Below are 57,671 nucleotides of genomic sequence, written 5' to 3' on the forward strand. Positions count from 1 at the left end.
GCCATCAATTGCAGCGACCTGCCAGTGGCCGCGGTGGATATTCCTTCAGGCCTGTGTGCCGATACCGGGCGCATCCTTGGCTGCGCTGTGTGTGCCGACCTGACGGTGACTTTCATTGGCCTGAAGCTGGGGCTGTTCACCGGCGATGCGGCGGATCAAGTAGGAACGTTGGTATTCAACGACCTGCAGGCGGAGCCGCAGCTGCTGGCGCGGGCGCCTGTCAGCGCTCGTCGCCTGGGTACTGGCAATCTGCCTCGACTGGCACCCAGGGCGCCGGCGTCACATAAAGGTAAATTTGGCCATGTGTTGCTTATCGGCGGTGATCGGGGCTTCGGCGGCGCTATTCTCCTGAGTGCGCAAAGCGCCCTGCGCAGTGGTGCGGGCATGGTCTCCGTGGCGACTCGTAGCGAACACGTGCCCGCCGCTTTAGCCAGAATGCCAGAAGCCATGGTGCTGGGGACTTCCTCCGCGAACCAGCTGATGGGGTTACTGGAAAAGGTCTCGGTGCTGGTCGTCGGCCCAGGCTTGGGTCGCGACGCCTGGGGACGCAGCCTGTTGTCGGCCGCTGCCAACGCACCGCTGCCGCAAGTCTGGGACGCCGATGCACTGAACCTGCTGTCCGAGGGGCACGTCAGCTTGCCCAAAGGCTGCATCATTACCCCGCACCCGGGGGAGGCCGCGCGCTTGCTGGGCATGTCGACGGCCGAGGTCCAGGCGGACCGCCCGGCTGCAGCCCGCGCGTTGAGCAAAAAATATACAGCTGTCGTCGTTCTCAAAGGCGCCGGCAGCTTGATCGCCAGCCCGGATGGGCGTCTGGCGCTGTGTCATCAAGGCCATCCGGCGATGGCTACCGCCGGCTTGGGCGATGTACTCGCAGGATTGGTCGGTGCGTTGCTGGCCCAGGGCATGGACGCGTACGACGCGGCCTGCCTGGGGGTATGGCTGCATGCCAATGCCGGCGCGCAAGAAGGAAAATCGGGCCGTGGGCTGGCGGCCAGTGATCTGATCCCGGCCATTCGTCAGTTGTTAGAGGAGCAAGCACCGTGTCTGAAGTAAACCTGTACCTGGCTGATGAAGAAGCGATGAGCGCATTTGGCGAGCGCATTGCACGAACCACTGGCGGGCATGGTCTGATTTTTCTCGAGGGCGATCTGGGGGCAGGCAAGACCACCTTGTCACGGGGAATCATTCGGGGGCTGGGGCATGTCGGCGCGGTAAAAAGTCCGACCTTCACTTTGGTGGAGCCTTACGAGATCGGCGAGGTCCGGGCTTTCCATTTCGACCTCTACAGGCTGGTCGATCCGGAAGAGCTGGAGTACCTGGGGATACGGGATTATTTCGAAGATGACGCGTTGTGTCTTATTGAATGGCCCGAAAAGGGTGCAGGCTTTTTGCCAAAGCCCGACCTGACCATTACCATTAGCCCGCAACACAGCGGCCGTTCGCTGAAAATTTTGTCCCAAGGCTCGCGTGGCGAGTCCTGGTGTGCCGCTTTGGCATTGGAATTCAATTAAATGATGGGGTCAGGTATGCGCTTTCGCGCGATGGTAGCTGCCGTAGGATTGTTGCTTTTGGCGGTAACCGTCAACGCTGTGGCCGAATCGAAGGTCAACAGCGTTCGCTTGTGGCGAGCGCCGGACAACACCCGGCTGGTGTTCGACCTGTCTGGGCCAGTGCAACACAGTGTCTTCACGTTGACAGCGCCGGATCGACTGGTCATTGACATCAATGGCGCGTCCCTTGGCGCACCATTGAGTGTCAATTCGGCGAATACGCCGATCACCGCCATGCGCTCTGCCCAGCGTACGCCGACCGACCTGCGCGTGGTCATCGACCTGAAGAAAGCCGTGACTCCCAAGAGCTTTACCCTGGCGCCGAACGCCCAGTACGGCAATCGCCTGGTGGTCGACCTGTTCGACGACGCTGCCGATGCCGCGCCTATTCCCGCGCCGACCAACGTCGCCAAGGTGGCGCCGGTGCCGGTCACGCCAATCGATCCGCCGGTCAAGTTGCCGCCAGCCCCGGCTGGCAAGCGGGAAATCATCGTGGTCATCGATGCCGGGCACGGTGGCGAAGACCCTGGCGCCTCGGGCTCCCGTGGCCAACGTGAAAAAGACGTGGTACTGGCCATTGCCCGGGAGCTGCAGCGTCAGGTCAATGGCATGAAAGGCTTCCGCGCCGAACTGACCCGCACCGGCGACTACTTCATCCCGCTGCGCGGCCGAACCGAAATTGCCCGCAAGAAAGGCGCCGACCTGTTCGTCTCGATCCATGCCGACGCGGCCCCATCGGCGGCGGCATTCGGCGCTTCGGTGTTTGCCCTGTCTGATCGCGGTGCCACTTCGGAGACAGCCCGTTGGCTGGCTGATAGCGAAAACCGTTCCGACCTGATCGGGGGCGCTGGCAATGTCAGCCTCGATGACAAGGACCGCATGCTCGCTGGCGTACTGCTCGACCTGTCGATGACCGCCTCCCTGACCTCCAGCCTGAACGTCGGCCAGAAGGTCCTGAGCAACATCGGTCGCGTCACTCCGCTGCACAAACAACGAGTGGAGCAGGCCGGGTTCATGGTGCTCAAGTCCCCGGATATCCCGTCGATCCTGGTGGAAACCGGGTTTATCTCCAATGCCAACGAAGCGTCGAAACTCGCCGCGGCGAGTCACCAGCAGGCGCTGGCCCGCTCCATCAGCAGCGGCGTACGCCAATTCTTCCAGCAGAACCCGCCGCCAGGCACCTACATCGCCTGGTTGCGTGATTCCGGTGGGATCGCCCAGGGGCCGCGTGATCACCGGGTCAACCCTGGGGAGACGCTGGCGATGATTGCCGTGCGCTACCAGGTGTCCCCGGCCACCTTGCGCAGCGCGAACAACCTGAAAAGTGACGACCTCAAGGCCGGGCAACACCTGACCATTCCTGGCACCGAACTGGCGGCCAAGGAATGAGCGCAGTTGTCGGCAACGATGCTCGTATCGAGCTGCTCAGCCCGCGCCTGGCGAACCAGATTGCTGCCGGCGAGGTGGTCGAGCGCCCGGCTTCGGTGATCAAGGAGTTGCTGGAGAACAGCCTCGACTCCGGCGCCAGGCGCATTGACGTCGATGTCGAGCTGGGCGGCATCAAATTGCTGCGAGTGCGTGACGATGGCCGTGGAATCTCGGCGGATGACCTGCCGCTGGCCCTGGCCCGCCACGCCACCAGCAAGATCCGTAACCTGGAAGACCTCGAACAGGTCATGAGCCTTGGTTTTCGTGGCGAGGCATTGGCGTCGATCAGTTCCGTGGCGCGCCTGACCCTGACCTCGCGCACCCGCGACGCCGATCAGGCCTGGCAGGTCGAGACCGAAGGCCGGGACATGGCGCCCCGCGTGCAGCCAGCTGCTCACCCGGTGGGCACCTCGGTGGAAGTTCGCGACCTGTTTTTCAATACGCCGGCGCGCCGCAAGTTTCTCAAGACCGAAAAAACCGAATTCGATCACCTGCAGGAAGTGATCAAGCGTCTGGCGCTGGCCCGCTTCGACGTGGCATTCCACCTGCGCCACAACGGCAAGACTATCCTCAGCCTGCATGAGGCGCACGATGATGCGGCCCGCGCCCGGCGCGTGGCGGCAATCTGTGGTGCGGGTTTCCTCGAGCAGGCCCTGCCGATCGAAATCGAGCGCAACGGCTTGCATCTGTGGGGTTGGGTGGGTTTGCCGACTTTCAACCGCAGCCAGGCCGACCTGCAGTATTTCTTCGTGAACGGCCGTGCGGTGCGCGACAAGCTGGTGGCTCACGCCGTGCGCCAGGCTTATCGCGACGTACTGTTCAATGGCCGGCACCCGACCTTCGTGCTGTTCTTCGAGGTCGATCCGGCAGGCGTTGACGTCAACGTGCACCCGACCAAACACGAAGTGCGCTTTCGCGATGGGCGCATGGTTCACGATTTTCTTTATGGCACGCTGCACCGCGCCCTGGGCGATGTGCGTCCGGACGATCATCTGGCAGCGCCTGTCGCCACGGCGATCGTGCGCCCCACCGGCATCGATGCCGGCGAGTTCGGCCCGCAGGGTGAAATGCGCCTGGCGGCCAACGCGCTGCTGGAGCAACCCCAGGCCCAGCCGACGTTCAACACGCCGGCGGGTTCGGGCGCGGGTGCCGGCTACCAGTATCAATACTCGCCACGGCCACAGTCCACAGTGCCGGCAGCTGAAGCGCAGGCGGCCTACCGTGAGTTCTTTGCCCCGCTGCCCGAAGCCAACGCAGCCGCGCTGCCGGCCGGACAAGAGGACATTCCGCCGCTGGGTTACGCCCTGGCGCAGCTCAAGGGCATCTACATCCTCTCGGAAAACGCCCAGGGGCTGGTGCTGGTCGATATGCACGCCGCCCACGAGCGGATCATGTACGAGCGCCTCAAAATTGCCATGGCCAGCGAAGGCTTGAGTGGCCAGCCGCTGTTGGTGCCAGAGTCCCTGGCGGTCAGCCAGCGCGAAGCCGATTGCGCCGAGGAACACCAGGCCTGGTTCCAGCGCCTGGGGTTTGAGTTGCAGCGCCTGGGCCCGGAAACACTGGCCATCCGGCAGATACCGGCACTGCTCAAGCAGGCCGAGGCCAATCGTCTGGTCGGTGACGTGTTGGCGGACCTGATGGAATACGGCACCAGTGACCGCATCCAGGCACATTTGAATGAATTGCTCGGCACCATGGCCTGCCATGGCGCCATCCGCGCCAACCGGCGCCTGGCATTGCCGGAAATGAACGGTCTGCTGCGTGACATGGAAAACACCGAGCGCAGCGGCCAATGCAACCATGGCCGACCGACCTGGACCCAACTGGGCCTGGACGATCTGGACAAACTGTTCTTGCGCGGTCGCTGATGAGCCAGTTTCCTCCTGCGATTTTCCTCATGGGGCCGACCGCCGCCGGCAAGACCGACCTGGCCATCGAACTTAGCAAGGTCCTGCCGTGCGAGCTGATCAGCGTTGATTCGGCGCTGGTCTACCGCGGCATGGATATCGGCACTGCAAAGCCTTCCAGGGAACTGCTGGCCGAATACCCGCACCGCCTGATCGATATTCTTGATCCGGCGCAGAGCTATTCAGCCGCCGATTTCCGCCGTGACGCGCTGGAGGCTATGGCCGAGATCACCGCCCGCGGCAAAATACCGCTGCTGGTGGGCGGTACAATGCTCTATTACAAGGCTTTGGTGGAAGGCCTGGCAGACATGCCAGCGGCCGACGCCGAGGTTCGCGCACAGATCGAGGAAGAGGCTGCGCGCCTGGGTTGGCAAGCCCTGCACGACCAGTTGGCGGCCATCGACCCGGAATCTGCGGCGCGTATTCATCCGAACGATCCCCAGCGCCTTAGTCGAGCCTTGGAAGTTTACCGGGTGAGCGGTCAGAGCATGACTGCGCTACGCTTGCAACAATCTGCGCAAAGTACTGAAGCAGCCGCTTCGGGGCGGCAACAATTGCCCTATACTGTCGCGAACTTGGCCATTGCTCCGGCGAATCGCCAAGTACTGCATGAGCGAATTAAACAAAGATTCACATTAATGTTGGAACAGGGATTCATTGACGAGGTCGTAGCCCTGCGTAAACGAAGTGACCTGCATGCCGGGTTGCCCTCTATACGTGCAGTAGGCTACCGACAAGTCTGGGACTACCTGGATGGCAAGCTGACGCAAGCCGAGATGCAGGAGCGTGGAATTATTGCCACGCGCCAGTTGGCAAAGCGTCAGTTCACCTGGCTGCGCAGTTGGGCTGACTTACATTGGTTGGACAGCCTGGATTGCGACAATCTGCCGCGCGCCTTGAAATACCTGGGGACCATCTCCATATTGAGCTGAGTCCTTGCAATTGCCGTCTATCCTTGGGGGTGTGACGGCCACAAGCCATCTGTTTACCTATTTTTTATTTTGAATCCTTAAAGGAGTGCGGCACATGTCAAAAGGGCATTCGCTACAAGACCCTTACCTGAATACTTTACGTAAAGAGAAAGTTGGGGTTTCCATCTACCTGGTCAACGGGATCAAACTGCAAGGCACGATCGAGTCTTTCGACCAGTTCGTTATCCTGCTGAAGAACACCGTGAGCCAGATGGTTTACAAACACGCTATCTCGACAGTGGTGCCGGTTCGTCCAATTCGTCTGCCTAGCGCAACCGAATCCGAAGCGGGTGACGCTGAGCCAGGTAACGCCTGATAGGAGTCTCCTTTGTTCTTTGAGCGCCACGGTGGTGGTGAGCGAGTGATCCTCGTTCACTTGGATGGACAGGACCCTGAGGCGCGCGAAGATCCGCAGGAGTTTCAGGAGTTGGCTAATTCGGCCGGCGCCGAGACCGTTGCGTTTTTTAACGTGCCGCGTCATCGGCCAACCGCCAAATTCCTGATCGGCAGTGGCAAGGTCGAGGAACTGCGCGACCTGGTCCATGCCGAGAAGGCAGATCTGGTGATCTTCAATCACATCCTCACGCCGAGTCAGGAACGTAACCTCGAACGGGTTTTCGAGTGTCGCGTGATTGACCGCACCGGTCTGATTCTCGATATTTTCGCCCAGCGCGCCCGTACCCATGAAGGCAAGCTCCAGGTAGAACTGGCCCAGCTTGACCACATGAGCACCCGCCTGGTACGTGGCTGGACTCACCTTGAACGTCAAGGTGGCGGTATCGGCATGCGTGGCCCGGGTGAAACCCAACTGGAAACCGACCGCCGCCTGTTGCGGGTTCGCCTGCGTCAGATCAAGGGCCGGTTGGCAAAAGTGCGCAGCCAGCGCGAACAGTCGCGACGTGGCCGTACGCGCGCGGATATCCCTACCGTGTCTCTGGTGGGGTATACCAACGCCGGCAAGTCCACGCTCTTCAACAACGTGACGAAATCCGATGTGTATGCGGCTGACCAGCTGTTTGCCACCCTGGACCCGACCTTGCGCCGTCTGGAACTGGACGACCTGGGGCCGATCGTGCTGGCCGACACCGTGGGTTTCATTCGCCACTTGCCACACAAGCTGGTCGAGGCATTTCGGTCTACCCTCGAAGAGTCGAGCAACTCCGATCTGCTGTTGCACGTGATCGATGCGGCCGAGCCGGATCGCATGTTGCAGATCGAACAGGTGATGGTGGTGCTGGGCGAGATTGGTGCCCAGGACTTGCCGATCCTCGAGGTCTATAACAAACTCGATTTGCTTGAAGGCGTCGAGCCACAAATCCAGCGCGACGAAAACGGCAAGCCTCTAAGGGTCTGGTTGTCGGCGCGTGATGGCAGTGGCCTGGAGTTGCTGGAGCAAGCCATTGCCGAGTTGCTGGGCAGTGAGCTGTTTGTGGGTACCTTGCGCTTGCCGCAACGATTCGCTCGACTGCGTGCGCAGTTTTTCGACCTCGGTGCGGTGCAGAAAGAAGAATACGACGAAGAAGGGGTCAGCTTGCTGGCCGTTCGATTGCCGCGCTCGGAGCTCAATCGGCTGGTCAGCCGTGAAGGCGTTGTGCCGACAGAGTTCATCGAGCAACACACTTTGCAATAAAAGCCTGAGAAAGCGGTTGTGCCGCAGTCGCAGGCATTCTGTAGCATTGGTCGGCGCGCCGTGGGTGCGTCTTTGCTTTATCAGATGGAGAGCGCTATGGCTTGGAATGAGCCGGGTGGCAACTCGAATAATCAGGATCCTTGGGGTGGCAAGCGCCGCAATAACGGCGACCGCAAGGGACCACCGGATCTCGACGAGGCCTTCCGAAAGCTGCAGGAAAGCCTGAACGGGTTGTTCGGTGGTGGTAAGAAACGTGGTGATGACGGCGGCGGTTCGGGCAAAAGTGGCGGCTTCGGCGGCATACTTGGCGTCGTCCTCGTCGTGCTGGCGGCTGTGTGGCTGTACAGCGCGGTCTATGTCGTCGACGAGCAGGAGCAAGCCGTGGTGCTGCGCTTCGGCAAGTACTACGAAACGGTTGGCCCGGGCTTGAACATCTACTTCCCGCCAATCGATCGCAAGTACCTGGAAAACGTCACTCGTGAGCGTGCCTACACCAAACAGGGTCAAATGCTGACTGAAGACGAGAACATCGTCGAAGTGCCGCTGACCGTGCAGTACAAGATCAGCAACCTGCAGGACTTCGTGCTGAGCGTCGATCAGCCGGAAATCAGCCTGCAGCACGCGACTGAAAGCGCCTTGCGCCATGTGGTGGGTTCCACCGCCATGGACCAGGTACTGACCGAAGGTCGTGAGTTGATGGCCAGCGAAATCAAGGAGCGCCTGCAACGTTTCATGGATACCTATCGCACCGGTATTACCGTTACCCAGGTCAACGTACAGAGCGCAGCGGCACCGCGTGAAGTGCAGGAAGCCTTCGATGACGTGATCCGTGCCCGTGAAGACGAGCAGCGTTCGCGCAACCAGGCTGAAACCTATGCCAACGGCGTCGTGCCGGAAGCCCGTGGTCAGGCCCAGCGCATCCTTGAAGATGCCAACGGCTACCGTGACGAAACCGTCTCGCGCGCCAAGGGTGAGGCAGATCGCTTCACCAAACTGGTCAGCGAGTATCGCAAGGCACCTGAAGTTACCCGCGAGCGTCTGTATCTGGACACCATGCAGGAAGTCTTCAGCAATACCAGCAAGGTTCTCGTGACCGGTAACAAGAACGGCCAGAGCAATCTGCTGTACTTGCCGCTGGACAAGATGATTGACAGTGGTCGCAGCACCAGCGCTCCGGTGACGGGCGCAGCAGCCACCAGCAATGAAGCGAATGCGCGTGCAGCAGCTGATCTGCAGCAACAGCAGGCACGTACCAGGGAGAGTCGCTGATGAGCAATAAATCGCTGATCGCCCTTATTGTCGTGGTCGTCGTGGCGATCGCTGCCTGGAACTGCTTCTACATCGTGGCTCAGACCGAGCGTGCGGTGTTGCTGCAGTTCGGTCGCGTGGTCCAGGCTGACGTTCAGCCGGGCCTGCATGTGAAAGTGCCTTACGTTAACCAGGTGCGCAAATTCGACGCACGCCTGATGACGCTGGATGCACCGACACAACGTTTCCTGACGCTGGAAAAGAAAGCCGTCATGGTCGATGCCTACGCCAAGTGGCGCGTGAAAGATGCCGAGCGCTTCTACACCGCAACCTCCGGCCTCAAGCAGATCGCTGACGAGCGTCTGTCCCGTCGTCTGGAATCGGGCCTGCGTGACCAGTTCGGTAAGCGCACGTTGCACGAGGTTGTCTCGGGCGAGCGTGATGCGTTGATGTCTGACATCACCGCTTCGCTGAACAAGATGGCCGAAAAAGAGCTGGGCATCGAAGTTGTCGATGTTCGGGTCAAGGCCATCGACCTGCCGAAGGAAGTGAACCGCAGCGTATTCGAACGCATGAGTTCGGAGCGTGAGCGTGAAGCTCGCGAGCACCGCGCCAAAGGTAACGAACTGGCTGAAGGCATCCGTGCCGACGCTGATCGTCAGCGTCGAGTGCTGCTGGCTGAAGCCTATCGTGAATCTGAAGAGGTTCGCGGTGACGGCGACGCCCAGGCGGCGGCGATCTATTCCAAGGCCTACGGCCAGGACCAGGAGTTCTACGGTTTCTATCGTAGCCTGCGAGCCTACCGTGAAAGCTTCGCGAACAAATCCGACGTCATGGTCCTCGACCCAAGCAGCGACTTCTTCCGTTACCTGGAAAAAGCCAAGCCTTGATACGGCGTTGACCTGAATCGTCCCCCGCCTGGCGGCTAAAGCCTCGGGCGGGGTGATCCTTTGGGAAAACGTGTGTATGATGCGGCAGCCGGGAAATTCCCGGCTTTTTTGCGTCTGCACGTTTGATTGCTGTTTTTATGCAGGCACCCGAGTTGAACGACTCGACAGGTTTTTCGAGGGAAATGACAGGCGAAGCCGATTACAGGCTTTTCGCCCTGTTGTTCATGCGCGCTGATTTGCGCATGAGCCGGTCATTTTCTGCTTCACTCAAGGCTCGCCCAACGGCTGGCCGCCCGGATCATAGGGGAATGGCGTAATGGCAACGGTAGACCGCTGGCTGCTGCCAGATGGCATCGAAGAAGTACTGCCACCGGAGGCAGCGCGCATTGAAGTAGCGCGCCGCCAGGTGTTGGATCTGTTCCAGAGCTGGGGTTACGAGTTTGTCGTGACTCCCCATATCGAGTACCTGGAATCCCTGCTGACCGGCGCGGGCCAGGACCTCGATCTGCGTACCTTCAAGGTCATCGACCCGCAGTCGGGGCGGCAGATGGGCTTTCGTGCCGACATCACGCCGCAGGTGGCGCGCATCGATGCGCACACCCTGCGTCGCGAAGGCCCGAGCCGCCTGTGCTATGCCGGCAGCGTCCTGCATGCGCAGCCGCGCGCCTTGTCGTCCTCGCGCAGCCCGATTCAGCTGGGCGCCGAACTGTACGGCGACGGTAGCCCGAGCAGCGACGTGGAAGTCATCAGCCTGATGCTGGCCATGCTGCAACTGGCCGATGTGCCGGACGTGCACATGGACCTGGGGCATGTAGGCATTTACCGTGGCCTGGCGCGCGCCGCCGGTTTGTCCGGTGAAGTCGAGCAGCAGTTGTTCGACGCGCTGCAACGCAAGGCCATCGACGAGGTCATTACGTTGACCGAGGGCTTGCCTGCCGATTTGTCGGGCATGCTGCGTGCGTTGGTCGACCTGTGCGGCGGGCGTGAAGTGCTGGAAGCGGCCCGTGAGCGCCTGGCTCATGCGCCGGCGCCGGTACTGGCTGCACTGGACGACCTGCTGGCAATTGCCGAACGGCTGTCCGTGCGCTTCCCGGAGTTACCGCTGTATTTCGACCTGGGCGAATTGCGTGGTTACCACTACCACACCGGTGTGGTGTTTGCCGTATTCGTGCCGGGTGTTGGCCAGTCCATCGCCCAGGGCGGTCGTTACGACGACATCGGCGCCGACTTCGGTCGTGCCCGCCCGGCCACCGGCTTCTCCACCGATTTGAAAACCCTGGTGACCCTGGGGCGTGCTGAGATCGAGCTACCGTCTGGCGGTATCTGGATGCCTGACAGTACGGATGCGGCACTCTGGCAGCAGGTTTGCCAGTTGCGCAGTGAGGGTCAGCGTGTCGTTCAGGCGTTGCCTGGGCAACCTTTGGCCGCCGCCCGTGAAGCGGACTGCGACCGGCAATTGATTCAGCAGAACGGGCTGTGGCAAGTATCGCCATTGGCTTCTTGAGTTTTCCTGTCGGCCCGTGGCCGGCACCAAGTTTGCGCGAAGAGGACAAGTGTTATGGGTAAGAATGTCGTAGTCCTGGGCACCCAATGGGGTGATGAGGGCAAAGGCAAGATCGTTGATCTGCTGACCGAACATGCTGCCGCCGTAGTGCGCTACCAAGGTGGCCACAACGCGGGTCACACCCTGGTGATCGACGGCGAAAAAACCGTCTTGCACCTGATCCCGTCGGGCGTGCTGCGCGAAGGCGTGCAGTGCCTGATCGGCAACGGCGTGGTGGTTGCACCTGACGCCCTGCTGCGTGAGATCACCAAGCTGGAAGAGAAAGGCGTACCGGTGCGTGAGCGCCTGCGTATCAGCCCGTCCTGCCCGCTGATCCTGTCCTTCCACGTTGCGCTGGACCAGGCCCGTGAAAAAGCCCGTGGCGAGCTGAAGATCGGCACCACCGGTCGCGGCATCGGCCCGGCTTACGAAGACAAGGTCGCACGTCGCGGCCTGCGTGTGGGCGACCTGCTCAACATGCCGCGCTTTGAAGACAAACTGCGTGAACTGGTGGACTACCACAACTTCATGCTGGTGGGTTACTACAAAGAGCCAGCCATCGAGTTCGACAAGACCCTGGCCGAGTGCAAGGAATACGCTGAGCTGCTCAAGCCGCTGATGCTGGATGTGACTGCCGAACTGCACGACCTGCGTCGCGCTGGCAAAGACATCATGTTTGAAGGCGCCCAAGGCTCGCTGCTCGACATCGACCACGGTACCTACCCGTACGTGACCAGCTCCAACACCACCGCTGGTGGCGTGGCGACTGGTTCGGGTGTTGGTCCCATGTTCCTGGACTACATCCTGGGCATCACCAAGGCCTACACCACTCGCGTAGGTTCGGGTCCTTTCCCGACTGAACTGTTCGACGAAGTCGGTGCGCACCTGGCCAAACAAGGCCACGAGTTCGGCGCGACTACCGGCCGTGCCCGCCGTTGTGGCTGGTTCGACGCCGTTATCCTGCGTCGTGCTATCGATGTGAACAGCATCTCGGGCATCTGCCTGACCAAGCTGGACGTACTCGACGGCCTGCAAACCATCAATATCTGCGTCGGCTACCAGGATGCAGAAGGTAAGGACGTGGCTCCAACCGACGCTGACAGCTACGTGGGCCTGGTGCCTGTGTACGAAGAAGTGCCGGGCTGGACCGAGTCGACCGTGGGTGCCAAAACCCTTGAAGAACTGCCAGCTAACGCCCGTGCCTACATCAAGCGTGTTGAAGAGCTGATCGGCGCGCCGATCGACATTATTTCGACAGGTCCGGACCGCAACGAAACCATCGTTCTGCGTCACCCGTTCGCTTAATAAGCTATTGATGTAAAACACAAAGGCCCCTTAATTGGGGCCTTTGTCGTTTCTGCTCTGCCGGCGGCATGACCTTTGCTGTGATCTTCATTAAGTGCATCTTTTGTGGGGTGCCATCAATTTAATGGCGTCAAGCAGAGGGATTCCTAGTGTCAGCCGTTCTCTCATTGTTACAAAGCCGTTTGTTGCGGCCCGTGTTCGTTACCCTCGGTATCGCTCTTTTGGTGCAAGTACTGGTAGCCGTAGCCCTGACACGGAGCACGGTGACTGCGCTGGAAGCTGATTTGGCTGTGCGCCTGGGCGCCGACAGTCAAAAGCTGTCCGGCGAGCTCGAGCAGGCCGGGCGTGAGGTCACGTCGAGTCTCGACAACCTTTCCACCAGCACGCGTCAGCGTCTCACGGCGGGTTTGTCCTCGAAACTGGAAGAGGAACAGGCGCAGCTGCGCGCAACCCTGGAAAAGGATCTCAAGGATTCCGCCAACGACATGGCTCAGCTGCTGGCCTCGGTCGCACCCCGTGCCATGTGGGACAGCGACGTACCGACACTCTCGGAGTTCGCCCGCCGGGCGCAGCGCAACCCCAACGTGCTGTTTGTGGTGTATGACGACGCCACCGGGCAGCACCTCACGCGTTATCTGAACCGTGAGAACCCGATCAACAAGGCCCTGCTGGAAAAAGGCCAGGGCGAGCGCGCGCTGGACAAGGTGCTGGATGCGGCAAAGAACGATCCATCGGTTTACTACCTCGAGGCCTCGATCAACCCCAATGGGGTGGAAATCGGCAAGGTCCTGATGGGCGTCTCGACAGCCTCGGTTGAAGCCGACCTGGCAGCCCTCGACAAGCGCTTCTCGGCGTTGATCGGCAGCAGCGACCAACTGGTCGCCGACAGCCTCAAGGGCGCCGCCGCCGACAGCGCCACGGCCATGCGTGCGCGCCTGCAGTCGGCGCAATCGACCGCATCGGACATGAAAGCCAACACCGCCGCCACTGTGCAGGAGGCGGCGGGTACATTGCGCTGGCGCATAGGCATGAGCCTGGCCGTGGTTGGCTTTGGTGTGCTGCTGTTACTGGCGGTCGTGCTCGGCCGGCGTGTGGTCAACCGTCTGAAGCTGCTGATTGCCGCCATGGACGACCTCGCGGCGGGTGAGGGCGACCTGACCAAGCGCGTGCAGATCAGCAGCAGGGATGAAATCGGCGACATGGCCTCGGCGGTCAACCGCTTCGTCGACAAGTTGCAACCCATCGTGCGCGAAGCCGGGGATGTGGCTCAGCGCACTGGCGTGGAAATCGGCGCGATGACCCTGCGCAATGCAGGGGCTGATGCGGCGGCGGGGATGCAGCGCGATGAAGTGGCCGAGAGCCTGCGGGCACTCTCGCAAATGGCCGATGAAGCGCAGTCGGAAAGTCATGCGATGCAGGCCGCCTTGCAGCAGGTGGTGGACATTCGCTCGGCGACCGATGAGAACACCCGGACCTCGGCAAAAGTCGGCAGCCTGATCGAGGCGCTGGCCGGGCAGGTCGATACCGGGGCCAAGGTGATCGAGCGCCTGGCGCTGCAGAGCGAGCAGATTGAAGTGGTATTGACGGTGATCCACGGGATCGCCGAGCAAACCAACCTGTTGGCGCTCAATGCGGCCATCGAGGCGGCCCGTGCCGGGGAAACCGGTCGCGGGTTTGCGGTGGTGGCAGATGAGGTGCGGGCGTTGGCCAGCAAGACCCAGAGCTCAACCGGTGACATTCAGGCGCATATCGTCGCCCTGCAGCAAGGCGCACGCGAGGCTGTGGCCGCGATTGGCCAGGCTGGGCGCCAGGCCAATGAAGGATTGCTGGTACTGCGTGACAGTGCGCGTTTGCAGCAGTCGGTGCAGGCCTCGGTTGAACAGGTGCATGCGGCCATCGGCCTGGCAACGCAGGCGGCGGCTCACCAGGCGCAAGGCGCGCAGGCGGTGCGGGGACGGGTTGAAACGATTCATGCCCAAGCGGAGAAGGCCGCTCAGGCGGTGGTCGAGACCACCGCCAGCGGCAAGGTGCTGGATGGTTTGGCGGCGCAGCTGAAGGCAAGCCTGGGGCAGTTCAGGGCTTAGATTTTGTACTGGCAGGTCTGACGCTATCGCGGGCAAGCCCGCTCCCACAGTGACTGCTGTTGAGCACAGATTGTGTGTTCACCGAAGAAGACTGTGGGGGCGGGCTTGCCCGCGATAGCGGTCTCAGCGGCTCAGATACATCCGGGTAGTTAACAAATACACCGGCAACCCCGACACCAGAATCAACAACGCCGCATAAGGCGCTGCCGCCGCGAATTCCACATTCGCGGTATGCGCCCACACTTCAGTCGCCAGCGTATTGAGCCCGGTCGGGCTCAACAGCAGCGTGGCCGTCAGCTCCTTCATCGCGTCCAGGAACACCAGGGCAAACGCCGCTCCCAGCGCCGGGAAAATGATCGGCAACGTCACCCGGCAAAACGCGCTGAAGGACGACGCTCCCAGCGTGCGAGCCGCCTCTTCCAGCTGCGGCGCAGCCTTGTTCAATGCCGTGCGGATCGGTGCCTGGGCCAGCGGTAGAAACAGCAGCGCATAAGCGATCAGCAGCAATGCCGAAGTCTGGTACAGCACCGGTACGTAGTGCAGGGCGAAATACACCAGCGTCAGTGCGATCACCAGGCCTGGCAACGCATGCAGCAGGTAGGGCAGGCGCTCGGCCCAGATCGCCAGCCGGCCCTTGTAGCGCACCACCAGCAAGCCCACCGGCACTGCCAGCACAAGACACAGCGCCGCGCCGCCCAGCGAAAGAGCAAGCGATGACAGCAGCGCCTCGCTGATCGCTGCTACGGGAAAGGCCGCCGACGAACCTACCGCCAGCCAGTACGCCAGCATCCCCAAAGGAATGCCGCTGCCAATGATTGCCAGCATCAGGCAGTACGCCTGTCCCACGACAGCCCAAGGCCCCAGGCGAACCTGCGCAGCCTGTCGCGCCGCGCCCTGGCCGGTGCGCACATGTCGACCCTTGCCGCGCACTTTAAGCTCGAGCCAGAGCAGTATCAGGCACAGCGCCAGCAGTACCGCCGAAAGCATTGCCGCGTTGGCGTTGCTGAATTCGAGCTCGAACTGCTGGTAGATCGCTGTAGTGAAAGTCTGCAGGCCAATGATCGACAGGGCGCCGAACTCCACCAGCATGTGCAAGGCAATCAGCAGGGAACCTGCGAGTAAAGACGGCCATAGCAGCGGCAGCGTGACCCGGAAAAACACGCCCCAGCGATTCTGCCCGAGGGTACGGGCGGACTCCTCCAGGGACGGGTCCAGATTGCGCAAGGTGGCAGCGACGGGCAGGAAGATCAGCGGGTACTTGGACAGGGTCATCACCAGAATCGCCCCGCCCAGGCCTTCAAAGCTTGCGCTCAGGGACACCCAGGTGAAACTGCTGACGAACGCGGGTACCGCGAATGGCAGGCACAGAATCACCCCCCACAGCCGCCGGCCCGGCAGGTTGCTGCGTTCCAGCAGCCAGGCCAGCGACAGGCCGATCACCCCACAGGCGACCGTCACGCCGACCATCAGTGCCAGGGTATTGCGCAGCAGGCCGAACACATACGGCCGCCAGAGCAAGTGCAGCGCTTCGGCCCAGCCGGCCTGCCAGGTTTTGAGGCCGACATACACCAGCGGTAGAAGGCTGAGCACAACCAGTAGCAAAACCGGCAGTAACAGCCAGATAGAAGGCCGCTTGCGACGCGGCACATAACCCCCGCGCGAGGCGGGGGCGGATAACGATGCGCTCATCAGTTCAAGCCAACGTCACGTTCCAGGTCCAGTGCTTCTTCGGCATTGCCGAGGTCGGCGGGGGTGACTTTCGGTGCTTCCAGCTCGCTGAACGGCTTGAGGCCGCGGTCCGATTGCATGCCTTTGTGGAGCGGGTACTCGGCGGTGGTCTGGGTGATCACGCGCTGGCCTTCTTCGCTCGCCATGTAGGCCAGCAATTGCTGGGCTTCCTTGGGATGCTTGCTGGATTTGAGCACGGCTGCGCTGGAAACGGTGATCAGCCCGCCGACGTCACCGCCGGTGAAGTAATGCAGTTTGGAGTCCAGCTGGCCTTTTTCCCGCTGCAGGGCAAACCAGTAGTAGTTGTTCACCAGCACGGTAGCGACTTCGCCGTTTTCAACAGCCTTGAGGGCGACCATGTTGTTGCTGTACGTCTTGCCGAATGCGCGCAGGCCAGTCAGCCATTCTTCGGCGGCGTCCATACCGTGCACCTTGATGATGGCGACTGCCTGTTCCTGGAATGCGCCGCTGGTGGGCACGAAGCCGACTTTGCCTTGCCATTTCGGGTCGGAGAATTCCATCACCGACTTGGGCAGGTCTTTTTCGTCGATCAGCTTGGGGTTGTAGGCGACTACACGAACCCGGGCGGTGATGCCGATCCAGGTGCCGTCCGCGGCAACATAGTCCTTGGGCAGCACGGCGAGGGTGGCCGCATCGGCAGGCGCGAGCACGCCCTGTTGCCCGAGTTTGTTCAGCGGAGGCGATTCTTCGGTGTAGATCACGTCGGCAGGGGAGCGCTCGCCCTCTTCGACAACCTGGCTGGCCAGCTGGTTGCTGCTGCCCTTGCGCACATTGACGTGAATGCCAGTCTTGGCTTCGAAGGCCTTGGCGACGGCGTCGCCCACTTCCTTGTGTTGACCGTTATAGAGTGTCAGGGAAACTGGATCAGCAGCCTGGGTGAGGGGAGTGGCGATTGCCAGGCCGAGCAGGGTGATGGTCAGGCCGCGGCGCAGGGTATTTCGAAGCATCATTCGCAGGGTTCCTCACTGTCGCATTGCAAAAACTTGAAACAATGATAAACGATATTGTTTCTCAAGTGCGCTTTGCGGGGGTGGGAATGCCTGTGCGGGAAAAGGGCGAATGCACGCCAACCCACCGTAGGAGCTGCCGAAGGCTGCGATCTTTTGATCTTCAGCGACTTCAGATCAGTCAACAATCAAGATCAAAAGATCGCAGCCTTCGGCAGCTCCTACAGAGGAATTGATGCCGAATTACAGATTTCAGGAAGCCAGAAACGCAAAAACCCGCTTTCGCGGGTTTTTGTGAAACCCAAGGCCGAAACCTTGGATTTGAATTGGTGCCCAGAAGAAGACTCGAACTTCCACGACCTTGCGGTCACCAGCACCTGAAGCTGGCGTGTCTACCAATTTCACCATCTGGGCATAATCTTCAGCGTTGCCGCTGTTGATGTGGCGCACTATACGGAGAGCTTTTTGATCTGTAAACCCCTGATTTAATTTTAATAAATCAAAAGCTTATAATGCAAAAAACCCGCTTTCGCGGGTTTTTGTGCGAGTCTTGAAATTGATCTAATCTCAAGCTCGAAATTGGTGCCCAGAAGAAGACTCGAACTTCCACGACCTTGCGGTCACCAGCACCTGAAGCTGGCGTGTCTACCAATTTCACCATCTGGGCAGTATCGGCAACGTCTCCGTCGTCGATGGCGCGCACTATACGGAGCGTCTTTTTAACTGTAAACCCCTGGCATCAAAAAAACCTGCAAAATGTTACCAGTGGCATTTAAATCGGCGTTGAGGTGTCGATAAAGGGCTTTGAACAGGCTCTCGCAGCCTGAAATTTCCCGTTTCATTACGCCTATGCCAAACTAACCGCATATAGACAAGGTGAAAACTCTCTAATGGCCGATTGGCAGTCCCTCGATCCCGAGGCCGCTCGTGAAGCGGAAAAATATGAAAACCCTATTCCTAGCCGCGAACTGATCCTTCAGCATCTTGCTGATCGGGGTTCGCCTGCTAACCGCGAGCAACTGGTCGAAGAGTTTGGTCTGACCACAGAAGACCAGATCGAAGCCCTGCGCCGCCGCCTGCGCGCCATGGAGCGCGACGCCCAACTCATCTACACCCGTCGTGGCACCTATGCGCCGGTGGACAAGCTCGACTTGATCCTCGGCCGCATCAGTGGTCACCGGGACGGCTTCGGCTTCCTGGTGCCGGATGACGGCAGTGACGACCTGTTCATGAGCCCGGCGCAAATGCGCCTGGTGTTCGACGGTGATCGTGCACTGGCCCGTGTTTCCGGCCTGGATCGTCGTGGTCGCCGCGAAGGCATGATCGTCGAAGTGGTGTCCCGTGCCCACGAGACCATCGTCGGTCGTTACTTCGAAGAAGGTGGTATCGGCTTCGTGGTCGCGGACAACCCGAAAATCCAGCAGGAAGTGCTGGTCACACCGGGCCGTAATGCCAATGCCAAGATCGGTCAGTTCGTTGAAGTGAAGATCACCCACTGGCCGACCCCACGCTTCCAGCCACAAGGCGATGTGGTCGAGGTCGTGGGCAACTACATGGCGCCGGGTATGGAAATCGACGTCGCCCTGCGTGCGTACGATATCCCGCACGTCTGGCCTGAAGCGGTGTTGAAAGAAGCCGCCAAGCTCAAGCCTGAAGTCGAAGAGAAAGACAAAGAGAAGCGCATCGACCTGCGCCATCTGCCGTTCGTCACCATTGACGGTGAAGACGCGCGCGACTTCGATGATGCCGTTTACTGTGAAGCCAGGCCGGGCAAGCTGCGCCTGTTCTCCGGCGGCTGGAAGTTGTACGTGGCAATTGCCGACGTCTCCAGCTACGTGAAAATCGGCTCGGCCCTGGATAACGAATCCCAGGTTCGGGGCAACTCGGTGTACTTCCCCGAGCGCGTGATTCCGATGCTGCCGGAGCAGCTGTCCAACGGCCTGTGCTCGCTGAACCCGCACGTCGATCGCCTGGCCATGGTTTGCGAGATGACCATCTCCAAAACCGGCGAGATGACTGACTACTGCTTCTACGAGGCCGTGATCCACTCCCACGCCCGCCTGACCTACAACAAGGTCAGCGCGATGCTGGAAACGCCGAAACTCACCGAGGCGCGTCAGCTTCGCGGCGAGTACAACGATGTCCTGCCGCACCTCAAGCAGCTTTACGCGCTTTACAAAGTGCTGCTGGGCGCGCGTCACGTGCGCGGCGCGATCGATTTCGAAACCCAGGAAACCCGGATTATCTTCGGCACCGAGCGCAAGATTGCCGAAATCCGTCCTACCGTGCGTAACGATGCGCACAAGCTGATCGAGGAGTGCATGCTGGCGGCCAACGTGGCCACCGCAGAGTTCCTCAAGAAGCACGAAATTCCGGCTCTGTATCGCGTTCACAACGGTCCGCCACCGGAGCGTCTGGAAAAACTGCGCGCGTTCCTGGGTGAGCTTGGCCTGTCCCTGCACAAAGGCAAGGACGGCCCGTCGCCGAAGGATTACCAGGCGTTGCTGGCCAGCATCAAGGACCGTCCGGATTTCCACCTGATCCAGACCGTCATGCTGCGTTCCCTGAGTCAGGCGGTGTATAGCGCTGATAACCAGGGCCACTTCGGCCTGAATTACGAAGCCTATACCCACTTCACTTCGCCGATCCGCCGCTACCCGGACCTGCTCACGCACCGGGCGATCCGCAGTGTCATCCATTCGAAGCAGGACACCCCGCACGTTCGCCGTGCTGGCGCGATGACCATTCCGAAAGCGCGGATCTATCCGTACGACGAAGCCGCCCTCGAGCAGCTCGGCGAGCAATGCTCGATGAGTGAGCGCCGCGCCGACGAAGCGACCCGCGACGTAGTGAACTGGCTCAAGTGCGAGTTCATGAAGGATCGCGTGGGTGAATCGTTCCCGGGTGTGATCACCGCCGTGACCGGTTTTGGCCTGTTCGTCGAGCTGACCGATATCTACGTCGAAGGCCTGGTGCACGTCACTGCGCTGCCGGGGGATTACTACCACTTCGATCCAGTGCACCACCGCCTCGCCGGTGAGCGCACCGGTCGCAGCTTCCGCCTTGGCGATACCGTTGAAGTGCGCGTGATGCGCGTTGACCTCGACGAGCGCAAGATCGACTTCGAGATGGCTGAAAAAACCATCAGCGCGCCAATCGGCCGCAAGAAGCGCGGAACTGAAAAAACCGAGCCAGCCAGCAAGTCCACGGCTAAAACCGTTGCCGAGCCGGCTGCCGCGAAAACCGGCCGTCGTCCAGCGAAGGAGAAGGCTGTCGAAGCCTATCGTCCGAGCGATGCGGCGGCAAAAAATGCCGAGCTGCGTAAAAGTCGTGAATTGAAGCAGGCATTGCTGTCTGAAGCGAAAAGCGGCGGTAAAGCGGCGTCTGGGGGAAAGACCGGACGGTCGGCGCCTGACAAGGCTCCCGGCAGCAAGCCAAGCAAACACCGTAAAGGCCCGCCAAAAGCGGGCTCGGCCCCAGCCAAAAGCGGCGGGGCGCGTAAACCTAAGGCCAAGTCATGAGTCAGTTGGAAAAAATCTACGGCGTACATGCCGTAGAAGCGCTGCTGCGCCATCACCCGAAACGCGTCAAGCAGATCTGGTTGGCAGAAGGTCGCAGCGACCCGCGGGTGAAAACCCTGATCGAACTCGCTGCCGAGAATCGCGTAGCGGTCGGCAATGCCGAGCGTCGCGAGCTCGACGCCTGGGTTGAGGGTGTACACCAGGGCGTGGTGGCGGATGTGAGTCCGAGCCAGGTCTGGGGTGAGGCGATGCTGGACGAGCTGCTCGATCGCACCGACGGCGCACCACTGCTGCTGGTGCTCGACGGCGTAACCGACCCGCACAACCTTGGCGCCTGCCTGCGTTCGGCCGATGCGGCCGGAGCGCTGGCGGTGATCGTGCCGAAGGACAAGTCAGCCACCTTGACCCCGACAGTGCGCAAGGTCGCCTGTGGCGCAGCGGAAGTGATTCCGCTGGTTGCAGTGACCAACCTCGCGCGCACGCTTGAAAAGCTCAAGCAGCGTGGCTTGTGGGTTGTCGGCACGGCGGGCGAGGCCGAACAGAGCCTGTATCAACAGGACATGACCGGCCCGACTATCCTGATCATGGGTGCAGAAGGCAGCGGCATGCGTCGCCTGACCCGCGACCTGTGCGATTACCTTGTGCACCTGCCGATGGCCGGCAGCGTCAGCAGCCTCAACGTATCCGTGGCAACGGGCGTGTGCCTGTTCGAAGCCCAGCGCCAGCGTAGCGTCAAGGCGGCCACCAAAAAGTCCTGATACTCCGCAGGCCCCGTAGGAGCTGCCGAAGGCTGCGATCTTTTGATCTTGCTTTAAAAACAAAATCAAAAGATCGCAGCCTCGTTTCACTCGGCAGCTCCTACAGATGTTCGGAACGGCGTCCGGGTGATTGTTCAAATAATCACCAATTACCTTGCACCTCTTGCGCCCCTTCTCTACAATTGCGCCCCTTGCTGTGACGGCAGGCACGCATGTGTCTATCGCAAGCAAGTCCATAAGTGTCATTCACTCCTTGTCTGACCGCTTTTGAGCGGCAGGCTACAACCCGTAAGGAGCATTCATGCGTCATTACGAAATCATCTTTTTGGTCCACCCGGATCAAAGCGAGCAAGTCGGCGGCATGGTTGAGCGTTACACCAAGCTGATCGAAGAAGACGGCGGCAAAATCCACCGTCTGGAAGATTGGGGCCGTCGTCAACTGGCCTACGCAATCAACAATGTTCACAAGGCTCACTACGTGATGCTGAACGTTGAGTGCACTGGCAAGGCCCTGGCCGAGCTGGAAGACAACTTCCGCTACAACGATGCAGTGATCCGTAACCTGGTCATCCGTCGCGAAGAAGCCGTTACCGGCCAATCCGAGATGCTCAAGGCTGAAGAAAACCGCAGTGAGCGCCGTGAGCGTCGCGACCGTCCTGAGCACGAAGGCGCTGAAAGCGCTGATAGTGATGACAGCGACAACAGCGATAACGCTGACGAGTAATCCACGGACCTTTTGAGGAGCCTATTACATGGCACGTTTCTTCCGTCGTCGTAAATTCTGCCGCTTCACCGCTGAAGACGTGAAAGAGATCGATTACAAAGATCTCAACACTCTGAAAGCCTACGTATCCGAGACCGGCAAAATTGTTCCAAGCCGCATCACCGGTACCAAAGCTCGTTATCAGCGTCAGCTGGCCACCGCTATCAAGCGCGCCCGCTTCCTGGCCCTGCTGGCCTACACCGACAGCCACGGCCGCTGAGACCGGGCAGTCGACTCGTAGCAAAGGATTGAATGCATGCGTGCCATAGCTGAGTTCATCATGCGCGGCCGTATGCAGGCCACTCTGGTAGTGGCTGGATGCGCGGCATTGCCGTTGTTGTATTGGTTGGGTGCTGCCGCGGGATGCTTCGTGCTCCTGCGGCGCGGATTGAAGGACGCGACGAGCGTTCTTGCTCTGGGACTGCTGCCGGCCCTGGTCTGGTGGCTTTATGCCGATGACCCTCGCTCACTTCTGGTGCTGCTGGGGTCTTGGAGCCTTGCGTTGGTTTTGCGCGCAAGTGAGTCCTGGAACCGCGTGCTGCTGGTCAGCATAGCGATGGGAGTGGTGTTTTCAGTGGTGCTGGGGATCGCTTTTGGTCCCCAGATCGAGATGCTGGCGCAGGCCTTGATAAAGGTCATGCCGTCGCTACTCGGTGATGTCTACCAGAAGTTGTCGGTAGACGAGCAAGCGCATTTTGCGTCCCTGATTGCACCGGTCCTGACCGGCCTGATTGCGGCCTTGTTGCAAATCGTCAGTGTGCTGAGCCTGATTGTCGGGCGCTACTGGCAGGCGTTGTTGTACAACCCGGGTGGTTTTGGTCGCGAATTTCGCGCCATCCGATTCCCGCTTCTACCAGCGATGTTGCTGCTGGCGTGCATGCTTCTGGGGCCGAACATCGGTCCACAGATGGCTATGCTGACGCCGTTGTGCAGTGTACCGCTGGTGTTTGCCGCACTGTCCCTGATGCATGGGCTGGTAGCGCAGAAGCGATTGGCCAGGTTCTGGCTGGTGGGGTTGTACGTCACGCTGTTGCTGTTCATGCAGCTGATCTATCCGTTGCTGGTGGTCTTGGCCATCGTCGACAGCCTGATTGATTTTCGCGGTCGTCTGGCGCCGAAAGACGCCGATAACGCGAACGGTGAAGGTTAAAAGTTAAGAGGATTTTCACATGCAACTGATCCTTCTGGAAAAAGTCACCAACCTGGGCAACCTGGGTGACAAAGTGAACGTTAAGGCTGGTTACGGTCGTAACTACCTGCTGCCTTACGGCAAAGCTACCGCTGCGACCCCAGCCAACCTGGCTGCGTTCGAAGAGCGTCGCGCTGAGCTGGAAAAAGCCGCAGCAGACCGTAAAACTTCGGCTGAAAGCCGTGCCGCCCAACTGGCTGAGCTGGAAGTGACTATCACTGCCACCGCTGGTGACGAAGGCAAGCTGTTCGGTTCGATCGGCACCCACGACATCGCTGATGCACTGACCGCCTCTGGCGTTGAAGTTGCAAAAAGCGAAGTTCGTCTGCCGAACGGCACCATCCGCAACGTAGGCGAATTCGACGTGGCCGTGCACCTGCACGCCGAAGTTGAAGCCACCGTACGCGTTGTCGTGGTAGCAGCTTAAGCAGCACTTGTCGGCTGGCACCCTTGGGTGCTTGCCGGTAACATCGGGCACGATCCTGTTTACAGGTCGTGCCCTTTGTCTTTCTGCAGTTCCTGTTTTTCACAAACCTATTCAAGTGGCCATGAACGATATCTCCGCTCCTGAGCAATACGATCTGCAAACCGCTGCCCTGAAGGTGCCGCCGCATTCCATCGAGGCCGAACAGGCTGTGCTCGGTGGTTTGATGCTGGACAACAACGCCTGGGAACGCGTGCTCGATCAAGTTTCGGATGGCGATTTTTATCGACATGACCACCGCCTGATCTTCCGCGCGATCGCCAAGCTGGCGGACCAGAATTCGCCGATCGACGTCGTGACCCTTGCCGAGCAACTGGACAAGGAGGGTCAGACCTCGCAGGTCGGCGGCCTCGGATACCTGGGTGAGCTGGCGAAGAACACGCCATCTGTCGCCAACATCAAGGCGTACGCGCAGATCGTTCGCGCACGGGCAACCTTGCGTCAACTGATCGGCATTGCGTCTGAAATTGCCGACAGTGCCTTCAACCCGGAAGGCCGCACGGCAGAAGAGATTCTCGACGAAGCGGAACGGCAGATCTTCCAGATCGCCGAGGCCCGGCCAAAAACCGGCGGCCCGGTGAGCGTGAATGACCTGCTAACCAAGGCCATCGACCGCATCGACACCTTGTTCAATACCGACAACGCGATCACCGGCCTGTCCACCGGGTACACCGACCTCGACGGCATGACCAGCGGCCTGCAGCCATCTGACTTGATCATCGTCGCCGGCCGTCCGTCCATGGGTAAAACCACCTTTGCGATGAACCTGGTGGAAAACGCCGTGCTACGCAGCGACAAATGCGTGCTGGTGTACTCGCTGGAGATGCCAGGTGAATCGCTGATCATGCGTATGTTGTCGTCCCTGGGGCGTATCGACCAGACCAAGGTCCGTGCCGGTCGCCTCGACGACGATGACTGGCCGCGCCTGACCTCGGCAGTCAACCTGCTCAACGACCGCAAGCTGTTCATCGACGATACGGCCGGTATCAGCCCGTCGGAGATGCGTGCGCGTACCCGGCGCCTGGTGCGTGAGCACGGCGATGTCGCCCTGATCATGATCGACTACCTGCAATTGATGCAGATTCCAGGTTCCGGTGGTGATAACCGGACCAACGAGATTTCCGAGATTTCCCGTTCCCTCAAGGCCCTGGCCAAGGAATTCAATTGCCCGGTGGTGGCTTTATCCCAGCTCAACCGGTCTTTGGAACAACGTCCGAACAAACGCCCGATCAACTCCGACCTCCGGGAATCCGGAGCGATCGAGCAGGATGCTGACGTGATCATGTTCGTGTACCGGGATGAGGTTTATCACCCGGAGACCGAGCACAAAGGCATCGCCGAGATCATCATCGGCAAGCAGCGGAACGGCCCGATCGGCACGTCGCGCCTGGCGTTCATCGGCAAGTACACCCGCTTCGAAAACCTCGCGCCGGGTAGCTACAACTTCGACGACGAATAAGCTGTAGCGCCTGAGAGGGCCTCATCGCGGGCAAGCCTGCTCCCACGAGAATCTCACCGAACCTGTGGGAGAGGGCTTGCCCGCGATGGCGGCGACGCAATTTCCGACCATTACCGTCGGAATTGGTTAAATTTTGTGCTATATTCCGCGCCCGCGATTTTTCATCTCAACACCGGTCATCGTCATGCAAACAGCCAAGCCGTTATTTGACTATCCCAAGTACTGGGCCGAATGTTTCGGCCCAGCGCCATTCCTGCCAATGAGCAGGGAGGAGATGGATCAGCTTGGCTGGGATTCCTGCGACATCATCATCGTCACCGGTGATGCCTACGTTGACCATCCGTCGTTCGGCATGGCAATCATCGGCCGGCTGCTGGAGTCCCAGGGCTTCCGCGTCGGGATCATTGCCCAGCCGAACTGGCAGTCCAAAGACGATTTCATGAAGCTCGGCGAGCCGAACCTGTTCTTCGGCGTCGCGGCCGGCAACATGGATTCGATGATCAACCGCTATACCGCCGACAAGAAAATCCGTTCAGATGACGCCTACACCCCAGGTGGCCTGGCGGGCAAACGTCCGGACCGCGCAAGCCTGGTGTACAGCCAGCGTTGCAAGGAAGCCTACAAGAACGTGCCGATCGTGCTCGGTGGCATCGAAGCCTCCCTGCGCCGCATCGCCCACTACGACTATTGGCAGGACCGGGTACGCAACTCGATCCTGATCGACGCCTGCGCCGACATCCTGCTCTACGGCAACGCCGAGCGTGCGATCGTCGAAGTGGCCCAGCGCCTGTCCTACGGTCACAAGATCGAAGACATCACCGACGTGCGTGGCACTGCGTTCATCCGTCGCGATACCCCGAAAGACTGGTACGAAGTCGATTCCACGCGCATTGACCGGCCGGGCAAGATCGACAAGATCATCAACCCGTACGTGAACACCCAGGACACCCAAGCCTGCGCCATCGAGCAGGAAAAAGGGCCGGTTGAAGATCCAGGTGAAGCCAAGGTCGTGCAGATCCTGGCCAGCCCGCGCATGACCCGTGACAAGACCGTCATCCGCCTGCCATCGGTAGAAAAAGTCCGTGGCGACGCGGTTCTGTACGCCCACGCCAACCGCGTGTTGCACCTGGAAACCAACCCGGGTAACGCCCGTGCCCTGGTACAGAAGCACGGCGAAGTCGACGTCTGGTTCAACCCGCCGCCGATTCCGATGACCACCGAAGAAATGGACTACGTGTTCGGCATGCCCTATGCGCGCATTCCGCACCCGGCCTACGGCAAGGAAAAAATTCCCGCCTACGACATGATCCGCTTCTCGGTGAACATCATGCGTGGCTGCTTCGGCGGCTGTACCTTCTGCTCGATCACCGAGCACGAAGGCCGGATCATCCAGAACCGTTCCGAAGAGTCGATCATTCGCGAAATCGAAGAGATCCGCGACAAGGTGCCAGGTTTCACCGGCGTCATTTCCGACCTCGGCGGTCCGACTGCGAACATGTACCGCATTGCCTGCAAGACACCGGAAATCGAATCCGCGTGCCGCAAGCCGTCGTGCGTGTTCCCGGGCATCTGCCCGAACCTGAACACCGATCACTCGTCGCTGATCCAGCTGTATCGCAGCGCCCGTGCGCTGCCGGGTGTGAAGAAGATCCTGATCGCTTCCGGCCTGCGCTACGACCTTGCGGTCGAGTCGCCGGAATACGTTAAGGAACTGGTGACCCACCACGTTGGTGGTTACCTGAAGATCGCCCCGGAACACACCGAGGAAGGTCCGCTCAACCAGATGATGAAGCCGGGCATTGGCAGCTATGACAAGTTCAAGCGCATGTTCGAGAAGTACTCCAAGGAAGCCGGGAAAGAGCAGTACCTGATTCCGTACTTCATCGCTGCCCACCCGGGCACCACCGACGAAGACATGATGAACCTGGCCCTGTGGCTCAAGGGCAACGGCTTCCGGGCCGACCAGGTGCAGGCGTTCTACCCGTCTCCGATGGCCACCGCCACCGCGATGTACCACTCGGGCAAGAACCCGCTGCGCAAGGTCACCTACAAAAGCGACGCCGTGACCATCGTCAAAAGCGAAGAGCAGCGTCGCCTGCACAAGGCGTTCTTGCGTTACCACGACCCGAAGGGCTGGCCGATGCTGCGTGAAGCGCTGACCCGCATGGGCCGCGCCGACCTGATCGGCCCGGGCAAGAACCAGTTGATCCCGCTGCATCAGCCGGCCACCGACAGTTACCAGAGCGCTCGTCGCAAGAACTCGACGCCGGCGGGTAGCCATAAAGTGGCGGGGGAGAAGACCACCAAGATTCTTACCCAGCACACTGGCCTGCCACCGCGTGCCAGCGATGGCGCCAACCCGTGGGACAAGCGTGAACAGGCCAAGGCCGCGGCGTTTGCCCGCAATCAGCAAGCGGCCAAGGAGCGCAAGGATGCGGCCAAAGGCAAAGGGCCCAAGCCCGCGCGCAAGCCGGTCGTGCCGCGCTAAACGCTAAAAGCAGCTAACAGAACGCCAACCTTCGGGTTGGCGTTTTGCGTTTGAAGATCAAAAGATCGCAGTCTTCGGCAGCTCCCGTAGGAGCTGCCGAAGGCTGCGATCTTTTGATCTTCGCCACATTTGCGTGCAATCACTCCCAACCAAATTCCCGCATCGCCCGATTTTGGTGCTGTACTGCCCTAAGCAAATCTGTGAAAGCGCCAGCGCTGCTGGATGGCATAAGTCTTGCGCGCTTTCGAATACGCTTAAGGCTCGCAGGAGGCACGCCGTGTCGATACATGTCGCATTGCATCACGTCACGCATTACCGCTACGACCGCGCCGTCGAACTCGGACCGCAGATTGTGCGGCTGCGCCCGGCCGCCCACAGTCGCACGCGGATCTTGTCCTATGCGCTGAAAGTCTCGCCCGAGCAGCACTTCATCAACTGGCAGCAGGACCCCCAGGGCAATTACCTGGCGCGGTTGGTGTTTCCGGAAAAAACCGAAGAGCTGCGTATCGAAGTCGATCTGCTGGCGGAGATGGCCGTCTTCAATCCCTTCGACTTTTTCCTCGAGCCCTATGCCGAGAAAATCCCGTTCACCTACGCAGCCGACGAGCGCAAGGAACTGGCGCCGTACCTGGAAACCCTGCCGCTCACACCGAAGTTCAAGGCCTACCTCGACGGCATCGACCGCACACCCTTGCCCAGCGTCGACTTCCTGGTCGGCCTCAACCAGCGCTTGAGCGAAGACATTGGCTACCTGATTCGCATGGAGCCGGGTGTGCAGACGCCCGAGCACACGCTCGAACACGCGAGCGGTTCCTGCCGTGACTCCGCCTGGCTGTTGGTGCAACTGTTGCGCAACCTTGGCCTGGCGGCGCGTTTCGTGTCCGGGTACCTGATCCAGCTGACCGCCGATGTGAAAAGTCTTGATGGTCCTTCCGGCACCGAGGTGGATTTCACCGACCTGCATGCCTGGTGCGAAGTCTATCTGCCGGGTGCCGGCTGGATCGGCCTGGACGCCACCTCCGGGCTGTTTGCCGGCGAAGGCCACATTCCGTTGGCCTGCAGTCCCGATCCGGGCTCTGCGGCCCCGATCAGCGGCCTGGTGGAACCGTGCGAATGCGAATTTACCCATGAGATGTCCGTTGAGCGCGTCTGGGAAGCGCCTCGCGTCACCCGGCCCTACACTGAAGACCAATGGCTGGCGATTCAGGCGCTGGGTCGCCAGATCGATGCGGACCTGCTGGAAAGTGACGTACGCCTGACCATGGGCGGCGAGCCAACCTTTGTCTCCATCGACGACCCTGACGGCGCGGAGTGGAACACGGCCGCGCTCGGGCCAGACAAGCGGCGCCTGTCGGCCGAACTGTTCGAGCGCATGCGCAAGCACTACGCCCCCAATGGCCTGGTGCATTTCGGCCAGGGTAAATGGTACCCCGGTGAGCAACTGCCGCGCTGGTCGTTGAACTGCTACTGGCGTCGCGACGGTGTGCCGATCTGGAGCAACAGCGCGTTGATTGCCGACGAGCAGGAGGACTACGGCGCTGACGGCGCACTGGCCGGGCGTTTCCTGGCAAGCGTGGCTGAACGTCTGAAAATTCCGACGCGCTTTGTGTTTCCTGCCTACGAAGACAATTTCTATTACCTCTGGCGCGAAGGCACATTGCCCCAGAACGTCAGCGCCGAAGATTCGCGCCTGGAAGAGCCCCTGGAGCGGGCGCGCCTGCGCAAGGTCTTCAGCCAGGGCCTGGATAAAGTCATCGGCCAGGTACTGCCCCTGGCACGTACTGCCAAGGGGGACCAATGGCAAAGCGGTCGCTGGTACCTGCGCGATGAGCATTGCCGGCTGGTACCCGGTGACTCACCCCTGGGGTACCGCTTGCCGCTGGGCTCGCAACCCTGGGTCAAGGCTGCAGAGTATCCCTTTATCCATCCCCGGGATCCGAACCAGGATTTCCCGCCGCTGCCCGACTCGGCTCAGTTGCAAAGCCAGGACCAACCGCCAGTGGTCGAGGAGCGCGCGCCAAAGATAGACGAATCCGCCGACTGGCTGACCCGCACCGCCTTCTGTGCCGAAGCGCGCGAGGGTCGCTTGTACCTGTTCATGCCGCCTCTGGAGCGTGTCGAGGACTATCTGGAACTGGTCGCCGCCATCGAGGCCATCGCAGAGGAGTTGCATTGCCCTGTGTTGCTGGAAGGCTACGAGCCGCCGAGCGATCCGCGCCTGAGCAACTTTCGCATCACCCCTGATCCGGGTGTGATCGAAGTCAACGTCCAGCCTTCTGCCACCTGGGACGAACTGGTCGAACGAACCGAGTTTCTCTACGAGCAGGCGCGCCAGACTCGCCTGACCACGGAAAAATTCATGATCGATGGCCGCCACACCGGAACCGGCGGCGGCAACCATTTTGTCCTGGGTGGTGCCACGCCGGCCGACTCGCCATTCCTGCGGCGCCCCGACCTGCTGCGCAGCCTGATCAGCTACTGGCATAACCATCCTTCCCTGTCCTACCTGTTCTCGGGACTGTTCATCGGCCCCACGTCGCAAGCGCCGCGAGTCGATGAGGCGCGTAACGATGCGTTGTATGAACTGGAGATCGCCTTTGCGCAGATGCCCGAACCTGGCGAGGACTGTGCGCCGTGGCTGGTGGACCGGTTGCTGCGCAACCTGCTGATCGACGTGACGGGCAACACGCACCGTGCCGAGTTCTGCGTCGACAAGCTGTATTCCCCGGATGGCGCAACCGGTCGCCTGGGCTTGCTGGAGCTGCGCGCCTTTGAAATGCCACCCCATGCGCGCATGAGCCTGACCCAACAGCTGTTGCTGCGGGCGCTGGTCGCACGATTCTGGCGTGAACCCTATGCACCGCCGAAACTGGCGCGCTGGGGTACCGAACTGCACGACCGTTTCCTGTTGCCGCACTTTATCGAACAGGATTTTGCCGATGTTATCGTCGACCTGAATTCGGCCGGTTATCCCGTGCGTGCCGAGTGGTTCGCCGCACACCTGGAATTTCGCTTTCCCAAAGTGGGCGATTACGCGGTCAGCGGTATCGAACTGGAGGTGCGTCAGGCGCTTGAACCCTGGCATGTGCTGGGCGAGGAGGGCGCGCCTGGCGGCACCGTGCGCTATGTCGACTCATCCCTGGAACGCCTGCAGGTCAAGCTCAGCGGCTTGCCGCCGCAGCGCTACCTGCTGACCTGCAATGGCGTTGCCGTGCCGCTGCAACCGACCGGACGAGTCGGCGAGTTTGTCGCCGGCGTGCGTTTTCGCGCCTGGCAACCGGCCAACTGCCTGCAGCCGACCATCCCGGTTCACGCGCCATTGGTGTTCGACTTGCTCGACACCTGGATGCAACGCTCCCTGGGCGGTTGCCAGTATCACGTGGCTCATCCGGGAGGGCGTAACTACGACAGCTTGCCGGTGAACGCGAACGAAGCCGAGAGCCGGCGCATGGCGCGGTTCTTCCGTATCGGCCACAGCCCCGGGAAACTGCCGGTGCCCCTTCTGGAGATCAACGACGAGCTGCCAATGACGCTCGATTTACGACGTTTTTGAACCGTACGCGACGCCCGGCTTTTTCGTCTATCCGGGTGTCATGAGCGTGCGTTAGTCTGACCGTTCCTTGCTGTCTGCCGAGCTTTCCATGCCTGACCTGCTTGACCGCTACCCGCCGACGGCGGGCAATTACCATGAACTGCTCGACGACAGCGGAGCCGTGCGCGCGCATTGGCGTCGGTTGTTCGACCAATTGCAGCGCAGCACCCCTGCGCAACTGGTGCAGCGTCAGGCCCTGTTGACCCGGCAGATCCACGAAAACGGTGTGACCTACAACGTCTACGCCGACCCCAAAGGCGCGGATCGGCCGTGGGAGCTGGACTTGCTGCCGCATGTGATCGCCGTCGATGAGTGGCAGCAATTGTCGGCCGGCATTGCCCAGCGCGCGCGCCTGCTCAATGCCGTGCTGGCAGACCTGTATGGTCCGCAACGCTTGATTGCCGAGGGGCTGTTGCCGGCCGAGCTGGTGTTCGGCCACAACAATTTCCTCTGGCCCTGCCAGGGCATCAAGCCGCCCGACGGGGCTTTTTTGCACCTGTATGCCGTCGATCTGGCGCGTACGCCTGATGGTCGCTGGTGGGTAACGGCGGACCGCACCCAGGCACCTTCTGGCGCGGGTTATGCGCTGGAGAACCGCACCATCGTGTCGCGCGCGTTCCCGGAGTTGTACCGTGACCTGAAGGTGCAGCACCTGGCCGGTTTCTTCCGCACGCTGCAGGAGACCCTGGCGCGCCAGGCGCCGAGCGATGCCGAGGCGCCGCTGATCGTGTTGCTGACGCCCGGCCGTTTTAATGAAAGCTATTTCGAGCATCTCTACCTGGCGCGGCAACTCGGCTATCCGCTGGTGGAAGGTGGTGACCTCACGGTGCGCGATGCCACGGTCTACCTGAAGACACTGAGCGGTTTGCGCCGCGTGCACGCGATCATGCGCCGGCTGGATGATGACTTCTGCGACCCGCTCGAATTGCGCACCGATTCAGCCCTTGGCGTGCCAGGCTTGCTCGAGGCGGTGCGGCAGGGCCGGGTGCTGGTGGCCAATGCGCTCGGCAGCGGCGTGCTGGAGTCGCCGGGCCTGCTCGGCTTTCTGCCGCGGATCAGTCAGTTCCTGTTTGGTGAGGAGCTGATACTGCCGTCCATCGCCACCTGGTGGTGCGGCGAGGCGCCGGTGCTGGCGCAGGCACTGGAGAAGCTGCCCGAACTACTGATCAAGCCGGCCTTTCCCTCCCAGAGTTTTACCCCGGTGTTTGGCCGCGACCTGAGTGAAAAACAGCGCGAAGAGCTTGCCGAGCGCATGCAGGCGCGCCCTTACGCTTATGTGGCGCAAGAGCTCGCGCAGTTGTCCCAGGCCCCGGTGTGGCAGGCTGAAGACGGCCAGTTGCAACCTCGTGCCATCGGCATGCGCATGTATGCGGTCGCCAGCCATGAGGGTTATCGCGTTTTACCTGGCGGTTTGACCCGGGTCGCCGCCGACGCGGACGCCGAAGTGGTGTCGATGCAACGGGGCGGCGCCAGCAAGGACACCTGGGTGCTGGGCGATCGTCCACCCACCGGCGAACAATGGAAAACCCGACGCACGATAGGCGTGCATGACCTGGTTCGTCGCGACCCCTACCTGCCGTCGCGGGTGGTGGAAAACCTCTTCTGGTTCGGTCGCTATTGCGAACGGTGTGATGACAGCGCCCGGTTGCTGCGCATCATGCTCGCTCGTTATGTCGATGGCGACGATCCGCAAGCGCTGCAAGCCGCAGTCGATCTTGGCGAGCGCCTGATGCTGTTGCCCGATGAGGGCGAACTGCAGGAACGCCTGCTTGCCGCGCTGCTCGGGGATGACTGGTCGTTCAGCCTGCGTTCCAACCTGCAGCGATTGCAGTGGGCAGCCTCGCAGGTGCGCGGCAAGCTCTCGCGGGAAAACTGGCAGGCCCTGGTGGAACTGCAACGCGAAGCGATGGAACTGGAAACCGCCGAGCCTGACTTCGGTGAGCTGCTGGACTTTCTCAACCGACTGGTGATGTCCCTGGCCGCGCTATCGGGTTTTGCCCTGGACGACATGACCCGCGATGAGGGATGGCGCTTCCTGATGATCGGTCGGCGCATCGAGCGGCTGCAATTTCTCAGCGCCAGCCTTGCCGCCTTCCTGCGCGGCGCCGGTCCTTTTGATCAGGCGGGCCTGGAATGGCTGCTGGAACTGGGCAACAGCAGCATCACTTATCGCTCGCGGTATCTGGCGGTGGCGCAACTGCTCCCGGTGCTGGACCTGTTGCTCCTGGACGAGCAAAACCCCCATGCCGTGCTGTTCCAGTTGAAGCTGGTCAATCGCACCCTCAAGCGACTGAATGACGATTTCGGTGCGCCACGTGAGACCGGTTTGCCGCAACTGGTCGAGCGCCTGGCCCGGTTCGACCTGGGGTGCCTGCAGAACTCGCTGTTTGGCGAAGCCAGCGTACGCGCCGCCGTCGAAGGACTGGCCGATCTGCTGCAGGAAATCGCCGAAGCCAGCGGCCAGGCCTCCGATCGCCTGGCACTGCGGCATTTCGCCCATGTCGATGATGTCAGCCAGCGTACGGTGTCCGTCTGATGAGCGCCCATTACCAGATTTTTCACGACACCCACTATCACTACGACAGCCCGGTGTCGCTCGCCCAGCAGCTGGCGCACCTGTGGCCCCGGCCTTGCGCCTGGCAGCATTGCACGGATCAGCGCTTGCAGATCAGTCCGGATCCCACCTCACGCAGGGACGAACTGGACGTGTTCGGCAATCCGCTGACCCGCCTGGCGTTCGAGCGGCCCCACGACGAGTTGCTGGTCAATGCCTGCCTGACCATTGAAGTGACTGCCCGGCCGGCGCTGGACTTCAATCGCTGCCCCGCGTGGGAAGATACCCGCAGCGCGCTGACCTACAGCAGCCAGCCGCTTTCACCCGAGATACTGGAAGCCTGCCGTTACCGGTTCGAATCGCCCTATGTGCACTTGAAGCGCAACTTCGTCGAGTTCTCGGAAAGTTGTTTTGCGCCGGGCAGGCCATTGCTGCTTGGGGTTCAGGCATTAATGGAGAAGATTTTCAGCGAGTTTACCTTCGATGCCGAAGCGACCCAGGTCGCCACGCCTCTGGTGGAGGTCCTGGAGCGGCGGCGAGGGGTTTGCCAGGACTTCGCCCACCTGATGCTCGCGTGCGTGCGCTCCCGAGGCCTGGCAGCGCGTTACATCAGCGGGTACCTGCTGACTCAGCCACCACCCGGCCAGCCACGCCTGATCGGCGCCGACGCTTCGCATGCCTGGGTTTCGGTATTTTGTCCGGTACTGGGTTGGGTCGATTTTGATCCGACCAACAACGTGCAGCCGGCACTGGAGCACATCACCCTGGCCTGGGGCCGTGATTTCTCGGACGTGTCGCCGTTGCGCGGGGTGATTCTGGGCGGGGGCAATCATGACCCCGAAGTTCGGGTCACGGTGATGCCGCTGGATTAACGCGCATCCCCCGGTAGGAGCTGCCGAAGGCTGCGATCTTTTGATCTTGAGCGTTTCCAGAGCGTTTGAAGAGCTAGATCAAAAGATCGCAGCCTTCGGCAGCTCCTACAGGGTCAGCAGCAGCGCTGCCAACCCTGGACACAGATCCGGTGGGCCTGATCAGATCATCCGGCCCTGGGGGTCTCAGGCGTCGGGCGCCTGATCTTTCGGTGCTGCGGTTTCGTCTGTAGCCACTTCACCTTCGGCATCCGGGTTCAGTGCTGCTGCTTCTTCTTCAGCTGTAGCTTTCTTGCGCTGAAGCTTTTCCTCTTTCTTCTGCTCCTTGGCCAAGTCTCTCTGACGTTTGGCGAAGGAATAATTAGGTTTAGCCATGGGCGATCCTCTTGGGTCGAAGGTGAGGTTGAGCGGCGCATATTCTGCCCTGTATCGGGCCCGAGCCGTTAGCTGGGTTTTTGCTCGGCCCATTTTGGCGTGACCACCGGGTGCCAGGCATCCAGTGCGTCGAGCAGGGTTTGCGGCGATTCGCTCGTTTGCAGCATGTCACGGTGCGCTTCGCGAACGAAGCCTTCGCCGACGATATGATCAAGAAAACCAGTCAATTTGCTGTAGAAACCGTTCACTTCGAGCAGGCCGAGCGGTTTTGCATGATAGCCGAGCTGGCCCCAGGTCCAGACTTCGAACAGTTCTTCCAGAGTGCCGAGGCCGCCGGGCAGCGCGATGAAAGCATCGCTCAGCTCGGCCATCCGCGCCTTGCGCGCATGCATGCCGTCAACCACTTCCAGGCGAGTCAGGCCGCTGTGGCCGATTTCCTTGTCCTTGAGACTTTGCGGAATGATACCTATGACTTCCCCGCCGGCTGCCAGGGCGGCATCCGCGACTATCCCCATCAAACCCACGGCACCACCGCCGTATACCAGGGTCAGCTTGCGTTCGGCGATGGCACGCCCAAGGGCGATAGCCGCTTCACGATAAGCCGGGTGGGTGCCAGTGCTGGCACCGCAGAAAACACAAACGGATGCTAATGACATGCTTTGCTCCACGGTAACGATGACCACAGGGTAAAGGCACGGCGTTAGCGATCCAAGGGTTAAAGGTCGCGGGCAGCGGTTTCGTAACTGCCGCTGGCGCCACAGGCATACGCGGCAAGCAGGCTGCACAACAGGCTATTGAGGGTCATGACGGAGTCCAGGTAAATGGCGATGGACCGATGATACGGCCGGGCCAGGCATCTGGCTGGTAGATTGTTTCGATCGGTGTCATAGCCCGAAAGTTGTATACAATTTTTGATTCAGGTCATAGGAACTTGCGCAGTTTTCAGGCAGTCTTCTGTCCATTCGCACTTTTGTTAACCCTGCCTTGGAGATTCACCATGTTTGCCAAACTTGTTGCGGTATCCCTGCTGACACTGGCCAGCAGCCAACTGATGGCTGCCGAGTGCAAGACCACCATCGACTCCACCGACCAGATGACCTTCAACAGCAAGGCCATTGAGATCGACAAGAGCTGCAAGACCTTCACCGTCGAGTTGACCCACTCCGGCAGCTTGCCGAAAAACGTGATGGGTCATAACTGGGTGCTGAGCAAAGAAGCTGACATGCAGCCGATCGCCACCGATGGCCTGGCTGCCGGTATCGACAAGAACTACCTGAAAGACGGCGATACCCGCATCATCGCCCACACCAAGATCATCGGCGCCAAGGAAACCGATTCGGTGACTTTTGATGTGTCGAAGCTGAGTGCGGATGAGAAATACGGTTTCTTCTGCTCGTTCCCGGGCCACATCTCGATGATGAAAGGTACGGTTACACTGAAGTAAGCGAATCAGCTTCACAAAAAGCGTCCATTGCGGACGCTTTTTTTGTGCCTGGCTTTTGACCGCGTCAGCGTTCATCGCGGGCAAGCCTTGCTCCCACAGGGTTTGTGTCGGCCTCAACTGATGGCATGGCGCAGTACCTGTGGGAGCAAGGCCTGCCCGCGATGGCGCCGGTACAGGCACCGCCGCATTCAAGGCGCGAACGGCATCACTCGCTTGTGATGGGTCTTGTTGTAGGTGTCACAAATAATTCTGAACGCTTCCTCACGTACCGGCTCGCCATGCAGAAAAGCATCAATTTCGGCATAGGTCACCCCATGGGATGCCTCATCCGGCTTGCCCGGGGACAGGTCTTCGAGATCGGCAGTGGGAATCTTCTCCACCAGCGATTCCGGTGCGCCAAAGCTGCGGGCGATGCTGCGCACCTGGTTTTTCACCAGCCCGCTCAGTGGCGCCAGGTCGCAGGCGCCGTCACCGAACTTGGTGAAGAATCCCATTACCGCTTCCGCCGCATGGTCAGTGCCGATCACCAGGCCATGGGCCGCGCCGGCGATGGTGTACTGGGCGACCATGCGCATACGCGCCTTGGTGTTGCCCAGCACGAAGTCCACCGACACCGCGTGTTTGCCTTCGAACGCTGCGACTTCGCTGGCCAGCGCCTTGACTGCCGGGCCAATGTTCACGGTGTGGCGCTCATCCGGTTCGATGAAATCCACCGACGCCTGGGCATCGTGTTCGTCGAACTGGGTCTCGTAGGGCAGGCGGACGGCAATGAACTTGTAGCTGTCGTCACCGGTGCTGTCGCGCAACTCGCGCATGGCACGCTGGGCCAACAGGCCGGCGGTTAGAGAATCAACGCCGCCGCTGATCCCCAGTACCAGGGCCTTGAGCCCGGAATTGACCAGGCAATCCTGAATGAACGTGATCCGTCGAGCGACTTCAGCCTCAAGGGCGGCATCGTCGGCGAATGGTGGTTGAACCTTGAGCTGCTCAGCAATCTCACGCTGTACGGCTTGCATGAATTCACTCCTTGCTTGATGTGCTGGAAAGGGCGGCAGGAACTTTGAAAACGTGTCGCAAATAAGCGACGAAGTTGGGGTCTTTGCAGTGGGTCTTGCCCGGTTCATCGGAAATCTTGGCCACCGGCTGACCGTTGCAGGCGGCCATTTTAAGCACGATGCTCATCGGTTCAACCCCTGGGATATCGCAGGTCAGGTTGGTGCCGATGCCAAAACTGACGTTGATCCGCCCGCGCAGCGCCCGGAATATTTCCAGGGACTTGGGCAGCGTCAGGCTGTCGGAGAACACCAGGGTCTTGCTCATCGGGTCGATGCCGAGCTTGTGGTAGTGGGCGATGGCTTTTTCCGCCCAGATTATCGGATCCCCGGAGTCCTGGTTAGTGATCCTTAAAAAGTCCCATAACACTGCGTGAGTGAGTGAATGCCGCTGTTTTATATGAATTTTTTTTGGGGTTAATTTTAGGCACAAAAACTTACTCACTCCTAAATCTCCCTCGACTCACATGCTTGGGCATCGCCTTGAGAGCTAATCCTTCTGCCAGTACCGATACACCGTTGAGCTTGCCAATCCAAGCCTCCGCGCCACCTCCGCCTGACTCAATCCTAAAGCCTTCAGTTCTCTCACAGCATCGGCATTCTTGGTTTTGCCAGGCTTACCCGAAGGCCTCTTTTTCAGCTCTTTGCCCACAAATTGACTCCGGACAAGCTCCTCTCCTCCGCCTGCTTTGAATGAGTCAAGCTCTGCACGTGCTCGCTCTAGAGTGGTGTCGGTAGGTTCATCCTTCTGAATAGCGACGCAGAGGGCCATAAGAGCAATAGGGTCGAACTGGAGGGCCTCTGCTAACTCGAACAATTTCGCAACCGTGATATTGCTCTTTCCTTGCTCCAGCTTTCCTATGTTTGCTTTTGCACTGACCTCTGCCAAATCACCGTAGTCAAATCCTCTGATTGTCCTGATTGCCCTGAGTGCTCCGGCGATCTCATTCTTAAGCGACATGGTCTGCCCTAAAATCGAGGATAGAGCCATAACGTCGGTCTTCCGATAAACCACGTTTAGTGGTAGTATTGGAAGTGTGCGGTGACGCCTTCTCAGAGCTAAGCCGCAAAATCATAGGTTCAGAGTCTTTTGGAGATGGGCATCAGGCAGTTTTAGCGACCTGAGCACCAAACATATCACATGTATTGTCAGACGCTTTTTGATCGGATCCCTAAGAAATTCCGGTAACCAGCGATGTGCGTCCAAGCATCGGAGACGCCATGAATGAGTCGACCAAAAGCCAGGTATGAAAGATCGTCAGTGGGTCGACTCGAGGTCAATCACTGATCTGGACGGAAAGGAAAACGCGACATGTTTATTTCACATGAATCTTGCTTAGTCGGCCTACTAGGCTTCCCTGGGCCAGAACGATCAAGCAGGTGAGGGTATGAGAATTCACTTGCTGTCAGACCTCCACCTTGAGTTCCAGGATTTCTCGCCTGCTACGAATGATGCAGATGTTGTCGTGTTGGCAGGGGACATCGATCTACTAGCCAGGGGAGTGGGATGGGCAAACAAAAATTTTCGCTGCCCGGTGATCTACGTCGCTGGGAATCATGAGTACTACAAAGGCCACCTTGACCGGACATTGGAAAAAATGCGGAGCAAGGCGCTTGCGCATGTTCACGTCCTAGAGAACGATCAAGTAGTTATTGATGGAGTGAGGTTTCTTGGTACAACCGGCTGGACTGATTTCAGTTCAACGGGAGACGTAGCTTCTGCGCTTCATAGAGCCAAAGAATCCATGAACGACTTTAAACAGATCAGAACTGGAACTCAGTATCGGCGAGTAAAACCAGTCGAAATCTTGAACAGGTCGGAATTTGCAAAACGGTGGTTACTCGCCCAATTGTCCACAAAGTATCAAGGTAAGACAGTTGTCGTAACGCACCACGCGCCATCACCTGAGTGTGCCCCTGGAATTCGGTATGAGATGGGGCACCTAGCCGCTGCCTACGTCAATGATTGGAAAGAATTTAGAGCGTTCGATATAGACCTGTGGGTTCACGGTCACACGCATGTCAGTTATCAAAAATCCATAGATGGCATTCCACATGCATCCAACCCGCGTGGCTACCCGTTTGAAGACACGGGATTTTTATCTGATCTAGTGCTCACGATTTAAAGGTTAGTGACGCGCGAAAAGAATCTTTTATCCAGAGGTATGTTGTGTTTAGAACAAGCGAAAGTCAGCTGCAAGGCAGATTTAAAATGCCGAATGAAAACCTCCTGCTATGGAAATCAGTAGATCTTCGTCACAACCAATATTCTTTCTTGATAGAGGGAGTAGGGTTCTTCGATGGAACTATGGGGCCAAGCACGCGCCTCGTCTGTGACGCAACATCGGTTCAAACCATATGCAGTTCAGGTGATTCTGAATTTATTGCTGTCACCAAGGTATACCTCATTTCGCCGCCGTGGATGAATCGGCAAAGTGAGCGCCTAATGGAACCGCTTTCCGAAATAAGATTGCAAAGCTCTGACAAAGAGCCACCAGTCTACGAGTTCGTGACCATGGCGGGGCAAACCTATACAAGCGTTCCTTAACCTAAATCAATTTGAGATTTAACTATGGTGACGTTGGATGAAATCGCTCAGCTCCTCTACGGTAATGATGGGGAAACTTCGGGTTGGACTGGTTCCCAAGAGGATTTAATTTCCTTAGCGGGAAAGGTGTTCCCCGGCAAAGCTTTTTGTGTGGTGCGGCAGTGGATCTTGATTGACCTCACTGTGACACCTGAGGAATTGGAAAAGCTTACGAACCTCGGTCTGCTTCCCATGACGCTATTCGCTCACGAGGTAGTCCTGGACAGCGGAGGGCGCTTTCAGCCAGGCATGTGGGTGCGCAGTAATTTTGGGGTGTCTTTCATTTACGGCAGCATGTTTGAAACCAAGAACACCGTCTATCTCCTCTGGGGCCCAGGCCAGCGAAAAGAAGCGACTGTGGGAGCTGCTTTTTCGATGTCGGCCGGGTAAGCGGTAATTCATTTTTGAGTCGTTTGGAGCATTGGTTGAATGACTGAAATCATCGAAGTCGAATTTCACAGTAAGGAACTGAGTGACTTTCAGTTGTGCCGCCTCGGGCGAGCGAGCATCCAGAAATATTCGGTGCCGGTCACTGCGTTCATCAGTGATGCCTTCATCTCAAATGAAACATGCCTTGGCGTTTCTTTCGATCACGTTGGGCAAGATGACACTTTTCGCCCATCAGATGGCGGCCTCATTCGAACAGGAAAAATTCAGAGGGCATGGAAAGAGGGAGGTTACTGGCTTCTCGAGACTCAAAATGGCAACTACGTCCTCTGCAGTTTCCTACGAGGCTTTGGGCGGCGTAGCTTTTGCGAGTTGCTTCGATCAGGTGAGCGTTGCTGAGGTGTCAATGCAGCAAGGTTTTGATGGGTTGACTGTTAAATCACTGCAGGGTCGGATGCTGTCACGCGTTTAATAAAAAAGCTGTAACTGGCTTTTGTGTTGCTGATAACAGCCTCGCCTCTAAGAGATAAAACCCTCTGTATTCGTGTGAACTACCTAATTCGGGCCGCTCCACAGGCGGGAGATGAATCTGCTGATATTCGTCTGAGACCCGCGTTTACTGGCTCAAACGGCCATGGGGGAGGTGAAAGATGAAACTCGATATTCGCCTCAGCAATCTGATTAATCCTGCACCAGCTAGCGGGAGATGAAGCTCCTGATATTCATCTGAGTCCCGCGTTTCCTGGCTCAAACTGCGATGGAGAGCCGAGAGATGAAACGCTCGGTATTCGTCTCGGCGAGCTGATTCGGCCCGCTCCAGACAGTGGGAGATGAATCTCCTGATATTCGCCTGAGACCCTCGTTTGTTGGGTCAAACGGTTATGGAGAGGTGAGAGATAAAACCCTCCAAATACGTATTAGCCAGCTGATTCGGCACGCCGCTCCAGGTGGGAGATGAACCTACCGATATTCGTCCGAACCCCCATGTTGCGAGTCGCGGCAGCCTTGAGGCGGAAAGACAACTCGATGTTCGCATCAGCCAGGTAATTCGCCCCGTGTCACGTGGGGAGAGAATGAAACCCTCCATATTCATCTGAGACCCGTTGTTGCAGGCCGAAAAACAGCCACGTAGCGAGAGATAGGCTTCAGAAGCTCCGTATGTTGTTGCTGAAAACGCTTTTAGTTTCTACGTCTTCGTTGTAGGCATTTACGGCTTCGCTGCGCTCTGCCAGCTATTGCTCGCGCTGTATCGTACTCAGGGCTTCGGCCAGAGCCTCATTTTTTTAGTCCGTACTGCTAGCCGCTCACGCGGAGTAGCGATTGCTTTTCTGCCGGCGGCACAACGAAAATGGACAGCGCAAACATTACTTTCCAGCGGGTACATTTTGCCTTGGGGCTCGATATGGGACATCTCAGCTTGGAGGATATCTATCCCGGCGACGTAGCCGACTACGGCCATATGCGCGTGGGTATGACCGACCTTTACGTGAAAGAAAATCACGCCATTTATGGTTTGACTACGCTTGGCGAATACCGGGAGATGACTAGTCAGCTTTTGCGCGATGATGCGGTGCAAATGATCATCAGCGACAAATTGGCCGCATTGCCCAAGGACTACGATCCATGGATCTGGCGGATTAACCGCCATCGAGCCTTACGCGCAAAATACGGGAATAAATTCGATCCTTGGTTAGACGACTGACTGCCTTCAGACTTCCCATTCCAAACGCAAGGGCTTCAGGCTGGCAACCGCTCCGCTGGCAGTGACTAAAGCAAACGCCCCATCAGCGCCAAAAACTCCTTACTGATTCGGAGCGCCATGCACTCGAGCAGATACTCAAATCGGTGAACGTATAGGGAGAGGTAGTGGACAGCTACCAAACCGACGATGTCCGGCTGATGACAAAAGCTGCCGTGGAGGCGGCGTACCGCGTTTCCGACCTGATTTTTACATACAGCAAAGCTGAAGTTCTCTTCGTCTCCCTGTGTGAAAAAGGCGAGTGTACCGAAGACCTTCCCTCGATCTCGGAGCTGGTCGCCACTCAGAAGGAGTAGGGGACACTGCGCTTGGCCAGAGTGCCGACCAATCCAGATTGGGGAATGCGTCAGGAGATGATGGAGCCAGAGCGTTACGACTCTTTTAAGCATCTATACCAGTCTGGGCGGCGGGTTACTCCGAAGGCTAACCACAAAATATATTTTTGACGTTGTTAAAATTCTTCGGGATCGAGCCGAATTTGATTTAGTAAGCCAATCTTTCGAGAATGCCATGAGCAACCACGACCGTTTGAGATCCCGCCTCACCTTCAAGTCCTCTGAGGTTTTCAGTTTTCCGGAAACAGACGAGCATTTTCGTGCGACTGTCAAACTCACCCCGTCTCGAATTATTCATTTAGTCCTACACGACTTCAAAGCATGCTTGACCACACGGCAAGCTTATGAGATAGCGTCTGGTCTAATCAAAGCAGTAATTAACTCGTTTGATCATGATTGCCCAAAGTCGGATAAGTCTAATATCCAAACAAACCATGACAATTGGACTGTTCTAATTGAGCGCCATGGCATGTTTGGATTGCAGGAAACTTCTGATCTGCTCCAAGTTGTGATGACTGGAAGAAATTTCTTAATTCAAGGAGCTCTGCTCGACCCCAAGCCGGCGGTCGAATTTAAGTGCGGTGAAGAGCCTATCTATGATTTTGCGATCAGACTAGATGGCCAATACGTTTCAATATATTTTGGTTGGGTTCGCTGGAGACTCAGCCGAAGTGAGGCTCAGTGGTTGGCGGAACAGCTTTGGACTGCGGTGTTTTTAGCAACAAAGCGCTAAAGCGCCGATTAATCAGGAGTGCGCAGGAAAAGTACACGCGACCTGATTGTTGAGGGCGTACCTTCCGCCATCCGAACATACCAGGCCTCGCTCTCCAAGCGCGGCCTTGGCCTCTTGAGCCTTTGCCCTTGTTGCCGACTATTGCTCGGGATCGATGGGGCTTTAACAACGTTTACGGCACGACGCGTGGCCATGAGATCGTTGACCAGGCGTCCTTTTACATCGGGAGGCAGTAACGGAAGTCTGCTAAAAACAACTGATTCAACTGTTTATATTGGTGTACTGTTAGGCTACTAATCACCTTGAGATTTTCAGATGTCCAAACTCGCAGAATTTCGTCAGCTCGAAAAGCACCTCGCCGAGCAGCTTCAAGCTCTCGAAGCGCTGAAAGGCGACGCTGGCCTCAAGAAAGAAATCGAATTCGAAACTAAGCTGCGCGCTCTGCTTGCCGAGTACGGCTATAGCCTGCTGAACGTGATCAACCTGCTTGACCCTAAGGCTGGTCGTCGCGCGCCAGCAGTAGAGTCCAAAGCCAGCAGCCGCAAGCCTCGCCAAGTCAAGGTCTACAAAAATCCGGAGTCTGGCGAAGTTGTAGAAACCAAAGGCGGCAACCACAAAATTTTGAAAGAGTGGAAGGCGAAATATGGCTCGGACAAAGTCGAGTCGTGGCTGACCAAGTGACTTCAGTTTGAGTACAAACAAGGGCTCTTACTCTGGGCTCTTGTTGTTGGCGTTGTAGGGAGCGCCTGGAAATTTTGAGTTCAGAGAGACTGAAATCTCATCAGTTTGATGGGGTCAAGCGCTATAGGCTTGATTCAGTCCATCAGCCAAACCCCGTGTCCAGAATATATTTTCTACGGCTGGTTCAGCGCGGAAGCACTCGTTCAAACCGGGTGCTGTAAACCCCTAACTGTGTTCGCGTTGCGACCTACTCACCTGACATCTCCTTCTCTGGGCTGAGGGTGCCGAACCAGGCAATTAGACCCATGATGATCACCGCGACCGACAACTCTAGAATAATGCTTCGCCGCAAGGCGTTAATAGCGACAGTGTGAGTGCGTGCCTGAATGGATCGTGCGAGCTGCGGGCGAGGTGAAATCGGTTCAGGGCCGCAATGGCATGTGGTTGGTTAGCCACCTTGCTTCTTTGAAACCGCGTGGGCGGCCTTGAGATATTCGCGTGTACTTTGGATTAGTTTACGTAGCGGTTCGTTTTCAACGGGAACAAGCCCCCGGACTGTATGCTGACGCTCGCCATCAACAATTTTCAGGGTGATGTATTGATAATCTGCAGCGCCCGGGGCTGGCGTGCCTATAGAGTCAGCTAGGTCAAAGAAACGTGCTGCGTCAATCAGCAGCCTCAACTCTGCCTGTTTTGCTCCTGTCAACAGGTCGGCATCAAGAGTCACCGGTTTACTCAATCCGGGGAAATAGCCGATGCCGCCCGTTTGCGACAACTCGATATACACGCCAGCTTCCTCCTTAAGATGTGAATACCCAAGGCTGCTCACCTTCACTTACTGCTTGGTGTACGGGGCTACCTACTCCATAGGCACGTCGCGCTATGTTATAGGTAACACGAGCGAAAAGAATAAGTCCACTGCGCGGATCTCGAAGTGAGTCAAAAAGGATGTACCAAAACCAACTCGCTCTTGAAGCGGCACTGATGGAGCTAACACTCCAGGTAGAGGCTCAAGGTCTGGCAGATGTTGGTGACAACGTTCGAGGAGCTCTTGAAACAATCGGCGAGAACGCAGGCCATATCAAGCAAGGTCTAGCCCGCCTCAAAAAGCTCACATGACCCCGATGTTCGACTTTGATCTCAAACACGTGTCACGCCAGCACTACATCACGGGAAAAGCCGCCATCCATTTCCCCCATCCTGGCAGCGCGAGTGGTGGGGGGCATTGCCTGTCGTACTTCGACCGAGAAGCGGGCGTGGCGAAGGTGTCGTTAGCGGGCATCTATTATCCTGACACCACCTGTTTTTTTGGCGATACGTGCGTCATTGATGTCACGGATCAAATGGCCATGGCGTGGTTGGTCTGTAGAGAGAAGAAGGCTCTTCATGGCGGATCACTACAGGGCAGCAGCGAACATGGTTGTGTAATGTCACTGCACCATTATCGATAGAAATACGACCTGCTAGCTGCAAGCTGAACGGGGGAATCCCAGCTTAGCCCCTTTGCCCGACCGGCCAGACCTTGAGGGTGAAGGTCTGACGCACAAGCCAAAGTCCGATCAGGGGGGGCGCGAACGCGGTGCTCAAAGCCAGCAATGATAGATTTCCAACCGGCACGACAGAGCGCGCCGGTAATTCTCGTCGTGGGCACTCTGCGTTCAACGTCTTGCAAGACTTGGCCCGGCTTGCCCTCCAGGAGCCTGGCACGAAGATTTTCTGGGTGATTCGCGGCTCCTCTTTGGATCGCATATTGGGCGGAGGGGCAAACGACAAGCTGGAGGAGCGGGGGAAACTGGGACAGAGGATTCGCCAGCTGTTGAACGATGGGGCCATTGAGCTGTTCACCAACATCGCCATCGACAGGGTTGTTGCAACTGACGATGGCATCGTTGTTGAGGCGGGCGGTCAAGCTCTCCCTGTGGTGGATGAGGTCGTGGTCGCAACGGGCTTTCGACCTGAATTGAGGCTACTTGCCGAACTGCGCTTGGCGCTGGATTCAGCGACTCAGAGCCCCATTCATCTTGCTCCGCTGATTGATCCGAATGAGCATAGTTGCGGCACTGTTCGCCCACATGGTGCCGTCGAGCTGGCTCACCCTGATGAAGGGATCTTCATTGTAGGAATGAAGAGCTATGGCCGTGCCCCGACTTTCCTGCTCCTGACAGGTTATGAGCAGGTGCGTTCGGTATTAGCGGCGCTGGCCGGTGATTGGGAGGCGGCCAAGCAAGTTGAATTGGTCTTGCCAGAGACAGGTGTGTGCAGTACGCAGCTCGATGATTCTGACTGCTGCGAGCGTGCGGCAAACCCAGACTGCTGCGAGCCAAGTTGTTGCACCGATGCGGCCAAGGTTGCCGAAGTTGCACCGGCGTTGAAGGGTTCCTGCTGCTCGTAGCTGTGTGCAAATCTACATGCATTAGCCAGGCATTTGCATTCGTCCTGACCACCTATAGTTGGGCTCAATGGAGCCGGTCAGTGAGTCCGGCCAAACCTGCTGTCCCGGAACAATGGCACCCGATTGCACCATCGTAGAAGCGCTGGCCGAATCCGGAATCAAAGTCAGGTCAAAGTGTTGTTCATAGCTAGCGCACTTGTGCTGCTTGCTGATTTGATTTCTATTGCCGTGCCTAGGCACGCTAGTCACTGAAATAGTTTCTTGGTCTATTTCTGACGGCACTAGATGCCGTCATTTTGCTGTCTTTTCATTCTGACGATGAGCTTCCTCAGCTAACTGCGACTCGACAGCGACTCAATGATGCGGCATTGGTCTATCACGCCACCTTGGCAGCAAACATTCAGACGTTCCAATTCCGCTTCCAGGCCTTGCAAATCTCGAATACGCATCCGCACCTGCTCCAATTGCCCTTCGACTTTTGCGTCCACACCAGCGCAGGAGGCGTCGCGTCGATCCGCAAACCCCAGTAGCTCACGAATGTCATCAAGGCTGAAGCCCAAGGCGCGGCTACGGCGAATGAACAAAAGGCGGTCGCGCTCCTCATCCGTGTAGAAGCGATAGCCCGATGGCGATCTTCCGGCAGAGGGTAGCAGCCCCAACTGCTCGTAATAGCGGATGGTTACCGCTTTGGTATCGGTCGCCTTTGCCAAAGCACCGACCGTGTAAGTGGCCGCAGTCATTTTGCTTGACCTTATAGTCGCTAGAACCTTCATTCTACTCACTACAGGCGATAAGCAAATCCGTGCGCGCCCTTACAACCCTACATAAAGGGCTTTGATCCGATGGAAATCACACACCAACCACGTCAATCCGGGGTTTGGGCGCTCCTGCTCTGCGCATGGCTGCTTGCCCTTATATCAACACTTGCCGTGTTGTTCGTAGGCGAAGTCATGGGGCAAGTGCCCTGCGTACTTTGCTGGTTTCAACGTGCATTCATGTTTCCACTCGTCCTAGTGCTGGGTGTAGCTTGCTGCATGTCGGACGCGGGTGTCTGGCGTTATGCGTTGCCTTTAGCCGTTATGGGCTGGTTGATCGCGCTGTATCACAACCTGCTTTATTTCGGACTAATCCCCGAAAGTATAAAGCCCTGTGGTGCCGGCCCGTCCTGCTCTGGCGCTGAAATGACAATCCTCAGTGGTATTCCACTGCCATTGTTATCGCTGGGTGTATTCAGCCTCCTGATCATTCTTCTTGTTCTCATCCGTCGGAGATTTACCGTATGAGCAGACGCACCGTCGTCCTCGCCATCAGCGTCCTTGCCATCGTCGGCTTCGCCGCCGCCGCATTTTTTTATAATCGCGCCACCACAGTCCCCCAAGCCACAGCCCCCGTGGCGCAAAACAGTTCGCTGGAGCGCTTTAATTCACCAAGTTTCGGCCCTGCCAACGCCCCGGTGACTATTGTTGAATTCTTTGACCCGTCGTGTGAAAGCTGCCGTGCTTTTTACCCCATCGTTAAAAAAATGATGTCCCAGCACCCAGCCGATACTCGTCTTGTGCTGCGCTATGTGAAACTTCACGTAGGGTCTGAAGAGGCCATCCGGATTCTCGAGACTGCGCGCAAACAGGGCGTATTTGCACCGGTGCTTGAAGCTGTCCTGGCTGCCCAGCCGCAGTGGCATGATGATGCACAAGCTACAGCGGCATGGGACGCAGCGGCTCAGGCAGGTTTGGATGTGGCCAAAGCTCGTGCGGAAATGATGTCACCGGATATCACCGCCACGATTGAAAGAGATGCCGCCGATGCGAAAACCTTAGGCGTAAGCGGAACACCGACATTTTTCGTCAACGGTAAGCCGCTGACCAACTTCGGTGCCCAGCAGCTCTATGATCTGATTTGGAGCGAAATCAACCAGTCGCGGTAAGCTCGAAACGGTCGCGCTGAAAAATGCTCGGCGGTCTCGATAATCCTCTTGACCTTATAGTGGCTATAGGGTGTTCACTCTTCACCATAACTTGTGGAGAGCGTTCTTATGAAAAGCTGTTGCGGTGATGAGCAAGCACCTGAAGGTCAGGCCGGCGTTGAGGTTTTTGACCCGACACCACTGTCAGGTTGTTGTGCCCCCGCCGCAACGACTTACGATGGAAATACTGTCCAGAATCAGTCCAAGAGCAGTTGCTGCGCTCCGACAACCCTGGACGTCAGTCCGGTGCCGCCTAAAGCAGAGGGCGCCGGATGTTGCTCTCCTGCTCTGGACGGCGCCAAATCGAGCTTCGCAGCCGTCACATCGGCGTCCACCTTGTATGCCCTTGCCGAACCGAGCAAACCTGCTGGCCCGGTTGGTAACGGTATCTTTTCCGACGCGTGTTGTCCTACCTCTGGTACGGATGGCTCAAGCGCTTGTGCAGCTAGGGTGTCTTCGGCCAATGCAGGCGACACGACTCGGTTCAGTAGTTTCCGGATCGAACAAATGTGCTGTCCTTCCGAGCAGACAATGATCGAGGGCAAGCTCGCTCGAATGAGCGGGATTCAAAAACTAGAGTTCAACATGATGAACCGTACTCTGGACGTCTGGCACAAACTGCCGGACACCTTGAGTATTGAAGCAGCGGTATCATCATTAGGCATGCACGCTGAACCATTGACTGCTGAGGGCAAGGCAGCTAACGCCGATGCACCGCAATCCCAGTCTGAAGCTGCATCATCGCGTAAAAACAGTTGGTGGCCATTAGCGCTGTCCGGTGTTGCAGCGGTAGGCGCGGAAGTCATGGACTTCACCCAATCAGCCCCGGAATGGGTGATTGCTGCCGTCGCCTTATTCGCCATCGCACTTTGCGGGCCGACGACTTACAAGAAAGGCTGGATCTCGCTTAAACACCTGAATTTGAACATCAATGCCTTGATGAGCATCGCGGTGACGGGTGCCGTGTTAATCGGGCAGTGGCCAGAGGCGGCGATGGTCATGGTTCTGTTTACCATTGCTGAAATGGTGGAGGCAAAGTCGCTGGATCGTGCGCGCAATGCGATCAAGGGCCTGATGGACTTGAGCCCGGAGCGAGCAACCGTACGCCAGGCGGATGGCAGCTGGATGGAAGTCGATGTGAAAACCGTCGAGATCGGCTCGTTGGTTAGGGTACGCCCCGGCGAACGTATCGGTCTGGATGGTGATGTCGTTTCCGGCAACTCTACAGTCAACCAGGCACCTATCACGGGGGAGAGCCTGCCCATCGAGAAAACTGTCGATGATCCTGTGTATGCCGGCTCCATCAATGAGTCCGGATCCTTCGAATACCGCGTGACGGCTGAGGCTAGTAATACCACGCTGGCTCGAATCATTCATGCGGTTGAAGAAGCCCAAAGTTCGCGTGCTCCGACCCAGCGGTTTGTCGATAAATTTGCCCAAGTTTATACGCCTGCTGTGTTCTTCTTCGCTCTCGCCATTGCGGTGATTCCGCCATTGTTTATGGGCGGATTGTGGACTGACTGGATCTATCGCGGCCTGGTGCTTCTAGTGGTTGCCTGCCCATGTGCGCTGGTCATTTCAACCCCGGTGTCCATCGTGAGCGGTCTGGCGGCGGCGGCTCGCAAAGGAGTTTTGGTCAAGGGCGGCGTCTATCTGGAGATTGGCGCCAAGCTGAGTTTCATCGCGCTCGATAAAACCGGAACCATCACCCATGGCAAGCCGGTTCAGACTGATTACGTGCCACTGGTTGAGTCTTTAGATGTTGATCCTCAGATTATTGCAGCCAGCCTGGGCGTGCGCTCGGATCATCCGGTTTCGCTGGCAATCGCTAAGCATGGCGACTCGGGCGCAGCAACGCTCAAGCATGTGGAGAACTTTGAGGCCCTTCCAGGTCGCGGGGTGAAGGGCTTGATCGAAGGACAGCTCTATCACTTGGGGAATCATCGCCTGATCCAGGAGTTGGGACTTGGTACGCCGCAACTGGAGGCGTCACTGAGTCAGCTGGAACGCCAGGGAAAAACGGTTGTGGCTTTGACCGACACCAATCAGGTCTTCGCGCTGTTTGCCGTGGCGGATACAGTGAAGGATTCAAGCCAGACCGCGATCACGGAGCTTCACGCGCTGGGCATTAAGACAATGATGCTGACAGGTGATAACTCACACACCGCTGAGGCCATTGCCCAACGAGTTGGGATTGATGAAGCAAGAGGGAACTTGCTGCCTGCTGACAAGCTTGCTGCTATCGGTGAGTTGCAGAGCCGTAACCATATAGTGGGGATGGTCGGTGATGGGATAAATGACGCACCGGCCCTGGCCAAGTCTCAAATCGGCTTCGCAATGGCTGCCGCTGGTACGGGAACAGCCATTGAGACGGCAGACGTCGCGCTGATGGATGATGACCTGAGAAAGATCCCGGCTTTTGTTCGCCTGTCCCGACAAACCGCGACGGTTCTAAAGCAAAACATAGCGTTCGCCTTGGGCGTCAAAGCGGTGTTCCTTGTGTTTACTTTGATGGGCTTGGCCACGATGTGGATGGCGGTGTTTGCAGATGTTGGTGTCAGCCTGTTGGTAGTACTTAATGGGCTGCGCTTGCTGAAAAAATAGTCGGGAGTCGTGGCATGAAAGAAATGTTGCATCGGGCAATTCTTGAGGGCTTCGGCGAAGCCGGTTTAGCCATAAGGTCTCAAGATTATGCGCGCGCTTACCATTGGCTGGAGCGTACCCACATCCTGACGCAACGCCTTCCCCTGCTGCATGCAAAGTCACACGTCTTTATGTTGTATGTTGGCATCAGGACACGAGATCCCCGAGAGGTTGTGGGACAAATACCACGTGTTTTCGCTGCCCTGCTATTTTCAACAATATGGGTGCCATCGGGAAATACTGGTCGCGCCCGTGTCAGTGCTTTTCAGGTGATGCCTATTTCTCAAGAACTGAGAAATCTTCTTTGCGAAGAGTGAGCCTCTGAGTCATTGTCGTATCCATTCACGCACAGGGAGAGTCCTATGAGCGCCGGTCACAGTCACGGTCAAGCACGTGCAGGACACGAGAAAAAATTGTGGATCGCTCTGGCGCTAACGACAAGCTTCATGATCGCGGAGGTCATTGGTGCTTTCATCACCGGCAGCTTGGCGTTGTTATCTGACGCCGCTCACATGCTAACGGATTCCACTGCACTTGCTATCTCATTAGTCGCTATTCAGATCGCGAAACGCGCCGCGGATAAAAAACGGACATTTGGCTATGCACGATTTGAGATCCTCGCAGCTGCTTTCAACGCGGTTCTGTTGTTCATGGTGGCGGTGTACATCCTGTACGAGGCATATCAGCGGTTTAAGAGCCCGACAGAAGTACAATCGACAGGCATGCTGATCGTCGCAGTGATAGGGCTAATTGTGAACCTTATTTCAATGCGCTTGCTGATGTCTGCCAGTGACGAAAGCCTTAATGTCAAAGGCGCGTATCTGGAGGTTTGGAGCGACATGCTGGGCTCCATAGGCGTGATAGGGGCGGCATTGATCATTCGCTTTACCGGATGGACTTGGGTTGACTCGATCGTTGCCGCAGCTATCGGGTTGTGGGTTCTACCCAGAACCTGGGTTTTGCTCAAAGAAAGCATGAACATCTTGTTGCAGGGTGTTCCGGACGGAATCGACATAGCAGAAGTGGAGGCGACAATCAGGGCGGTTGAAGGTATTGAGGATATTCATGATTTGCATCTCTGGGCTTTGACCAGCGGCAAAAATGTCATGAGCGCGCACCTTGTCGTCCAGTACCCTTCCCGCCCTGATCAAGAGATATTGGCCGAGGTAACTCGACTGATGAGCGAGACATTCCATATTAGCCATACGACTCTCCAATTAGAGAACTCGCAGTTTCATGCCAGGCTCGAAGGAAACGAAGGCATGCAGCACTAGAAAGGCCCCCGCAAACATGTCGCGGGAGGGCCGTCGCGATACGCTGAAAGCTTACAGACAATAATTCTCTGAGCCACCCGAGCATTTCCAGTGGTACGGGGAATTGATGTATGCGAATTAACCAATGTTTAACGCAACAATTTACCCCTGAACCTTTCTTGCCTGCTGCCAGGGGGGCTGTCCGTCGAGGTTTGGAAAGCTCAGACTGAAAACGGTCATGCTACCGGGTAAGCTTTCGACTTCTGCTTTCCCCTGATGAAGGCTCATGATTGATCGCACAATGGACAAGCCCAGACCAGTACTTCCTTCGGCACGTGAGTGACTTGTGTCGACTCGATAAAAACGTTCGAACAAGTGCGACAGGTGCTGAGGTTCGATACCTGCGCCAGGGTTGCCTACCAGCAGCGAGACTTGATTGGCTTGGCATTTGATGACAACTGAAATGGATTGTCCTGCTGGGCAATGGCGTATCGCATTGGACAGCAAGTTTGATATTGCTCGCTGAATCATCAACCTGTCGCCAATGGTGTATCCGCTTCCGGTGACGCTCAGGCTGATCCGTTTCTCTTCCGCAGACAATGAAAACAGATCGACGACCTTCAATGCTTCATCTTCTAAATTAATTGTCTCGAACGGGACGAGCGCGGCAGGATGACTGACCTGAGCAAGAAAGAGCATATCCGAGACAATTCGAGTGACACGTTCCAATTCTTCGGTGCAAGACTCCAGCACAGACTTGTACTCTTCCGCCGACCTGTCCCGAGAAAGCGTCACTTGGGCTTTGCCCATCAAATTAGTAATGGGGGATCGCAATTCATGAGCCAAGTCATCGGAGAACTGCGACAGCTGCTGAATGCCGCTATCGAGTCGATGTAGCATGAAGTTGACGCCGTGGGCCAACTCACTAAGTTCCTGAGGCATTTTGACCACAGAGAGTCGATGGCTAAGGTCTTGAGCTGAGACGATGGCGGCAACCTTTCGGAACTCCCTCAGCGGCGCGAGACCTCGCTGAACTACCGCCCAGGCACTCATTCCAATGAGTATTAACAACAAAGGTAACGCAATGATCGTCGACCGCAAATAAGTGCTGAGTAGTGCTTCATCGTTTGTGCAATCGATCGACAGCAGTACGGGAACGCTCGCACCGTCCTTTAACCGGATGAGCTTGGAGGTGGTAATAAAATGTCGGCCTTCGCCGTCGGAATTGGTGGAATATGAAATCTTGTCGACGGCGGCAACCGCTGCCTTCATCTCTATCCGTAGGTCTGACAAGCCTACCCCGACTTTCAGCACAGGCGACCTCAGGTTTGCTAAGTCATAGATGGCCAGGTTCAAATTGTCATGTCCCATAACTTGATCCAGCAAAGAGTGCGGATTCGAGTTTATGTCGGCTGTGTCCTTATATAGGGATAGACTATGTTCGATCTGCTCAAATTTCTTGTCCAGGCTTCGTTTCGCCAGCTTTTCCAACTCATGCGTTAACGCAAAAAAAGCTAGGGCAGCCAAAAATACTACCAGCAATGCCCCCAGAATACTCACTGTCAACCCTAGCCGCATTGATAGGCTAGCCGGCTTCATTCGCGCGCCTCCAACACGTAACCAACTCCGCGCAGGGTATGGATCAATTTATTATCAAAGGGGTCGTCGATTTTGGCTCTCAAACGACGGATTGAAACTTCGACAACGTTGGTGTCGCAGTCAAAGTTCATGTCCCAGACCAGTGAAATTATCTGAGTTCTGGAGAGAACCTCCCCAGAATGACGCATCAATAGGTGCAGAAGCGAGAACTCCTTGGTCGTCAGATCTATGCGCTGATTACCACGAAAAGCACGGTGGCGTCCGTGGTCGAGTTCCAAATCGGCGACCTTGAGCACCTGCGGTACAGGAATCTGCTCACTTCGACGCATCAGAGTTCGTACCCGTGCCAGTAGCTCAGGAAACTCAAACGGCTTAACTAGGTAGTCATCGGCCCCTAAATCCAATCCGCGGATTTTGTCCGCCAGACGTCCTCGGGCCGTTAACATCATAACCCTAGTGTTACTGCTTAGGCGAAGATGCTCAAGAACACCCCAACCATCAAGTTCTGGAAGATTAACGTCAAGTATCACTAGGTCATAGACATGTTGACGCGCCAGATGAAGGCCGTCCGTGCCATTCGATGCACGATCAACTACATAGCCCTTTTCAGTTAATCCTTGATGCAAATATTCGGCGGTTTTAACCTCGTCCTCAACTACAAGCATTCTCATGACAGCCACCCCCATTTATAGCAAAAATACGAAAAATCGAAAATTAGCCCTTTGCGATGGTCTTAGCCTGAAGCCTGTAGCTGCTATAGAGTCAATAAAGAATGTCGATCGCGGGCTCTAAAACTAGGTTTTGCGACAGTATGCCGCACTTGATCTACTGGATTAGTCGTAGAAATTAGGGCCGTTTTGCTGACGCAAGTGCCGCTCGGCAGATCTTTATTGGTCAATGGTTTCATAATGTTACGCGGCGATTGTAATTTTACTTTCTTGCATTTTTAGGGCGTAAATATAGGAGGAGAAATAGAGTGAGGGGATAGCTATATTCTTTATGAGCATAATTAATAATTTCGTATGTTCAGCTAGTGCGCCCAAAAACGATGGTTGTAGAACTGATGTTAATCGAATTATGTTATACGCTACTGCAAAATATTCGTTTTTCCGATTGCATGGGATGACAGGGAACTCCTGGCTCTGAGCAGCTGGCGCGCGAGTCCCACTGGTAGTGTTTTTTTTGGGGAAAGGCAGTGTATGCATAGGCCTGACTTAGATGTGTTCGGTACGAGTGTGATTGCTTTGTAGAAAAAGCTAGCATGGTGCTTACAGCTTTTGAGAAGGGTTTAATAGGAGTAATTATTGTTGAAACGCAGATGCCTAGTTGTTTTCTAAACGACGGCATGCGCATTACCATGTTGCGCTTCTAGGTAAGTTTGGAAATATAATAAAATAAGTGCGAGGGAACATATGGTGTTAAAAATAGATACCGCCTACCATATGTCACCATCGCTCAATTGATCAGAACAGTGGCAGGGTATAGCAGTCGGTAAAGCTTCTCTTCGCCACAGGCCTTTTTTTGATATTTCCTCCCCCCAACGGCTTTCTACGGGCGCGTTCGCCATCTATAGAAAATTTAAGATAACGAACAGATGTCTCTAAAATTGCAATTTTGAAATGTAATGCGTTTGGATCGAGTTTCGCAACCTGGCTGCCAATCCCATTTATCGATCGAAGGGTTGGGGGAGTAACGAGATATACGTCTAATGCAGTTTGTCTCGCCTCATTATTAGTAAGCTTCGCTATACATGTTTCGATTAGAATCTTGCCAGCAGATTTTATAAAGTCGCAATTCATCGAAGTGTATTAAGTTAGTCGATTTTTACAACCTCACTCTTTAATTTTTTCAGGTTTCTAGCTGATTTGTGCATTGTATTTAGGAAATGTGAGTCGGAAAATGGTTACCTGGCCCTGTAAAATTCGGGCGTCTGCAGATCCTTGGTGAAGGCTCATGATGGATCTCACAATTGCTAATCCTAATCCTGTGCCACCCTCTGCTCGCGAGCGACTGGTATCCACGCGATAGAAACGGTCAAAAATATGAGGTAGGTGCTGAGATTCAATCCCCGCGCCAGGATTACTTACAACCAGGGATACTTTCTCCGGTTGAGTTTCTATTGCTATAGAGATTGATTGACCTGACGGGCAGTGGCGGATCGCATTTGACAAAATATTTGAAATAGCTCTCTGAATCATAAGGCGGTCACCGAGTACCTTTCCGCAGCCGCTAACACCTATGCTGACACTCTTTTCTTCTGCCGACAGCGAGAAAAGATCGATGACTTTTAATGCTTCGTCCTCTAATAAAATGCATTCAAACGGTACTAGAGTTGCTGGATGACTAACTTGGGCCAAAAAGAGCATATCAGAAACAATTCTGGTGACACGTCCCAGCTCCTCGGTACAGGACTCCAAAACAGCCTTGTACTCTCCTGCTGGACGCTCACGGGAAAGGGTTACTTGTGCTTTGCCCATAAGATTGGTGATCGGTGAACGCAACTCATGTGCCAAGTCGTCGGAAAATTGCGACAGTTGCTGTACCCCGCTATCAAGGCGGTGGAGCATGAAGTTTATGGCATGAGCAAGCTCACTCAGCTCTTGCGGCATTTTCACAACGGAGAGTCGATGGCTAAGATCCTGGGCGGAAACCATGGCAGCAACTTTACGGAACTCACTGAGCGGAGAAAGGCCGCGTTGAACAATTGCCCAAGCGCTGATACCAATCAGAACCAGTAACAGTGGAACCGCGACAATGGTCGAGTTCAGATAGGCGTTAAGTAGCGCTTCATCATTAGAACGCTCAACAGTAAGTAGTACCGATACCGACTCACCATCCCGCAACTTCATAATTTTAGAGGCTGCGAGGATGTGGGTTTCTGCCTCCTCAGACCCAGTGGTGTAGGACAGCTTATTACTGGCGCCTGGTTCGGACAGGATCGCCGAGCGTTCAGGTATATCTGCTCCAAAACTTAGGAGCTGTTTACTCATGTCTACATTGAAGACAGTCAGGTTGAGATTGTCATGCCCTAGTACTTGATCTAACAAAGCATGAGGTTTTTGGCTAATTTCAAGAGTACTGATGTCCATCAGTAGGCTGTGCTCAATTTGGCTCATCTTTTTTTCAAGGCTGTCTTTTGCCCGTGAATCCAATTCATGGGAAAGCGCCAGATATGCCAGTACCGCTAAAAACACTACCAGCACTGCTCCCATCATACTGACCGTCAACCCCAGCCGCATCGATAGGCTGACTGGCTTCATTTCCTAGCCTCTAGAACGTAGCCAACGCCGCGGAGGGTATGGATCAATTTGGTTTCAAATGGATCATCTATTTTCGCTCGCAGTCTTCGGATCGACACCTCGACAACATTCGTGTCGCAGTCAAAATTCATATCCCAAACTAGGGAGATAATCTGTGTGCGAGACAATACCTCTCCGGATTGGCGCATTAGTAAATGGAGCAGAGCAAACTCCTTTGTTGTCAGGTCTATGCGTTGCGTTCCCCGGAATGCGCGGTGCCTTCCTTGATCAAGCTCT

Annotated in this window: 50 protein-coding genes, 2 tRNA genes and 2 pseudogenes (2 of these 54 cut by a window edge); 39 read left to right on the forward strand and 15 right to left on the reverse strand. The window is 57.5% G+C overall.

The features are described 5' to 3' along the window. The 12 genes from EQV97_RS16865 to EQV97_RS16920 form a co-directional block, all read left to right on the forward strand. Positions 1-1,056, forward strand: partial view of an NAD(P)H-hydrate dehydratase gene (locus EQV97_RS16865; protein WP_240889295.1) — the 3' portion only. 444 nt of this gene lie to the left of the window's left edge; 1,056 of the gene's 1,500 nt are visible here — the last part of the coding sequence; its start codon lies beyond the left edge, outside the window; its stop codon occupies positions 1,054-1,056. After that, positions 1,044-1,514 carry a tRNA (adenosine(37)-N6)-threonylcarbamoyltransferase complex ATPase subunit type 1 TsaE gene (tsaE, locus tag EQV97_RS16870; protein ID WP_045061841.1) on the forward strand — a complete coding sequence of 157 codons (471 nt, stop codon included), beginning with the start codon at positions 1,044-1,046 and terminating at the stop codon, positions 1,512-1,514. The genes EQV97_RS16865 and tsaE overlap by 13 nt, the downstream gene beginning before the upstream one ends. Then, the gene (locus EQV97_RS16875; RefSeq protein ID WP_122841557.1) at positions 1,515-2,942 is read left to right on the forward strand and encodes an N-acetylmuramoyl-L-alanine amidase; all 1,428 of its coding nucleotides are present in this window, start codon (positions 1,515-1,517) and stop codon (positions 2,940-2,942) included. Continuing rightward, the gene (gene mutL, locus EQV97_RS16880; RefSeq protein ID WP_122841558.1) at positions 2,939-4,849 is read left to right on the forward strand and encodes a DNA mismatch repair endonuclease MutL; all 1,911 of its coding nucleotides are present in this window, start codon (positions 2,939-2,941) and stop codon (positions 4,847-4,849) included. The genes EQV97_RS16875 and mutL overlap by 4 nt, the downstream gene beginning before the upstream one ends. Beyond that, a complete protein-coding gene (miaA, locus tag EQV97_RS16885) occupies positions 4,849-5,820 on the forward strand; it encodes a tRNA (adenosine(37)-N6)-dimethylallyltransferase MiaA (protein ID WP_122841559.1) in 972 nt (323 codons plus the stop codon). Before mutL ends, miaA begins: the two co-directional genes overlap by 1 nt. Positions 5,821-5,914: 94 nt before the next feature. Then, positions 5,915-6,175, forward strand: coding sequence for an RNA chaperone Hfq (gene hfq, locus EQV97_RS16890; RefSeq protein WP_007902656.1), 261 nt, complete (start codon positions 5,915-5,917; stop codon positions 6,173-6,175). Positions 6,176-6,187: 12 nt separating this feature from the next. After that, a complete protein-coding gene (gene hflX / locus EQV97_RS16895) occupies positions 6,188-7,489 on the forward strand; it encodes a ribosome rescue GTPase HflX (protein ID WP_045061837.1) in 1,302 nt (433 codons plus the stop codon). Positions 7,490-7,585: 96 nt separating this feature from the next. Then, entirely contained in the window at positions 7,586-8,758 is a 1,173-nt protein-coding gene (gene hflK / locus EQV97_RS16900; protein WP_122841560.1) for an FtsH protease activity modulator HflK, read from the forward strand. Beyond that, entirely contained in the window at positions 8,758-9,627 is an 870-nt protein-coding gene (gene hflC / locus EQV97_RS16905; protein WP_045061835.1) for a protease modulator HflC, read from the forward strand. Before hflK ends, hflC begins: the two co-directional genes overlap by 1 nt. A gap of 316 nt (positions 9,628-9,943) precedes the next feature. Next, a complete protein-coding gene (locus tag EQV97_RS16910; RefSeq protein ID WP_225569350.1) occupies positions 9,944-11,131 on the forward strand; it encodes an ATP phosphoribosyltransferase regulatory subunit in 1,188 nt (395 codons plus the stop codon). A 54-nt stretch (positions 11,132-11,185) separates the two neighbouring features. Continuing rightward, positions 11,186-12,475 (forward strand): adenylosuccinate synthase, encoded by a 1,290-nt coding sequence (locus EQV97_RS16915; protein WP_045061833.1) that lies wholly within the window; start codon positions 11,186-11,188, stop codon positions 12,473-12,475. Between the two features lie 149 nt (positions 12,476-12,624). Then, the gene (locus EQV97_RS16920) at positions 12,625-14,559 is read left to right on the forward strand and encodes a methyl-accepting chemotaxis protein (protein WP_122841562.1); all 1,935 of its coding nucleotides are present in this window, start codon (positions 12,625-12,627) and stop codon (positions 14,557-14,559) included. A gap of 123 nt (positions 14,560-14,682) precedes the next feature. On the opposite strand, the gene EQV97_RS16925 is transcribed toward EQV97_RS16920, so the two are convergent. The 4 genes from EQV97_RS16925 to EQV97_RS16940 form a co-directional block, all read right to left on the reverse strand. Beyond that, positions 14,683-16,248, reverse strand: coding sequence for an iron ABC transporter permease (locus tag EQV97_RS16925; protein WP_122841563.1), 1,566 nt, complete (start codon positions 16,246-16,248; stop codon positions 14,683-14,685). Beyond that, positions 16,248-17,258, reverse strand: coding sequence for an extracellular solute-binding protein (locus EQV97_RS16930; RefSeq protein ID WP_122841564.1), 1,011 nt, complete (start codon positions 17,256-17,258; stop codon positions 16,248-16,250). The genes EQV97_RS16925 and EQV97_RS16930 overlap by 1 nt, the downstream gene beginning before the upstream one ends. Positions 17,259-17,582: 324 nt before the next feature. Beyond that, positions 17,583-17,669, reverse strand: a tRNA-Leu gene (locus tag EQV97_RS16935). Positions 17,670-17,835: 166 nt separating this feature from the next. Beyond that, positions 17,836-17,922: transfer RNA gene (locus tag EQV97_RS16940), tRNA-Leu, on the reverse strand. 223 nt (positions 17,923-18,145) lie between these two features. Here EQV97_RS16940 and rnr point away from each other — a divergent pair. The 11 genes from rnr to EQV97_RS16995 all read left to right on the forward strand — a co-directional run bounded on the left by rnr (position 18,146) and on the right by EQV97_RS16995 (position 34,935). Further along, complete coding sequence (gene rnr / locus EQV97_RS16945; protein WP_240889296.1) at positions 18,146-20,776, forward strand: ribonuclease R; 2,631 nt, start codon at positions 18,146-18,148, stop codon at positions 20,774-20,776. Next, positions 20,773-21,534 (forward strand): 23S rRNA (guanosine(2251)-2'-O)-methyltransferase RlmB, encoded by a 762-nt coding sequence (gene rlmB, locus EQV97_RS16950; RefSeq protein ID WP_225569352.1) that lies wholly within the window; start codon positions 20,773-20,775, stop codon positions 21,532-21,534. Before rnr ends, rlmB begins: the two co-directional genes overlap by 4 nt. A gap of 301 nt (positions 21,535-21,835) precedes the next feature. Further along, positions 21,836-22,258, forward strand: coding sequence for a 30S ribosomal protein S6 (gene rpsF / locus EQV97_RS16955; protein ID WP_003217491.1), 423 nt, complete (start codon positions 21,836-21,838; stop codon positions 22,256-22,258). A gap of 28 nt (positions 22,259-22,286) precedes the next feature. After that, the gene (gene rpsR / locus EQV97_RS16960; protein WP_002551829.1) at positions 22,287-22,517 is read left to right on the forward strand and encodes a 30S ribosomal protein S18; all 231 of its coding nucleotides are present in this window, start codon (positions 22,287-22,289) and stop codon (positions 22,515-22,517) included. Between the two features lie 36 nt (positions 22,518-22,553). After that, complete coding sequence (locus tag EQV97_RS16965) at positions 22,554-23,447, forward strand: hypothetical protein (RefSeq protein ID WP_122841567.1); 894 nt, start codon at positions 22,554-22,556, stop codon at positions 23,445-23,447. A gap of 19 nt (positions 23,448-23,466) precedes the next feature. Continuing rightward, positions 23,467-23,913 (forward strand): 50S ribosomal protein L9, encoded by a 447-nt coding sequence (gene rplI, locus EQV97_RS16970; protein WP_008035347.1) that lies wholly within the window; start codon positions 23,467-23,469, stop codon positions 23,911-23,913. Between the two features lie 121 nt (positions 23,914-24,034). Beyond that, positions 24,035-25,429, forward strand: coding sequence for a replicative DNA helicase (gene dnaB / locus EQV97_RS16975; protein WP_045061826.1), 1,395 nt, complete (start codon positions 24,035-24,037; stop codon positions 25,427-25,429). Positions 25,430-25,613: 184 nt separating this feature from the next. Beyond that, on the forward strand, positions 25,614-27,917 hold the full coding sequence (locus EQV97_RS16980; protein WP_122841568.1) for a YgiQ family radical SAM protein: 2,304 nt from the start codon (positions 25,614-25,616) through the stop codon (positions 27,915-27,917). 277 nt (positions 27,918-28,194) lie between these two features. Continuing rightward, the gene (locus tag EQV97_RS16985; RefSeq protein WP_240889297.1) at positions 28,195-31,470 is read left to right on the forward strand and encodes a transglutaminase family protein; all 3,276 of its coding nucleotides are present in this window, start codon (positions 28,195-28,197) and stop codon (positions 31,468-31,470) included. 88 nt (positions 31,471-31,558) lie between these two features. Further along, the gene (locus EQV97_RS16990; protein WP_122841570.1) at positions 31,559-34,045 is read left to right on the forward strand and encodes a circularly permuted type 2 ATP-grasp protein; all 2,487 of its coding nucleotides are present in this window, start codon (positions 31,559-31,561) and stop codon (positions 34,043-34,045) included. Further along, positions 34,045-34,935, forward strand: a complete 891-nt coding sequence (locus EQV97_RS16995; protein ID WP_240889298.1) for a transglutaminase family protein — start codon at positions 34,045-34,047, stop codon at positions 34,933-34,935. Before EQV97_RS16990 ends, EQV97_RS16995 begins: the two co-directional genes overlap by 1 nt. Positions 34,936-35,118: 183 nt before the next feature. Here EQV97_RS16995 and EQV97_RS17000 read toward each other — a convergent pair whose 3' ends face one another. Further along, a complete protein-coding gene (locus EQV97_RS17000) occupies positions 35,119-35,307 on the reverse strand; it encodes a hypothetical protein (protein WP_045061821.1) in 189 nt (62 codons plus the stop codon). A 68-nt stretch (positions 35,308-35,375) separates the two neighbouring features. Next, positions 35,376-35,963 (reverse strand): TIGR00730 family Rossman fold protein, encoded by a 588-nt coding sequence (locus EQV97_RS17005; RefSeq protein WP_045061820.1) that lies wholly within the window; start codon positions 35,961-35,963, stop codon positions 35,376-35,378. Between the two features lie 341 nt (positions 35,964-36,304). On the opposite strand from EQV97_RS17005, the gene azu reads away from it, so the two are divergent. Further along, positions 36,305-36,751, forward strand: a complete 447-nt coding sequence (azu, locus tag EQV97_RS17010) for an azurin (RefSeq protein WP_045061819.1) — start codon at positions 36,305-36,307, stop codon at positions 36,749-36,751. A gap of 188 nt (positions 36,752-36,939) precedes the next feature. Here azu and nadE read toward each other — a convergent pair whose 3' ends face one another. From nadE to EQV97_RS17025, 3 genes and pseudogenes are all read right to left on the reverse strand, one after another. Then, a complete protein-coding gene (gene nadE / locus EQV97_RS17015; RefSeq protein WP_122841572.1) occupies positions 36,940-37,767 on the reverse strand; it encodes an ammonia-dependent NAD(+) synthetase in 828 nt (275 codons plus the stop codon). Between the two features lie 4 nt (positions 37,768-37,771). Next, positions 37,772-38,176: pseudogene (locus EQV97_RS17020) on the reverse strand (nicotinate phosphoribosyltransferase); the annotation flags it as partial. Between the two features lie 117 nt (positions 38,177-38,293). Further along, positions 38,294-38,794, reverse strand: coding sequence for a helix-turn-helix domain-containing protein (locus tag EQV97_RS17025; RefSeq protein WP_240889299.1), 501 nt, complete (start codon positions 38,792-38,794; stop codon positions 38,294-38,296). Positions 38,795-39,191: 397 nt separating this feature from the next. On the opposite strand from EQV97_RS17025, the gene EQV97_RS17030 reads away from it, so the two are divergent. The 7 genes from EQV97_RS17030 (at position 39,192) to EQV97_RS17060 (ending at position 44,285) form a co-directional block, all read left to right on the forward strand. After that, positions 39,192-39,929, forward strand: coding sequence for a metallophosphoesterase (locus EQV97_RS17030; protein WP_240889300.1), 738 nt, complete (start codon positions 39,192-39,194; stop codon positions 39,927-39,929). A 446-nt stretch (positions 39,930-40,375) separates the two neighbouring features. Next, positions 40,376-40,780: a hypothetical protein gene (locus tag EQV97_RS17035; protein WP_240889301.1), complete on the forward strand. Its 405-nt coding sequence runs from the start codon at positions 40,376-40,378 to the stop codon at positions 40,778-40,780. Between the two features lie 39 nt (positions 40,781-40,819). Then, on the forward strand, positions 40,820-41,176 hold the full coding sequence (locus EQV97_RS17040) for a hypothetical protein (RefSeq protein WP_240889302.1): 357 nt from the start codon (positions 40,820-40,822) through the stop codon (positions 41,174-41,176). A gap of 949 nt (positions 41,177-42,125) precedes the next feature. Next, the gene (locus EQV97_RS17045; protein ID WP_240889303.1) at positions 42,126-42,479 is read left to right on the forward strand and encodes a hypothetical protein; all 354 of its coding nucleotides are present in this window, start codon (positions 42,126-42,128) and stop codon (positions 42,477-42,479) included. Positions 42,480-42,643: 164 nt separating this feature from the next. After that, a complete protein-coding gene (locus EQV97_RS17050; protein ID WP_240889304.1) occupies positions 42,644-42,832 on the forward strand; it encodes a hypothetical protein in 189 nt (62 codons plus the stop codon). Between the two features lie 214 nt (positions 42,833-43,046). Further along, complete coding sequence (locus tag EQV97_RS17055; protein WP_240889305.1) at positions 43,047-43,604, forward strand: hypothetical protein; 558 nt, start codon at positions 43,047-43,049, stop codon at positions 43,602-43,604. 315 nt (positions 43,605-43,919) lie between these two features. After that, entirely contained in the window at positions 43,920-44,285 is a 366-nt protein-coding gene (locus tag EQV97_RS17060) for a histone-like nucleoid-structuring protein, MvaT/MvaU family (RefSeq protein ID WP_240889306.1), read from the forward strand. Positions 44,286-44,733: 448 nt separating this feature from the next. Here EQV97_RS17060 and EQV97_RS17070 read toward each other — a convergent pair whose 3' ends face one another. Further along, a complete protein-coding gene (locus EQV97_RS17070) occupies positions 44,734-45,072 on the reverse strand; it encodes a protealysin inhibitor emfourin (RefSeq protein WP_240889307.1) in 339 nt (112 codons plus the stop codon). Positions 45,073-45,233: 161 nt separating this feature from the next. Between EQV97_RS17070 and EQV97_RS17075 the strand changes: the two genes are divergently transcribed. The 3 genes and pseudogenes from EQV97_RS17075 to EQV97_RS17085 all read left to right on the forward strand — a co-directional run bounded on the left by EQV97_RS17075 (position 45,234) and on the right by EQV97_RS17085 (position 46,677). Continuing rightward, positions 45,234-45,404, forward strand: a complete 171-nt coding sequence (locus tag EQV97_RS17075) for a hypothetical protein (protein WP_240889308.1) — start codon at positions 45,234-45,236, stop codon at positions 45,402-45,404. Then, a pseudogene (locus EQV97_RS17080) lies at positions 45,401-45,710 on the forward strand (hypothetical protein); the annotation flags it as partial. The gene EQV97_RS17075 and the pseudogene EQV97_RS17080, both read left to right, overlap by 4 nt. Positions 45,711-45,864: 154 nt before the next feature. Then, positions 45,865-46,677, forward strand: coding sequence for an NAD(P)-binding domain-containing protein (locus EQV97_RS17085; RefSeq protein ID WP_240889309.1), 813 nt, complete (start codon positions 45,865-45,867; stop codon positions 46,675-46,677). 332 nt (positions 46,678-47,009) lie between these two features. On the opposite strand, the gene EQV97_RS17090 is transcribed toward EQV97_RS17085, so the two are convergent. Beyond that, positions 47,010-47,417, reverse strand: coding sequence for a helix-turn-helix domain-containing protein (locus EQV97_RS17090; protein WP_240889310.1), 408 nt, complete (start codon positions 47,415-47,417; stop codon positions 47,010-47,012). Positions 47,418-47,519: 102 nt separating this feature from the next. Here EQV97_RS17090 and EQV97_RS17095 point away from each other — a divergent pair, with 102 nt between their 5' ends. The 5 genes from EQV97_RS17095 to EQV97_RS17115 all read left to right on the forward strand — a co-directional run bounded on the left by EQV97_RS17095 (position 47,520) and on the right by EQV97_RS17115 (position 52,557). Beyond that, positions 47,520-47,960, forward strand: coding sequence for a disulfide bond formation protein B (locus EQV97_RS17095; protein WP_240889311.1), 441 nt, complete (start codon positions 47,520-47,522; stop codon positions 47,958-47,960). After that, positions 47,957-48,601 carry a thioredoxin domain-containing protein gene (locus tag EQV97_RS17100; RefSeq protein ID WP_240889312.1) on the forward strand — a complete coding sequence of 215 codons (645 nt, stop codon included), beginning with the start codon at positions 47,957-47,959 and terminating at the stop codon, positions 48,599-48,601. The genes EQV97_RS17095 and EQV97_RS17100 overlap by 4 nt, the downstream gene beginning before the upstream one ends. Before the next feature lie 546 nt (positions 48,602-49,147). Next, positions 49,148-51,244 (forward strand): heavy metal translocating P-type ATPase, encoded by a 2,097-nt coding sequence (locus EQV97_RS17105; protein WP_240889313.1) that lies wholly within the window; start codon positions 49,148-49,150, stop codon positions 51,242-51,244. Between the two features lie 14 nt (positions 51,245-51,258). Then, positions 51,259-51,600, forward strand: a complete 342-nt coding sequence (locus EQV97_RS17110) for a DUF3703 domain-containing protein (protein ID WP_240889314.1) — start codon at positions 51,259-51,261, stop codon at positions 51,598-51,600. Between the two features lie 45 nt (positions 51,601-51,645). Beyond that, the gene (locus tag EQV97_RS17115) at positions 51,646-52,557 is read left to right on the forward strand and encodes a cation diffusion facilitator family transporter (RefSeq protein WP_240889315.1); all 912 of its coding nucleotides are present in this window, start codon (positions 51,646-51,648) and stop codon (positions 52,555-52,557) included. A gap of 141 nt (positions 52,558-52,698) precedes the next feature. Here EQV97_RS17115 and EQV97_RS17120 read toward each other — a convergent pair whose 3' ends face one another. The 4 genes from EQV97_RS17120 to EQV97_RS17135 form a co-directional block, all read right to left on the reverse strand. Further along, complete coding sequence (locus tag EQV97_RS17120; protein ID WP_240889316.1) at positions 52,699-54,135, reverse strand: heavy metal sensor histidine kinase; 1,437 nt, start codon at positions 54,133-54,135, stop codon at positions 52,699-52,701. Beyond that, positions 54,132-54,806, reverse strand: coding sequence for a heavy metal response regulator transcription factor (locus EQV97_RS17125; protein ID WP_240889317.1), 675 nt, complete (start codon positions 54,804-54,806; stop codon positions 54,132-54,134). The genes EQV97_RS17120 and EQV97_RS17125 overlap by 4 nt, the downstream gene beginning before the upstream one ends. A 1,185-nt stretch (positions 54,807-55,991) precedes the next feature. Then, positions 55,992-57,395, reverse strand: coding sequence for a heavy metal sensor histidine kinase (locus EQV97_RS17130; protein ID WP_240889318.1), 1,404 nt, complete (start codon positions 57,393-57,395; stop codon positions 55,992-55,994). Beyond that, positions 57,392-57,671, reverse strand: the final stretch of a protein-coding gene (locus EQV97_RS17135) for a heavy metal response regulator transcription factor (protein ID WP_240889319.1). It continues 395 nt past the right edge of the window; 280 of the gene's 675 nt are visible here — the last part of the coding sequence; the start codon falls outside the window, past its right edge — the gene reads right to left on this strand; it ends in the stop codon at positions 57,392-57,394. The genes EQV97_RS17130 and EQV97_RS17135 overlap by 4 nt, the downstream gene beginning before the upstream one ends.

The organism is Pseudomonas sp. TMW22090 (assembly GCF_022496665.1).
Classification (GTDB): Bacteria; Pseudomonadota; Gammaproteobacteria; order Pseudomonadales; family Pseudomonadaceae; genus Aquipseudomonas; species Aquipseudomonas gregormendelii.

Bases quoted from the DNA above. Each gene is read 5' to 3' on its own strand.
- mutL (WP_122841558.1), top strand. From the start codon at position 2,939: ATGAGCGCAGTTGTCGGCAACGATGCTCGTATCGAGCTGCTCAGCCCG.
- EQV97_RS17040 (WP_240889302.1), top strand. From the start codon at position 40,820: ATGACTGAAATCATCGAAGTCGAATTTCACAGTAAGGAACTGAGTGAC.
- rplI (WP_008035347.1), top strand. From the start codon at position 23,467: ATGCAACTGATCCTTCTGGAAAAAGTCACCAACCTGGGCAACCTGGGT.
- EQV97_RS17115 (WP_240889315.1), top strand. From the start codon at position 51,646: ATGAGCGCCGGTCACAGTCACGGTCAAGCACGTGCAGGACACGAGAAA.
- EQV97_RS17060 (WP_240889306.1), top strand. From the start codon at position 43,920: ATGTCCAAACTCGCAGAATTTCGTCAGCTCGAAAAGCACCTCGCCGAG.
- dnaB (WP_045061826.1), top strand. From the start codon at position 24,035: ATGAACGATATCTCCGCTCCTGAGCAATACGATCTGCAAACCGCTGCC.
- EQV97_RS17030 (WP_240889300.1), top strand. From the start codon at position 39,192: ATGAGAATTCACTTGCTGTCAGACCTCCACCTTGAGTTCCAGGATTTC.
- EQV97_RS17130 (WP_240889318.1), bottom strand. From the start codon at position 57,395: ATGAAGCCAGTCAGCCTATCGATGCGGCTGGGGTTGACGGTCAGTATG.
- hflK (WP_122841560.1), top strand. From the start codon at position 7,586: ATGGCTTGGAATGAGCCGGGTGGCAACTCGAATAATCAGGATCCTTGG.
- EQV97_RS16925 (WP_122841563.1), bottom strand. From the start codon at position 16,248: ATGAGCGCATCGTTATCCGCCCCCGCCTCGCGCGGGGGTTATGTGCCG.
- EQV97_RS17125 (WP_240889317.1), bottom strand. From the start codon at position 54,806: ATGAGAATGCTTGTAGTTGAGGACGAGGTTAAAACCGCCGAATATTTG.
- EQV97_RS17025 (WP_240889299.1), bottom strand. From the start codon at position 38,794: ATGGCTCTATCCTCGATTTTAGGGCAGACCATGTCGCTTAAGAATGAG.
- hfq (WP_007902656.1), top strand. From the start codon at position 5,915: ATGTCAAAAGGGCATTCGCTACAAGACCCTTACCTGAATACTTTACGT.
- EQV97_RS17055 (WP_240889305.1), top strand. From the start codon at position 43,047: ATGAGCAACCACGACCGTTTGAGATCCCGCCTCACCTTCAAGTCCTCT.
- EQV97_RS17105 (WP_240889313.1), top strand. From the start codon at position 49,148: ATGTGCTGTCCTTCCGAGCAGACAATGATCGAGGGCAAGCTCGCTCGA.
- EQV97_RS16980 (WP_122841568.1), top strand. From the start codon at position 25,614: ATGCAAACAGCCAAGCCGTTATTTGACTATCCCAAGTACTGGGCCGAA.
- nadE (WP_122841572.1), bottom strand. From the start codon at position 37,767: ATGCAAGCCGTACAGCGTGAGATTGCTGAGCAGCTCAAGGTTCAACCA.
- EQV97_RS16965 (WP_122841567.1), top strand. From the start codon at position 22,554: ATGCGTGCCATAGCTGAGTTCATCATGCGCGGCCGTATGCAGGCCACT.
- EQV97_RS16990 (WP_122841570.1), top strand. From the start codon at position 31,559: ATGCCTGACCTGCTTGACCGCTACCCGCCGACGGCGGGCAATTACCAT.
- rnr (WP_240889296.1), top strand. From the start codon at position 18,146: ATGGCCGATTGGCAGTCCCTCGATCCCGAGGCCGCTCGTGAAGCGGAA.
- EQV97_RS17075 (WP_240889308.1), top strand. From the start codon at position 45,234: ATGTACCAAAACCAACTCGCTCTTGAAGCGGCACTGATGGAGCTAACA.
- EQV97_RS17100 (WP_240889312.1), top strand. From the start codon at position 47,957: ATGAGCAGACGCACCGTCGTCCTCGCCATCAGCGTCCTTGCCATCGTC.
- EQV97_RS16915 (WP_045061833.1), top strand. From the start codon at position 11,186: ATGGGTAAGAATGTCGTAGTCCTGGGCACCCAATGGGGTGATGAGGGC.
- rpsR (WP_002551829.1), top strand. From the start codon at position 22,287: ATGGCACGTTTCTTCCGTCGTCGTAAATTCTGCCGCTTCACCGCTGAA.
- EQV97_RS17110 (WP_240889314.1), top strand. From the start codon at position 51,259: ATGAAAGAAATGTTGCATCGGGCAATTCTTGAGGGCTTCGGCGAAGCC.
- rlmB (WP_225569352.1), top strand. From the start codon at position 20,773: ATGAGTCAGTTGGAAAAAATCTACGGCGTACATGCCGTAGAAGCGCTG.
- rpsF (WP_003217491.1), top strand. From the start codon at position 21,836: ATGCGTCATTACGAAATCATCTTTTTGGTCCACCCGGATCAAAGCGAG.
- EQV97_RS17005 (WP_045061820.1), bottom strand. From the start codon at position 35,963: ATGTCATTAGCATCCGTTTGTGTTTTCTGCGGTGCCAGCACTGGCACC.
- hflC (WP_045061835.1), top strand. From the start codon at position 8,758: ATGAGCAATAAATCGCTGATCGCCCTTATTGTCGTGGTCGTCGTGGCG.
- miaA (WP_122841559.1), top strand. From the start codon at position 4,849: ATGAGCCAGTTTCCTCCTGCGATTTTCCTCATGGGGCCGACCGCCGCC.
- EQV97_RS16930 (WP_122841564.1), bottom strand. From the start codon at position 17,258: ATGATGCTTCGAAATACCCTGCGCCGCGGCCTGACCATCACCCTGCTC.
- EQV97_RS16875 (WP_122841557.1), top strand. From the start codon at position 1,515: ATGATGGGGTCAGGTATGCGCTTTCGCGCGATGGTAGCTGCCGTAGGA.
- EQV97_RS16995 (WP_240889298.1), top strand. From the start codon at position 34,045: ATGAGCGCCCATTACCAGATTTTTCACGACACCCACTATCACTACGAC.
- EQV97_RS17045 (WP_240889303.1), top strand. From the start codon at position 42,126: ATGGACAGCGCAAACATTACTTTCCAGCGGGTACATTTTGCCTTGGGG.
- EQV97_RS17035 (WP_240889301.1), top strand. From the start codon at position 40,376: ATGGTGACGTTGGATGAAATCGCTCAGCTCCTCTACGGTAATGATGGG.
- EQV97_RS17000 (WP_045061821.1), bottom strand. From the start codon at position 35,307: ATGGCTAAACCTAATTATTCCTTCGCCAAACGTCAGAGAGACTTGGCC.
- EQV97_RS17095 (WP_240889311.1), top strand. From the start codon at position 47,520: ATGGAAATCACACACCAACCACGTCAATCCGGGGTTTGGGCGCTCCTG.
- azu (WP_045061819.1), top strand. From the start codon at position 36,305: ATGTTTGCCAAACTTGTTGCGGTATCCCTGCTGACACTGGCCAGCAGC.
- EQV97_RS16910 (WP_225569350.1), top strand. From the start codon at position 9,944: ATGGCAACGGTAGACCGCTGGCTGCTGCCAGATGGCATCGAAGAAGTA.
- EQV97_RS17090 (WP_240889310.1), bottom strand. From the start codon at position 47,417: ATGACTGCGGCCACTTACACGGTCGGTGCTTTGGCAAAGGCGACCGAT.
- EQV97_RS17120 (WP_240889316.1), bottom strand. From the start codon at position 54,135: ATGAAGCCGGCTAGCCTATCAATGCGGCTAGGGTTGACAGTGAGTATT.